Genomic DNA, 57,017 nt, shown 5'->3' with positions numbered 1-57,017 from the left:
TTTAGATTATAAAACACCAAATATGGTATACCTGCCTGCCGGCAAGGCAGGTTTAAAAACAGCGTAAATCAATTTTTAACCTGTAGCCATATTTCAGGACTAGACATTTGAGAAAACCGAAATGTTAGACAAATACGATAAACAAATAATGTTTGAATATCTATGGAAAACTATCAATTTCTTCTACGGAATTATGATAATCCTTTCTATTTTGGTTGGAATAAGAATTTTGCTTTACTTTTTGGACGGAATTCCTAAAGAAAAAACAAGTTTAAGCGGAACTATAATTGTAATAGCTTTTATTGTTGCTTATGTGATATTCAGAAATCTGACCAAACCATACTTTGAGAAAAAAATAAATGAAAGAAAGTAAAATTCTAAAATGGATTTTGATGTTGACTTGCGGAATTGGAACTGTTCTGACCAGTTTTACTCTAATATATGATTTATTAATTCCTGACATCTGTTACTATCACACTAATGAAATGAGTTCCTTTATGAATCTTTTTTATAGTGCTGGAGGAGCTGACAATGGACATCCAAGTCCGAATTTATTGAACTTGATAACATCATTAATTATTGGCGGAATTTTAGGGTATGGAATTTATAAGTTTTTGACAAATAAAAACAAACGGAAAATAAAAACTACTGCCAACAAAGAACTAAGTTAAAACACAACCACTTCAACATGTAAACTTCTTGTTCACTAAACTGAATAAAGATTTTGAGAGTGATATTGTATTTTAAATACAGTTGAACCCTTATATTTGCACCTCAAAACAAAATTAGGTGAGTAAGTCCATTATCTCTCAAACCTATGCACAGGCTTTGCAAACGCAAAATCTGCAGAACGCTATTGACCAAACCGAATCTTCTGATGCTACCAATACCAAGTCCAAAGTACATTTAAAAGGGCTTGTGGGGTCATCATTTTCCTTTGTAATTTCTAGCATTTTTAAAGAGGTTCAAAAACCGTTTCTTCTGATATTTAATGATAAAGAAGAAGCGGCGCATTACCTTAACGATTTAGAACAATTACTCAGTGAGAAAGATGTTTTGTTCTATCCTGGAAGCTACAGGCGACCTTATGATATTGAGGAAACCGATAATGCAAATGTACTGCTTCGCGCTGAGGTTTTAAACCGCATCAATTCTCAAAAAAAACCAGCGATAATCGTGACCTATCCAGATGCCTTATTTGAGCAGGTGGTTACACGCAAGGAGTTGGAGCGCCATACCTTAAAAGTTGGTATAAGCGATAATTTGTCAATTGACTTTGTAAACGAAATTCTTTTTGAATATAAATTCAAGCGCGTAGACTTTGTAACCGAACCAGGAGAGTTTTCGGTACGTGGTGGAATAGTGGATGTGTTTTCATTTTCGCATGATGAACCTTATCGTATTGAATTTTTTGGTGATGAAGTAGACTCCATAAGAACTTTTGATGTTGAAACCCAGCTTTCAGTAGAGCAGATTAAAAAAATCAATATTATTCCGAATGTAGCGAATAAGTTGATAGAGGAAAAGAGACATAGCTTCTTAAAATACATTGCTCAAAAAACGGTTATTGGAATAAAAAATGCAGATTTGCTGTTTTCAAGAATTGATGATTTTTATGAAAAAGCAAAAGAGGCGTTTAAGGAGCTTTCAGAAGACATCAAACATGCTGAACCACAGGAGCTATTTTGCAATTCAGCTTTACTTAAAAAACAACTTTTAGATTTTTCAATAATTGAATTTGGAACACAGAGTGTTTTTTGTCATTCAGAGCGTAGCGAAGAATCTGATGTGGTGCCTGAGGCTCTCGAAGGTACCACAACTAGAGCAGACATTTCGAGAACCTCAGTGTCTGAAACCATCTTCAACACAAGGCCTCAACCCGCATTCAATAAACAATTCAACCTGTTAATTGAAGATTTAAATGCCAACCACAAAAAGGGTTACACCAATTACATTGCCTGTGTAAGTGAGCAACAAGCAAAGCGATTCCATGATATTTTTGATGACGCCAAACTTGATGTTAAAGACTATAAAACGGTAATTTTATCGCTACACCAAGGGTTTGTAGACCATGATAACAAAATGGTGTGCTATACCGACCATCAAATTTTTGAACGGTACCATAAATTCAGTCTCAAAAACGGCTATGCTAAAAAGCAGGCCATTACTTTAAAGGAACTAACAAATCTTGATATTGGCGATTACGTTACCCATATTGATCATGGTATTGGACGCTTTGGCGGACTTCAAAAAATTGACGTTGAAGGCAAGAAACAAGAAGCCATAAAACTAATTTATGGAGAGCGCGATGTGTTGTATTTAAGCATCCATTCGTTGCACAAAATCACCAGGTTTAATGGTAAGGACGGTAAGCCTCCTAAAATTTACAAATTGGGGAGTAGTGCTTGGAAAACCCTTAAGCAAAAAACGAAGGCACGTGTTAAACATGTTGCTTTTAATCTTATAAAACTTTACGCAAAACGTAAAACCAAAAAAGGCTTTCAGTACAATCCAGATAGTTACATGCAGCATGAGTTGGAAGCCTCATTTATTTATGAAGATACACCTGACCAAAGTACGGCAACTGCTGATATAAAAGCCGATATGGAAAGCGAACGCCCTATGGACAGGCTCATATGCGGGGATGTAGGTTTCGGTAAAACCGAGGTGGCTATTCGCGCAGCGTTCAAAGCAGTTGATAACGGTAAACAAGTGGCGGTTTTAGTACCAACAACAATTTTAGCGTATCAACATTCAAGAACGTTTAAGCAACGTTTAAAGGATTTCCCTGTTGTAGTAGATTATATAAACCGCTTTAGAACTGCTAAACAGAAACGTGAAACATTAGAAGCGCTATCAGAAGGAAAAGTAGATATTATCATCGGTACACATCAACTCGTCAATAAGAATGTAAAATTTAAAGATTTAGGCTTACTTATTGTTGATGAGGAACAAAAATTTGGTGTAGCAGTAAAAGAAAAGCTGAAAACCTTAAAAGAAAATGTGGATGTACTTACACTCACCGCAACACCAATTCCAAGAACATTGCAATTTAGCTTAATGGCTGCGAGAGACTTATCGGTAATTACTACACCGCCCCCAAATCGTTATCCTATTGAAAGTCATGTAATTCGCTTTAATGAAGAAACCATTCGGGATGCCATTAGCTACGAAATCCAACGTGGCGGTCAAATCTTCTTCATTCACAATCGTATTGAAAACATAAAAGAAGTGGCCGGTATGTTGCAGCGTTTGGTGCCAGACGCCAAAATTGGTATTGGTCATGGGCAAATGGAAGGCAGAAAGCTAGAGCAACTCATGCTTCAATTTATGGATGGTGGTTTTGATGTTTTGGTAAGCACCACAATTGTTGAAAGCGGTTTAGATGTGCCAAATGCCAACACTATTTTTATCAATAACGCCAATAATTTTGGATTGAGTGATTTGCATCAAATGCGCGGTCGAGTAGGGCGAAGCAATAAAAAGGCGTTTTGTTATTTTATTACGCCCGAATATTCGGCAATGACCGAAGATGCCAGAAAGCGTATTACGGCATTAGAACAGTTTACCGAATTGGGAAGTGGTTTCAATATTGCCATGAAGGATTTAGAAATTCGTGGGGCAGGAGATTTGCTGGGTGGCGAGCAAAGTGGTTTTATCAATGAAATAGGGTTTGATACGTATCAAACGATATTAAATGAAGCCATTGATGAACTCAAAGAAAATGAGTTTAAGGAGCTATATCAAGATGAAGGGGAAGACAAGGTTTATGTAAAGGATGTTACGATTGATACAGATTTTGAGCTACTGTTTCCTGACAGTTATGTAAATAACATAGCAGAACGACTCAACCTATACACACAGCTGAATAATTTGAAAACAGAGGAGGAGCTAGATAAGTTTAAGCTGCAATTGATTGACCGTTTTGGAGAATTACCAGAACAAGTGACCGATTTATTAAATAGTGTCCAAATAAAGTGGTTAGCTACTAAAATTGGCTTTGAAAAAGTCATTATGAAACAAAATAAATTGATTGGTTATTTTATTACAGATCAGCAAAGTAGTTTTTATCAAAGTAGTAACTTTACAAAAGTGTTACAGTTTGTGCAAACCCATTCACAAAGCTGTAAAATGAAGGAGAAGCAAACTAGAAATGGGCTTCGTTTATTGCTCACTTTTGATGGTATAACCTCAGTTGAACAGGCTTTAGAAGCTTTAAAACCCATTGTGGCGTAATTATTGTTTTTAACAACATAAATAAAAAATAACATTGAGACGTTTACTTTTTTTAATTGCCCTTTTACCGTGTATTACTTTAGCGCAACACAGTATTAAAGGTACATTTTCGCCTCCTGGAGAATTCGAAATCGCTCTTTTGTACAAAGTAGAGCCCACACATTCAAATTACGTTACAAACGCCCCAATTGCTGCCGATGGAAGTTTTGAGATAAAATTAGATTCCACGGTACCCAAAGGGATGTACCGCATCACTTACGCTGTTCCTCAGGAGGAATACAATTTTGATGTGATTTATAATGGTGAAGAAGATGTTGAATTAAAGTTTAATTCCGAAACAGGTGTAGAATTTTTGGCGTCAAGAGAAAACAAACTATTGGAATCTTACACTAACAGCATGCTTATGATTACCAACAGTATAGGTAATTATTTTAGAGATGGAAGCAAGACTAGAGATTCCTTGGCACTAGCCTCTATTTTTAAAACCCAACGCGAGACACAACAAGGTTTTGAAGAGGCTTCTAAAGGCACAATAGCTTTCAATTTTATAAAGGCTAATAGTCCGTATATCCCAGAAGATAATATCGATGTAAAGGCCTATGTGAAAGGACTGGAAGCGCATTATTTTGACCATGTAGATTTCAACAATGAGATTTTACAACGTTCTAAATTTTTAACAGAGCGCATGTTGAATTATGTGTTTGGCATGTCTTCTGGAAATGGTGATGAAGTATCAGAATATATTAGGAATATTAAGGTGTTCTGTAAAAAAATGGAAAATGCTCCAGAAGAAACACAAAAATCATTGCTTACAGATTTGTGGGAGCAGATGGTGGATTTGAAACTAGAGAAGGTAGCTAATTTTATCGCTGAAGATTATCTTATGGATTTATCGGTGAAACTTAACGACCAGCAATTATTACAGGCTTTAATTTTGTACCAAAACACGTCATTAGGGAATCAAGCTCCAGATTTTTCTTTTGAAATTGAAGGAAAAGAGGAAACCGTTACAAAAACATTGAGCAAACTTGATATTGCTGAACATTACATTGTTGCATTTTGGAGTAGTAGCTGCTCTCATTGTTTAAAAGAGATTCCTGAGTTACATAAGTTTATCGAGCCATTTGAAGAAGGCAAACTAAAAGTAATAGCGATAGGGTTGGAGGACGACCCTTATGGGTGGAAAACACTAACCTACGATTTTCCAAACTTTTTTCATGTGTATGGCGAAGGTAAATGGGATAACGACATTGGTAATAATTATGGTGTAACAGCAACACCAACGTATTTTATTTTAGACTCTGATAAAAAAATCAAGGCGAAACCGGATACTTTTGATGAATTAAAAGCCTTTTTTGAAATTTCAGACTCGCCAACTGAAGAAGAAAAGGAATAGATTTTTTTGTCATTCAGAGGGAGGAACGACTGAAGAATCTCTTCTAAATAGTATCATTTAAAAATTTCCACTCTGGATTAAAATCAGAAATAGTCTTTTCCTTTTTAGCCCTACTTTTACCTTTTATTTGCTTTTCACGTTTAATAGCGTCTTCAATATCAAAAAAGTTTTCATAATAAATTAGATAAAAGCACTTGTATTTTGCAGTGAATGTTTTTAAAAATGGTAGAGGATTATTATGAAAATATAATCGGTCTTTTAGGTTATTAGTAACACCAGTGTATAGTACTGTTTTTGCTTTGTTTGTTAAAATATATACATTGTAATTATGAGTCCCTTTTGTTTTCATAGGAAGTGAATTTTAGAGATTCTTCGCTGCGCTCTGAATGACAGACGGCGTCTTTTGTCATTCAGAGGGAGGAACGACCGAAGAATCTAATATCAAAAATGATAAAAAGCATTCTCCAAATGCTCAATACTATACCCTTTACCTTCTTTTACAATCGCTATGATATCAAAGCGTATTTCAACGTCTAAATCATTTACAGTCACATATTCGTCAACAGCTTTTACCAGATTTTTTATTTGTTTTGGTTTCACAAAATCCTGCGGGTCTCCAAAATCGGCTGTAGAACGTGTTTTAACTTCAACAATAGCTAAAATCTCATCTTTTTGTGCAATGATATCAACTTCGGCTTTTTCAAATCGGTAGTTGCGTTCTATAATATCGTAGTTGTTTTTCAGAAGAAAATCTACCGCAAGTTGTTCGCCTTTTTTACCGAGATCGTTGTGTTGTGCCATAAAGCTAGTTTAAATCTTATTTTGTCATTTAGTTTTAGATACAGAATCTAAAACTAGAGTTTTTATGCCAAAAAAAGAGTCATTATTTTTTACTATTGCACTGAAATGGGGAATGGAATAACTCCATACGTGATACATGGGGATTTCTTCTTTTATTGCTACTATTTCATCCTGGTTTAGATCGCTTAAAGATTTGTTGAATTTAATTTTTGAAAGCTTATTTCGTTCATTTTGGTATACTGAATTTATAATAGCCGTCATTTCTAAAAAGTTCCCATAAGAAGATTCTAAATCGTATAAACTGAAAATTCCATTTTTGTTTTTGACCCATTTATTTACAAGCTCCTTTAACTGTGGTTTAGTGATGATTTGTTCGTCAAAATATAAATCATCCCGTTTTAATATTATTATTTTGTTTGTTACATTTTTATTCCAAAAATCAGGAAAATACGGCGGAGGCGGAGGTGGCGGTGAAGGGAGGTCTAGAATATCAGGAACATAATGCTCATTCTCATAAAAATAAGGCAGTTTTTTAGTCAAACCCTCGTGTTCGTAATATAGTCCTATCTCATTGTTATACTTTAACAATATATCACTAATCATTTGTATTTTTAATTGATTTACTTTTTTCAATTCATGAAAAATACCTTCTGCATATTTCATAGGAGTTGTGAAATCCATATATAATACCGTTGTGTGAAAGGGGATTAATTCTTCTCCTAATGAGGCTCTTTCAAATGCCAAAAAAGCTGGTAAATCTTGAATATTAGCATAACGGTCATTTAGTTGTAAGTTATATTTATTATTGTCGATCCGTTTCCCAAAATAGATGTAATTTTTTTGACTCTTATAAGAGTGATGAAATTGGAAGTATGTCGTGTCAATTTTAGGTAAATCGATTTTTAAAATAGGTTTGCTCCACCACCAATTAAAAACACTGTCTTTTTCATCTTTTATATATGGTATTTGACCAATCCGAATAGTATCCTCTATTCTACAAATAGGAATCTTCCAATTATTGAAGAATAGTTTATCATCAATCGTTAGAGGAAACTTATGCCAGTAATCAAAGGCATAATAATTGAATTTTATCGAATCGTTTTCTATGTAAATACTTGCTGGATAATCAAGATCATTATTTGTAAGTTTTAATGGGTCAAAACACCATTTTCTTTCATACTTTTTTGACGTATCACAAGAAATGAAGAAACAAGTTAAGACCAAAAGAAAAAGAAAACTTTTCATACTGGCTAAAGTTTAAGGGAATAGCCACAATAAAGATACCAAAGTTATTCTCTGGATAGCTAGGTTTATTTTAGTTTTGATGAACTAAATAGGCTCAAAAACCAAAACCACTTTGTTAAAATCAGCAGCACTATTTATCACGGTTCTGTAATCTTCAAAATGGGTTACATCAATAATGTTTTTACGATAATGTTCGTCTGCAGTAATTTTCAGCTGGTTACCATCAATTTCATAGTACGAATCGAAAATCAATACTTCTTTATCACCTACAACATAGGTGTTTTTGATATTAATATCATCTAAATTGGCAATTTTGTAACCTTCAGGAATGGTAATATTAATTGTTCGGAAATAACTTCTTGTAAAATCATTCTCAACAGGCAGCACGCGCTCCTTTTCTTGATACATCTCTATTTGTCTCCCAATAAGTTCTCCCACTTTAAATAGGTACTTTCTACCTGCTTTTTCGGTAAAAGCTTCTGATTCAAAATCTATAACAAAATGTATGGGTTTTATGCCAAACAATTCTGGGTCTTCATTAACTATTGCTTTGCTATTAATAGTAACATCTTTATCTAGTCTGGTTGCAAAGCTTTCCACTAATTCATCTTTGTTCTCTTGCTTTATTAAGTTCATTATTGGATGAAAGTACATGCCATAATATCCAGACATCGCACGGTCTAGCTTCACTTTGCAATTGGCAATATTATCTTGTTCAAAAGAAATATCAAGCACCATTTTATCCACTGTTTTTTCAGCAGGGATAGGTTTAATGTATTTTATTTTGCCCAGGCCTGATGCAAAATCGCCAACTTTTACTTCTTTTATAAAAAGGCCATAATTGTCGGTTAAATTTGAAGGGGGATAGCCATAACGCGAATCCAACTCAATAGGGGACATGTAGGTTTTGTATTTGTTGAAGTAAATTAGGAAATCTGTTAAAAAATTATTGGCCTCAAAATCCTTATCGAATTTCAACTCTTGCCTGTCACTGGTTATTACAATTTCATGTTTGATGCCCAAGTATTTAAAGAGTGTTGTATAGAGTTTTAAAATACCAGTTTCACTTGCTACTTTGTTTTTTATAACCTCACTTAGATCTTTTAAATTATCGCTGCCGCCATCGGCAACAACAATATTGTTTTTTATATAGAATTCTAATTTTCTAATAAGCGCTTCACCTTCTAAACTTTTGTTGTTGGTGGCTTCTGATATGAATTTTTTAAGCTGTTTTGTGGTTTTATCAGATATTTCAGGATAGTAAAAATTGTAGATATTCTGCGCGACTTTACTGTATGATGAAATGTCATTTACGTTACTGTATGTATTTCTGTCTAACTTATAAATTACAGAGCCTTTTAGTGCATTGTAAGCCGACACTTCTTCTTTTAAGAGCCCGTTTAGGTTATTCGTTTTTAACTGCCAGTGCAGCTTCTCTTTCATTAGTGTGTCGCGTTCTACTTCAGGAATATTATTATAGCTTTTAAATTCAAAAACGAGATTTTTTGGTGCGTACAAATCGAATTCTATATCTTTTATTTGGTAACTTTTTTGAAACGTTAAACGATTACCACTATATCTCGGGTAGCGTTTAACTACGTAATAATATTCAATAAAACTACCTTTCGTTACGCCTTCAAAGGCAAAATACTTATAGTTTCTTCCCGTTTCTTCATCTTGAGCGGTTAAAATTTTACTGTCATCAAGTTCGATAATTTTACCTTCTTTAGTAATTACCCTTGCTTTATTAACTTTTAATTCTGAAGAGTTGTTGTAAGGCAAATATACTTTGTTGTATGCTTCAATTTTTTCATCTGAATTCAACCAATACACCTTATGCTCTAAAAAGTATTCTACCAAACCATCTCCTTCAAAGTAAAATTCGGTAGCTATTTTATCTTTTACTCCAATTATATCGTCTTCAGTTTCTTCTGGGATGGTGTAATTTGGTGTGGGCTCCCAATCGTAATCAGTAAAAAACAGGTCGTCTTGTGCAGTACCTAACTGAACAACGAAGAGGATAACAAAAAGTAGTTTAGTTTTAATCATTGTGTTATAATTTTTTAAGAATAATGACTTCTTTATAGGCTTTTCCAATAGTTTTTACAACTTTATCAATCTCCTTTTGTTGTTGCAAAGACAAGTTGATAAAATTGAATGTAACGTCATGTTTATAGGTAATACTGTTTTCATTTGAAGTATAGCTGATGTTTGTAGTTATCAAATCATTAGACACCGAAATGTTTTCAGGGATATAATCAACCGTATAGCCTTCAGGTATGATGAGTGTAGTGGTATAATCAAAATAGCTTTTGTATTCGTATTCAATATCATTTTTTCGGTCGTCCTCCATTTTATATGGCCTCAATTCTTTATTTAAATTAAGATTAACATAGATTTCATCTCCCAATTTTTTGGCATATCCGTTAATATTGAAATCGTAATTTACAATTAGATCCTTATCGTAATCAAACTTATTAGTCTCTGTAAAATCATCAATAATGAATTTGTTGTTGCCCTTTTCTAGTTGTTTGATATAAAAGGTTTTTAACTTTTCGTCCGTATTAGTATATTCTAGAGCATCAAAGCAATCTAGCTTGCGATAGCCTGAAATTGTTACTTGAGATGTGCCTACTATATTTTCATTTTCTAAATTGATAACCGTTGTATCAATGACGGCATTTTTTTTGGCAGGCACCACAGGCACTTTTTTTATCACAAAACCAGAAGCTCCTTTTGAAATAAGGGCTTCTTTTCCTTGAATAAATGGTGTTGGATAGTCAATTGGAATAAATCTACCTGTAGCATCCAAAAAGTAAGTGTTATTGGTATCATCTGTATAAGATAAAATCATATGATTGTCTACAAGAGGGGTTGGAACTTCCTCATAACTATAAGGTATTTTTCGGGTACCTATCCACGTAAGGTCTCCTTTAATTCCAGCTATTTCAAGCATTTTATATAATATGCTTGAATTATCTTTACAATCGCCATATTTTTTGTTAAATACATCATTGGCTTGCCTTGGAATAAAGCCGCCTAAGGCATATTCAAAAGCGATATATTTTATATTTTTTTGTGTCCAATAGTAAATAGCTTTTACCTTTTCAAAATCGCTGGTTTTATCTGCAGTTAAATCATTAACTACGGTTATTAATTCTTCATCTGGCTCATCCTTATTGATGTTTTTTACCAGTGAATAATACCATTGGTACAAATCGTCCACTTTATTTGCCAGTGCAACCGTATTGTTTTTGGTTTTATAAGAAGTGATTATCGGGACTATGTGTGGGAATATTTTTTTGTAAGTAGGAGCATTATACTCGTACTTGAACTTGCCCATGTTTTTTAATTCCCAAGTATAAATGACGTTGTTGCGTTTTTCTTGCTTACTAAACTTGATGTCTAAATCTTCAGTATGAAATTCCTTAAACTTTAAATTTATGTTTTTATCAGCAACGATAGTGATTTTGTTGTTGACAATAGGCGAATAATCTCCAAAGTAAAACGGACTTAAAAATCTAGGGTTTTTCACATTTTCAGAATATTTTAAACGTGATTTAGAACCTTTTTGAAGGTTTGGAAAAATGAAGTTTAATGATTTAGAATCATCATAAAAAGATTGGTCTAGTTCGTCTTTTTCTGAAAACTCTTCTACTTCCATTTCTCTGTACTTCCCATCTGAAAACACTAGAGATGAGGCTTCAACATCTTCCAATTCAAAAAAAGAAGAAAAGTGTAAAGACCGTTTCGCATTTCTGCTAGCACCTTCATCTAAGTATAAATCTTCCTCAAAATGCTCTTGAATAATGTTTATGTTTTCATCATCTAGCTTGATAGTAATTGTAGTTTCCTTGTTTAGGGTAACTGCCGTGGAATTTGGATAAAGTGTTTTGTAGCGTTTATACTCCTCAGACTCTTGCGCAAAACAAGTTATACTGATACCTAATAATATGATGAGATAAAAAATGCGCATGTTAATAAGATTGGGTTTTATAAATATCGCCATTAAAATAGAGTTCCTCTTTGGTTAATTTGCCATTTATGTCATAATACTTTTTCGGACCGTTCAAATAATCGTTCACGTAATTGCGTTCTTCCTTTATCTTCCCGTTTTCATGGTATTTGGTAGTTAAACCTTGCAGTAAACCGTATTCATAAGTGTAAACTGCTTTTTTATTTCCATTAGGATAATAGTACGTAATTGGGCCATCATAATCACCTGCAATAAAATTCAACTCACTTTCTAACTGCCCTGATGCGTAATATTCCTTATAGGTATTTACCAAATCCCCATTTTTATATTCCATTTCCCTAGCTACTTTACCGTTTTCGAAAAAGGATTTGATTTTACCTGTTTCATTTTTAATAGGAATCATCGGCAATTCGTTTCCATTTGTATCATGGTAACTATAGCCAATAAGTCTGCCATGGTTGTAAAACCTAATGAGCTGAAGTTTCCCCGAATAATCATAAAATTCCATTCTACCATGAGTGTTACCATAGGAACGCTCTATTGTTTGCGACTTAATGCTATTATCATGGTAGGATTCAGAGATATTTACAATTTGTCCAAACTCATACGTTTCTTTTTCATCTAATTTTCCATTTTCATGAAAATCTAACAGATCTCCATTAAGGTTACCATCTCTGTAATGTTTTACATGCCTTTTAGTACCATTAGGATAGTACCACGTCCATGTGCCATTCATTTCTCCGTTGTTATATGCGCCCTCTAGCAGAACCTTTCCATAAAAGTCATAGCTTATATATTTACCATGTTTTATACCATTAACGTAGTCTAGTTCAACATCTGTTTTACCATTACTTAACTTGTAAACAGCTTTATAATTGTTTTCGTTGGGGCGATAGTTAATTTCTCCAAGCACATTACCTTCGTAATCATAGTAAATTTCAGAATACAATTTCCCTTTTTTATAAATGTAAGTGCGCTCTAGAGACTCATCTACAGCAAAAAGCTCTTGCTTGCCATACAACTGGCCATTGTGGTAAAAGTTGATTTCCCTTAAAGTACCATTCATATAATATGTGCGCCATTCACCATGTGCAGCATTTTTTTTGTACCAACCCTGTTGTTGTAAATTGCCATTTTTATGATATTGGGTGTAGTATCCCGATAAAGAATCATTTTTGTATTGGGAAACAGATTCTACTTTTCCATTATTATAATATCCAATATGCTCCCCAAAGGCTTTATTATCGCTATACTTTCCTTTGCTGGTGAGTACGCCATTCTCTGAGTAGAATTTCCATAAACCTTCTTTTCCTCCTTTGATATCATATAGGCCTTCTGAAAACTTATTGCCATGAGCATAATATCCAGTAAACTGAAATTCACCTCCTTTTTTTCTAGCTTCTTTTATAATTTCACCTTGTTTATCATAATATTTATAAGCAATAACTTCTCCTTTACGATAGGTAAACTCACTGTTGATTTTGCCATCTCTATCATAATATTTGTTGATACCGTCCAACGAGCCGTGGCTATAAATCTCATCACTCTCTAGAACACCATCTCTGTAATAAGTTTTAAAAGGGCCATTGTAAAAGTTATCAATACTAACACCCTCTTTATGTATTTTTCCGTTTGTATGATAGGTTTTATAAGGACCGTTTAACTCACCATTGGCGTAACTTATTTCTGATGCTATTTTTTTATTAAAGTGAAAATCTTTATAAATACCATGCCTTTTTCCATTTACAAAAGGAATATCTGCAAAAACATCGCCATTGGCATAATACTCTTTGGCGACAGACTCAACGTCTCCATTCTTATAAGGCACGTGCCACTCCAAAAGCTGTTCGCCAACTTTAAAGTACGATTGGTATAAACCGTCTAACTTTCCCTCTTTAAAATATTTTTTCTCAATGAGCGCTCCTTGGTCATTGTAAATTAAATACTCGCCGTCTAGCTTACCGTCTAAAAAATTAGCAACAATTCTAGGTTTTCCATTATTGAAGAAAATAAGGTTTTCTCCGTTTAGTTTTGTGTTTTTGTAATTTGCAATCTCCTTTACTTTTCCATTGGTATGGTACCATGTCCATTTTTTATCTCGCTCCCCATTTTCATCATAAATACCTTCTGATGCCAACTGCCCATCTTCATTATAGATAAACCACTTGCCAACTGAAGTTTCACCATTCATTTCACCAACAGCTTGTGTGTAATTGTCGTAATAATAGTTAGTTATCTCTTGTGGTTTGCCATTAAACTCTACCGTATTGGTTTTTAAGATGTTTCTCAATTGATCATAGAATTTACCAACAAAATCAACAATATTGTTTTCTTTGCTTTTTACAATCTTTTTATACTTTTCATTTTCAATAGGGTAGCAAAGTGTATAAATAAAATCCTCAAAAAGTTCGTTCTCAGCAATCCATTTATAAAGAGCTACGTATTTTTTATCCCAAAACCCGCCATAGCCTTCAAAATCCTGTATTTGCTGTAGTAAAGCATGATTTTGTTTTGTTAGCGCTATGTCAATTTTATGACCTGTTTTGTATTTTTTGTTTAAGGCAATTTTATTGTTTAGGATTAAGTCTAATTCATCAAAAGCCTCATCGTCCTTAGAAAGCTCAATATCAGGGTTTGCTTTATTTTCATTTCTAGAAGCAACAACATTGTTTAGAGACTGAAGCGTGGTAAATGCATTATCTTCATCTATAATAAGAATCAAATACGTGTTAAAACACATTAATGCTTGCGCCATACGTTCTTGTTTGTAGCAAAGGTTACCTAATTGTAGATGCGGTCTTGCGTAGGTAGGTTTTAAGGTAATTGCGGTTTTATAGGCCTTTACAGCTTCTTCTATTTTTAAAGCATTCTCAAGCGCTATCCCTTTATTGCACCACAGTTCTGCGTTTTTAGGATATGTTTTTAAGGCTTCATCATAAACCTGTATAGCCTCATCGTATTTTTCAGTAAGGATATAAATAAGCCCTTTATTGATATAAAACGACTTGTTTAATGGATCGCATTCTATACTTAAGCCTTCATTAATTACTTCAATGGCCTCATCATATCTTTTTGAATTTAATAGATAGTATGATTTTGAGATTAATACATCACAATATGAAGAATCATTTTCACTTATTTTATCTAAAAGCTCAATATTTTTGGCGTAATCTTCTTCTGAAGCTTTGTCTGATATTTGTTCGTAAATTTCATCTAAATCAATAAAAGGAATTTTCTCTTGTGCAGAAATTTTGATGGTATACAGGGATATCACCATCAAGAATAAGATATTTTTCATGGGGTTTATTTAGTAACATAAAAGTACGAAAATTTAACATTTTGGCAGCCTGAGCCAAAGGTAAAAAATCAATTTATTTGATAAAATACACAATAATAAAGGGGAATGGAGTTTTCAGTAGTTGAAACACAACAAGTTTAGATTAAAAACAGTAGTTTACCCCCTAAACAAAAAGAAATCGTCTTTCATATGTTCAATCTTCCCATCTTCATTAGTGATGATATAATCAATGGCTTGAGAGGTGAAATCTTCCCCCTTTTCGGTTAATGAAACGATGTTATTATCCAATTGAATCATGTTGTTTTTTAGGGCTAAATTTAGAACAGTTTTAGAGCGTACTTTTTGCCAATTGATATGCTCGTTGAGGTGGTTTACATGTCGCTCACGTACTTCAGTATGATTTTTTAAATGAAGGAGAAACGTAAGTAAGGAGACTTCAGTACGTTGCTGTTTTTCTCTGTATAGAACAGCAATCACACCTCTACTTGGCGCAAAGAGATATACCGCCAAAAACAACAAACCTAGCATGGTTGTAATAGATCCTGCGATAGATGCATCTAACCAATGCGCCACCCAATATCCAGAAATAGCACTAAAAACGCCAAAACAAATGGCATAAATAAGCATACGCTTTAATTCGTTGGTCAATAAATATGCAGTTGCAGCCGGAGCAATCATTAATGCAACCACTAAAATAGCACCTACGGCATCAAAAGCACCTACTGTGGTTATCGAGGAAACCGTCATTAATCCATAATGAATTACAACAGGAGAAAACCCTAATGAAGCGGCTAAACCTACATCAAAGGTGCTTACTTTTAATTCTTTAAAAAAGGCGAATAATAGTCCGATGGTGATAATTAAAATAGCTCCAATAATCCACAAGGATTTCGGGCCAACATCTATACCTGAAACCATTAAGCGATCAAAAGGCGCAAAAGCTAATTCGCCTAGTAAAACTGCATCTACATCTAAGTGCACATCATTGGCATTTTTAGCGATCATAATCACACCAATACTAAACAATGCTGGGAATACTAAACCGATAGCGGTGTCTTCTTTTACCAAGCCCGTTTTTTGAATATATTCTACTAAAACCACTGTTAATATTCCTGTTAAGGCAGCAAGCAGAATTAAAAGCGGTGAGTTTAAATCTTGTGTGATGAAAAATCCAATTACAATTCCTGGGAGAATAGAATGACTGATAGCATCACTAATCATTGCCATTTTTCTGAGGACTAAGAATGTTCCAGGAATAGCACAGGCTATGGCAACCAAACTCGCAATTAATTGTATTTCAATTTGTGCGCTACTCATTATTATCGTTTTGTTGGTTGTATAAATTTGATGCTGCTTGAAAACCTTCCTCAGTTAAACTCCACATGCCACCATCTAGAGTTACATAGTTTTTACTAACTAATTTTTGAAGCGTGCTTTTTGTATAGCCTTGAAAATTATTCAGGATTTTTATAGCGTGCGGATGTGAAATATTTTCATGGCTTTCCACAATATTGTACATAAATGCCAAAGTTTTGTGCAATTGCAAATCACGACGGTTTTTAATAAATCGGATTTGCTTAAATAATAAGCCTCTACTTGGGGAGAATATAAAAGAAAATAGCACAAAAACACTGGCAACAATTACTATTACAGGACCTGTAGATAAATTGTTTTGAGTTGCACTTATAGCTGTTCCAAAAACACCTGAAAACGCTCCGAAAATTGCTGCTAAAAAAACCATTACACTCAAACTATTTGTCCATTGTCTTGCAGCAGCAGCAGGCGCTAATAACATAGCGCTCATTAATACCACGCCAACGGTTTGCAGCCCCAAAACAATTGCTAAAACGATAAATGAAGTGATGAGAACATCGATGAATTTAGTATTAAACCCTAAAGTTTTGGTGTAATCTGCATCAAATAATAAAATTTTAAATTCTTTCCAGAAGAGCAATAATACAAAAAGGCATATGCCTGTTACAATGGACATCATCCAAACATCACTTTCTAATAAAGTTGCGGCTTGCCCAAATAAATACTTATCTAATCCTGCTTGGTTTGCATTGGGTTGTTTTTGAATAAAAGTAAGCAGCAACATACCAAAGCCAAAAAACAGCGATAAAATTAATCCTAAAGCCGTATCTGATTTTAGGTGGGTTTTACTAATGATACCTCTAATCCAGAAGGTACCTAAAAGCCCGCTTACTAATGCGCCTAATAGTAAGGTGTTGCTGTCTTTTGCACCGGTAAGTAAAAAAGCTATGGCTATTCCTGGTAAGGCTGCGTGTGATATAGCATCGCCTAATAAACTTTGTTTTCTTAGTACAGCAAAACTCCCTAGCATGCCTGTTACTGCACCCAAAATTGCGGTACCAAGTGTTATGGTTCTTAGCGTGTAGTCTGTGAAAACTAGTTTTATGTATTCTGTTATGTCCATAATTACTGCGAAAGCAGAAACGTCTTTCGCTTTGGCTTTTTTATTTTAATGTTCATTTTTATTTAAGTGAAAACTGTTTACTGCGACTGAAAACTCTTTTTACTCTTGAATACTCACTTTATAATTAATTCCATAAGTTTTAGTAAGGTTATCATCGTTAAAAATATCCTTAACTGGGCCTGTGGCAATCTTTTTCACATTTAAAAAGGTTACCCAATCAAAATATTCGGGTACGGTTTGTAAATCGTGATGCACTACAATTACTGTTTTTCCTGCTTTTCGTAGTTCTTTTAAAATGTTAATGATGGCTATTTCTGTTGTGGCGTCTACACCTTGAAAGGGTTCGTCCATAAAATAAATTGATGCGTTTTGCACTAAGGCTCTTGCCAAAAATATACGTTGTTGTTGTCCTCCTGAAAGCTGACTTATTTGTCGGTTTTTAAAGGGTAACATGCCTACTTTTTCTAAGGCTTCTAGGGCTGCTTTTTTTTGTTTTTGTCCGGGACGTTTTACCCAACCTAAGCTTCCGTAAGTACCCATCATTACAACATCTAATGCTGTGGTTGGGAAATCCCAATCTACACTGCCTTTTTGTGGTACGTATGCTACAAGTTGCCGTTGTTTTTCATAAGGTTTATCGTAAATACTAACACTTCCTGCAATAGGTTTTAAAATGCCTAATATGGATTTTATTAAGGTTGATTTTCCTGCGCCGTTTGGTCCAACTATTGCCATGAGTACGCCTTCTGGGATTTCTAAATCGATATCCCATAATACGGGTTTGTAGTTGTAGGCTACTGTGAGGTCGTCTACTTTTACGGCAATCTTGTTTTCCATTTTTAATTTGTTTATATGTTCATTTTTTTTGATAAAAAACGAACAAAAAAATCAAGTTCAAGCCGAGGAATTTTTCATTCCGCTATGTCGGAATGAAAACCGATTTGAAAACTCCGCGTCGAACTATCGTTCTCCTGTTCTCGGAGCTTTTCTTCATCTATTCTGCGCCTTGACGATCAATTCTTTGAATTGACTCGGGTGTTGACCTTTTTGCCAAATCATCTCTTTATTTCAATTTGCTTTAACTCTTTATTTTCTAAGCAAGAGTTTGGTTCCTCCCCTATGGGGAGGTTAGGAGGGGCTTCTTACTATTTAAGCGCTTCTACAATAGTGTTTACATTATATTCAAACATGCCTATATAGGTGCCTTCGATAGTTCCTGCATCTCCCAGAGCATCAGAGTACAACGTGCCTCCAATAGTTACTTCGTGCCCTTTAGATTTTACTGAGGCCTGAAGCGCTTCGATGGTTCGTTTTGGTACCGAGCTTTCTACAAAAATCGCCTTTACCTTGTTTTCAATGATAAAAGCGGATAGTTTTTGCACGTCTTGAACGCCTGCTTCTGTTGCTGTGGAAAGCCCTTGCAAACCAACAACTTCAAAATTGAAGGCTTTTCCAAAGTAATTAAAGGCATCGTGTGCTGTTACTAAAATACGTTGCTCTTTTGGAAGCGTGTTTATAGTGGTTTCTACCTTGTTTTTTAGTGTATTGAGTTGCTCTATATATTTAGTGCCATTGGCTTCAAAATTGGTTTTTTGCTCGGGAATGGCTTCTGAAAGTGTTTTAACCACGAATTGGGTTGCTTGTTTCCAGTAGTTGATATCAAACCATATATGCGGGTCGTAATTTGATGCGAAATATTCTGAACCAATAAGCGTGCTTTTATCCAATGCATCAGAAATAGCTATGGTTTCTTTATCTTTCATTTTCTCAAAAACCTCAACTAGTTTGCCTTCTAAATGTAGACCGTTGTAAAAAATAATATCAGCTTGTGATAGTTTGGTAACATCGCCTTCACTTGCTTTGTATAGGTGCGGATCTACACCGCTACCCATAAGTCCTTGTAGGTTAATGTGCTCGCCACCAATGTTTTTTACCAAATCGGTAATCATTGTTGTGGTGGTAACGATGTTTATTTTACCGTTAGGTTGTTTTTCATTCTTGCAACTAAATAGAGAGACTATGGTGCAAAAAAGGATGATGTATTTTTTCATATCTCTAAAAATATATTGCGAAAGTACTAAAAATTGATTTTTGTGCTGTTATTATGGTTTTAGCTTATAATAGCTTTAATAGTTGTTTTGATGTGTAATACTTAAAAATGCGTTCTCTTACAGTAAAATTTGAATCAAAAAATAAAGTTGCGGGTAGTGTAAATGGTTTGTTTTCTCGCGAAGCTAATAGCAAAGGTAATTCGTGTATGCCATTACGTTTTGTTTTTGCTTGCTTGTTGGTAAATGTTACGCCGTCAAACACTATAGTATCAGTTGTTTCTACATCCATTTTTACGGCATAATAGTCGCTATTTATTTTTTGAATAACGTCTGTATTGGTAAACGTTTTTCTTTTTATTTTTTTACAATAGCCACACCATTCTGCGTGAAAATATATAAATACGGGTTTTGGTTGTTCTTCTAGGGCGTGTTCTAATTGTTCCCAAGATATCCAATTAATACTTGTACTATTTTGAGAAAAAGCAGTAGTAATTGCACCATTGAGAAGTAAAAATAAAACGAGATATTTCATATATAATTGGTTTTAGAAATCTCCAAATTTTAATCCTATAAACAAGGTTCTTGGTCTGTTTGGTCCATATACATAATCTGAATCTCTGCCTGCGCCTGTATCAAAATCATTTTGATAGCTATTGAAAAGGTTTTGTACACCACCACTCAATTCTACATGAAAGGTGTCTTTGAGATCGAAATGATACGTTAACTTGGTTGTCATATCAAAAAACGCTTTAGAATCAACTAAATCAATAAATCCAGAATCGCTAATTACACGAGGTACAACCATAGTGCCTGTATAACTTCCTGTAACATCCAGTTTTAAGTCGTCATTAATTTGCCAGTTAGAATTTAAAAATCCATACACGTTTGGTGCCCGTGTAAATTCTCCTAAAACAACGTCTTGCTCTCCGGGGACGCTACCGTCTGCTTCAAAAAGTATTTGATCTTCTTTATATATAGATTTTTGAAATGTAGCGCCAGCTTGAAAAAATAAGTCTGGATTTGGCGACACACTCATTTCTATATTTGTTCCGGCTACAAAAGCACCAGAGCCATTTCTAGATTCTTCTAAAATAGAACCATTAGCTAAAGAACTACCTGTACTTACAATAGTAAAAGGGTTTTTTAACGTAGTATAAAACCCTTCTACTAAAAGGTTTGTTTGTGTTTTTTTAAAATCTTTAGTAAAATTAAAAGAAGCGGTGTAGGCGTTTGAAAACTCACTTTCTAGATTGTCTGATAAAATAACAAAACGCTGTTCGCCGCCTACAGATGAAATATGAAGGTCTTCATTAAACGCCTGTGGTGCTCTAAACCCTCTAGCGTAACCACCTCTAAATTGTATAACCTTTGATATGTTGTAGAGTATTGTAAAACGTGGGCTCAACACCGTTTCGGAAACATTAGAGCTACGTGCAATGTCTTGTATGGTGTAAAACCCATCAACATCAACATGGTCTAACCTAGCGCCAATTAATGCTGAGAATTTATTTGTAGGTTTCCATTCGTACTGCCCATATATTCCAAGACTTTTTACGCTTTGATCTACCAGACGGTTATAGCCCGCAATGGCATCATCGGTATCATTTAGTTGGTATTCTAAGCCTGTTGTAATAACATTATTATTAGTAAATTCATGGCTAAATTTAGTACCTGCTACAAAGGCGATATCTTTAGTTACTCCAAAGGCGTTATTGGCTAAGATAGAGTCTGCAGGAGTTCTACCTCCACCAAGGCCACCGTAGTAACTGTCTCTATTAGTATATTGTAACGAGGTATATACACTTAAATTATTGGTACGCTCATCGTTAAATAACTCATAATCCAAACTCGTAAATATGGTATTATGGTCTAATTCTTCAGTAATATCTGTAAATTGCGGCGCCAAATCTAGTTTATCTCCTCCACGTCTATATTCACGAATACCAGTAAAATCAAAACCTATTTTACTATTATCGTTAGGTCTTAAAAATGCTTTTGTTCCTAAGGAATTATTGTTGAGTTCAGTTATTTCTGTAAAACCATCTCCATTAGCATCATATGCATCACGATCTCTAAAAATACCATAAACGGTAATACCACTCATTAAATCTTCACTAATTACAGAGGCATTAACATTTACATTACGGTCTGCTGTGGTGCAATCAATAATACCAAGTGAGGAATTTACTTCCCAAGTATCGTTTATAGGTTCTTTTGTAATTACATTTATAGTACCTGCAATTGCGTTTGAGCCAAATAGTGCAGAACCACCGCTGCGTACTACTTCTAAACGGTCTATGATACTTACAGGTATTTGCTCTAAGCCATATACGCCATTTAATGCGCTAAATACAGGGCGACTATTTACTAATATTTGTGTGTATTGTCCTTCTAAACCGTTTAAACGGACTTGCGTGAACCCACAATTTTGGCAATTGGTTTCTACACGAACTCCAGGTTGATAGTTTAAACCATCTGCGAGCGATAGTGATTGTGTAGCCTTGAATAATTTAGGACTTAATACTTTTACAATTACAGGCGCTTCTTTTTTACTAATACGATTTCTTGTGGCACTTACTACAACTTGATTTAATCCGAGAGCATCTTCAACAAGTGAGAAATTTATAATTTCTGTAGTATCGAGTTTAAGAGATACATTTTTACTAAGCCTTCTATACCCTTGAGATTCTGCTATTATTGTAACCTTACCAGCAGGAATAGTTAATTTATATATCCCATTTTCATCTGTACTAACACCTTGTGTACCTCCTTTTACATAAACACTAGCAAAAGGAATAGGTATACCGTTTGATGTCACCTTACCAGAGATTTTAGCATTTTCTGTTTGTCCAAAACAGAAAAAGGGTATGTATAGTAAGATTAAAAGATATTGCTTCATCAAGACCTGTTTTTTATGCAAATATAAATATATTTTTAGAGTTATCTAAAAATTATTTTAAAGTACTATATTTATAGTATATTTGTTTAGCATAAATAGCAATGATGATTACACTAACGGAAGAGAATTATATAAAAGCCATTTACCATTTAGGAAAGCTAGGTACAGCCAATGTTAGCACCAACGCTATTGCTAAAGAAATGGAAACAAAAGCATCTTCGGTTACCGATATGGTTAAGAAATTATCTGAAAAGGCGTATGTTGATTATAAAAAATATCAAGGTGTTTCTTTAACAGAAAAGGGTAAGGCTATTGCTGTAAATATTGTTAGAAAACACAGATTGTGGGAGGTGTTTTTAGTTGAAAAACTTAACTTTTTATGGGATGAGGTACATGATGTTGCCGAACAGTTAGAGCATATTAAGTCACCAAAACTCATTGATGAATTAGATGCTTTCTTAAATTTCCCAACTCATGATCCTCATGGAGATCCCATACCTGATAAGGATGGGAATTTTTCAAAATTAGATAAGGTGAAATTATCTAAAGTTGCTGTTGGTGAAACCTGCACATGTGTTGGTGTAGAGGATTCATCTTCAGCTTTCTTAAAATATCTAGATAACCATAAAATTGCTTTAGGAAGCAAAATTGAAGTTATAGCAATAGAGCCATTTGATGAATCTGTTACCATTCTAATTAACGCTTCGAAACTTAATATTTCAAAACATGTTTCTAATAATTTATTCGTTAGAACCAATTAAACTAAAAGCGCCCTGAGTTAATAATTTATCGCTGTTTTTAATAAGGTCAGTATTTTCTATTTCAGTGTAACCATTATATGTTTTTCCTATAGCTACTTTTATTTGTTTGAAGTAATAATTGTTGTCGGTTTCTTCATCTAAAATTAGAGTGTAATTATCTTTGTCGTTTTCAGTAATTGCAGTTTCTGGCAATGCTAAGGCTTTACTTTTGGCAGTAATAATTTCAGCATTAACAAACATACCAGTTAAGAAGTGATGCGATTCGTTTTCTGGATGTGCATGTACTTTAATAGTTCTGTTATCTTCAATTGACGTGCCTACTAAATATACAGAAGCTTCATAAACTTCTTTGGAAGCTTCTGGTATACTAAACAAGATGCTCTGATTTTTTTTAATACTCATGATGTCCTTTTCAAATACGGATAATTCCAAGTGAATATGACTGTTATCGACAATCTCCAATATGGATTTTGTTGGTGAGACATAAGAGCCTTTAGAGACGTTTACCTTAGTAATGCTTCCACTTATTGGCGCGTAAATGTTGACGACTGAAGTTAAAAACCCCTGTTCAACGTTAGAAGGACTAATATTAAGCAGTGATAATTGTTTTTTAAGGCCGTTATAGCTTGCAGTTGCAGTCTTATATTGGCTTTTAGTTTTTAAATACACTTTATTGGAAATAATATTTTCCTTAAACATGGTGTTTTGCCGCTCGTATTCAGTTTTAAGGTAATTTAGTTGTTCTTTAACTTCCATATAGTTTTGTTGAAGTTTTATAAACTCAGGATTTTCAATAGTTACCAAAACTTGTCCTTTCTTTACCTTATCACCAACTAATAGGGGGATGGTTTTTATATACCCACCTGAAATGGCATTTACTATGACTTTATTTTCTGGTGGCACATCAATAATACCGTTTACTTTAATACTAACAGGAAAGGCTTTTTCTTCTAGACTTCCCAAGGCCATATTATTATGTTTAAATTGCTGTTTACTGATTATTATACGGTTGTCTACATTAGTATCTGCGGCAGCATTGGATTCGCTTTCTGAATTTTTGCATCCAAAAACTACAATTAATAGGCTAATGGTTAAAATGTTATATATGTGTTTCATAGCTTTGTTCTTATAAGGTTAGGTAATTAATTGCTATTACGGTTTGGTTATAGGTATTTAGATTTTCGAGATAGTTAAGTTGAATCTCGTAGGCGTTTTCTAAACTTAATATGTATTGATAAAAATCTATTTCACCATTCTTAAAACTGCTATTTGCGGTTTTAAGAATTTCTTGAGAAAGCACTGCACCTTCCTGTTCAAAATAGTTTAGCCCTGTTTGCTGTTGATGAAATTGCGACAATAGTATTTTACTTTTTGCTTTAATTTTAATGGTGTAATCCTGTAACTTCTCGGTAGCTATATCTTCAGCAATTTTTGAAGCTTTTATTTTTGATGATTTTTCGGTAAATAGTAATGGAATTTTTAATCCTAATTGGTAACCACGTAAATTTCTATTAATACCAGAATTAGTACCTTGAAAATAGTTTAGGGTAATATCAGGCAGTAATTGCTGTTTTTCTAATCGCCTTGTGCGTTCTGCTACCAAAATACTATTGGTGAAAAATGATACTTCTGGAGTTTCATTTATATTTACCAATTGTAACTTTTCTTTTTTTAAAGGCTGTTTTGCAATAACTAAGCTATCTTCACTTTGCACCATACTCATTAATTCAGAGTAGGCTATTTGCACATCTTCAATAGCTTTTATAAAGTTTAAGTTAACCTGCCGTTGTTTGGCTTTTGCGGTTATTTTTTCTAAGTAATTTGTTTCGCCTAACTCGAACCGTCTTTGAGCAGTATTGGCAAAATTTTGATAAAGACTATCTAATGTTTTATGTATGTCTTCCTTTTCAATAGCATATAAATATTGATAATATTTTGCGGTTATTTCGCGCCTTAATGCTTTTTCTTTTATCGCATTGCTAGAAGTTTCTAGGGTATAATTTGCACGATTTAATTTCTTCTGGGAAAAATAGACTGTTGGAAATAGAAATTCTTGTTGAATACCAAAAACGCCAATAGGTTCTTCGTTAATCGCTAAATTGTTTTCATCAAAGCCATAATACACTTCGGTTTTATCAAAATTAAAAGCACTATTGATCAACATATTAGAATGCTCAACTTTTAAGCGACTTGATTTAATACCAGCATTGTTTTCAGTAGCAATAGCAATAAGATCATCAAGTGATTTTTTATCGTTTTGGGAGAAGGCACAGGTTGAAAATAGCCCTACAAGTATTAGTATTGTTGGTAGATTTGTTTTACTAGTTTTTAGTTTTGTATTATTTTTTTTACTGCTATTGAAATAGGAATATAATACAGGTAAAACCACCAGTGTAAGCAGAGTTGCCGTAACTAATCCACCAATAACAACTGTAGCTAAGGGTCTTTGTACTTCTGCACCAGCATTAGTTGAAATTGCCATAGGTAAAAATCCTAAGGCTGCGGCAGAAGCTGTTAATAATACTGCTCTAAGACGATCTTTTGCGCCTTGTGTTATCAATGCTTCCATATCGTTGAAATCTTTTTGTTTTAGCTCTTTAAAATGCTCAATGAGTACAATACCATTTAATACAGCAATACCAAATAATGCGATGAAGCCTACACCAGCAGAAATACTAAAAGGCATATCTCTAAGCCATAATAAAAGTATACCTCCAACAGCTGCTAGAGGAATTGCAGAGAATATTAATAACGCTTCTTTTATAGAATGAAATGCAAAATAGAGTAATACAAAAATAAGTATAAGCGCAATAGGTACCGCCACAAGCAGTCTAGATTTAGCTGTTTGCAAGTTCTCAAACTGCCCTCCATAAGTAATATTGTAGCCAACAGGAATAATTATATTTTTCTCAATTAAAGATTGCACATCATTTACAACCGATTCTAAATCGCGATTTCTTACATTAATACCAACCACTATTCTTCGCTTTGTATCGTCTCTAGAAATTTTTGCTGCTCCTTTTTTATAGGTGATTTCGGCTAATTCTTGTAGTGGTACTTTTCCGCCATTTGGTACATCAACATATAGATTTTTAATATTTTCAATATCGATGCGTTTGGTTTCATCTAGCCTTACAACAAGGTCAAAGCGTTTTTCGCCTTCAAACACACTACCTAAAGTTTTTCCAGCAAAACCCATCGACAGCATAGTGTTAAGGTCTTGTATATTTAAACCATAACGTGCTATTTTTTGGCGGTTGTAGGTTACACTCATTTGCGGTAAGCCATCAATTTTTTCTACAATAACATCTGCGGCACCTTCAACATCTTCTATTAAAGTTTTTATTTCATTTCCTTTTTTAGAGAGTATTTGTAAATCTTCACCAAAAATTTTAATGGCTATATCTGCTCGAACACCCGTAATAAGTTCGTTAAATCGCATTTCAATAGGTTGCGTAAATTCTACTTCCATTCCAGGGATTATAGCTAAAGCTTCTTTAAATTTATCGGCCAATTCATCTTTTGAAGTAGCTGAAACCCATTCTTTTTTTGGTTTTAGAATAATAATAACGTCACTCTCTTCCATAGACATAGGGTCTGTTGGCACTTCTGCTGCACCAATTCTTGTAACTACTTGTTTTACTTCTGGAAATTGTTCGAGTAAAATTTGTTCAATTTTAGTGGTGATTTCAACGGTCTTTTTTAAGGATGTCCCTGTTTTAAGTACAGGTTGTATTACAAAATCGCCTTCGTCTAAAGTGGGTACAAATTCACCACCCATAGTTGTAAAAATATAAATTGAAATCACCAATAGTACAGATGCAAAACCAAGGACTAGTTTTTTACTTTGTAAAGCCCAATGTATTATTGGGTTGTATAGTTTGTTAAGCCATTGCATTAAACGAATGGAAATATTTTTACTTGATTGAATAGTGGGTTTAAGAAATAAAGAAGCTACAACTGGTACATAGGTAAAACAAAAAATCATGGCGCCAATTAATGCAAAACTGAAGGTTAAGGCCATGGGCTTAAACATCTTCCCTTCAACACCGCTTAAAGATAAAATTGGGATAAAAACAATTAGGATAATAAGCTGACCAAATATGGCGGAATTCATCATTTTTGAGGCACCGTTAAACGTAATGGTGTCTTTAAATGGTTGTACTTCTTGTTTGGAAAGTGCAGTAATTTCAGCTTGATTTTTTGTAATTTGAAATGCGATGAATTCTACAATAATAACTGCGCCGTCAATTATGATTCCAAAATCAATCGCACCAAGACTCATTAAATTAGCATCAACACCAAAAATGTACATTAATGAAATTGCAAATAATAAGCACAAAGGTATTACTGAGGCTACCACAAGCCCAGAGCGAATATTTCCTAAAAGTAATACTACAACAAATACTACTATAAGGCAGCCTAAAATAAGGTTCTCGGTTACTGTAAAAGTAGTTTTAGCAATTAGCTCGCTTCGCTCTAAAAATGCATTTATGTAAACGCCTTCAGGTAATGATTTACCAATAGATGCTACCCGCTCTTTTACTGCTTCTATAACTTCTTTAGAGTTGGCACCCTTAAGCATCATAACTTGCCCTAGTACTTTTTCGCCTTCACCATTTCCTGTAATAGCACCAAAACGTGTTGCATTACCAAAACCTATCTTAGCAACGTCTTTTACGTAAATTGGAACGCCATCTTTATTTTTTATTACAATGTCACCTATATCCTGAAGTGAAGAAATTAAACCGTCACCACGAATAAAATAAGCCTGATTTATCTTTTCAATATAACCACCTCCAGCAACACTATTGTTAAGTTCTAAAGCATCAAATACTTCGTGAGCCGAAATTTGCATTGCATTAAGTTTATTGGTATTTAATGCAACTTCATACTGTTTTAAAAAACCACCCCATGTGTTTACTTCTACCACGCCGGGGATACCAGATAATTGCCTTTTTACAATCCAATCTTGTATGGTTCGTAAATCTTGGGCGGTGTATTTATCTCTGTACTCTGGCTTAACATCAAGTATATATTGGTATATTTCCCCTAAACCTGTTGTGATGGGTCCCATTTCTGGTGTGCCAAAACCTTCAGGAATTTTTTCGGAAGCAGATTTTATTTTTTCAGCAATAAGTTGACGCGGTAAATAGGTGCCTATGTCATCATCAAAAACAATAGTAACTACCGATAGACCAAATTTTGAAACAGAACGAATTTCCTGTACACTAGGCAGGTTAGCCATTTCTAACTCTACAGGATAGGTAATAAACTGCTCCATATCTTGAGTAGAAAGGTTGCGTGATGTTGTAATTACTTGTACTTGATTGTTTGTAACATCTGGTACCGCACCAATAGAAATTTGAGATAGCGAAAACAACCCAAAACCTATAATGAATACCGTAAATAATAGAATAATAAACTTATTCTTTAAACTAAATTTGATAATATATGACAACATAATTCATTTTATAAAAAGGAATGTCAACTTATTGTATAACAAGTTGTAACAGAAAAATTTAATAAAAAAGAATTATGCCTGCCTTGGAGGTTGTAGTAGGGCTTCTTCGTGAAGTGAAGCGTATAAATTGAAATAATGGAAATTAGTCTCGGGGCTCTTTAAAAACTCGATGTTAGTAAAGTTATTAGGCGAATTATCCTGTAAAAAGGCTATAATTAATGTGCAATGCCCTTGGTATTGAAATGGCAACTGCTCATGTTCACCCTGTTCTTCTTTATGATTTTCGCTATGGTCTGATTTAAGTTCGCCATAATGTTTAGAAAGGAACACAAAAAAGTTGTCACCATATTCTTGTTTATGAAATTGAGCATGTTCTAACAGTTCATCTAATTGTAGAATATCTTCCGCTATTACATGAAAGCTTTGTATTAGGATAATTCCTGATAATACTATGGATATTAATTTACTCACTGTAACAAAGTTAGCAAATTTTAAGATAGTAGAAATCTAGAGTGTTTTACGATTTGAATTTGACAGTTTCTAAAATAAAATTAGGAAAATCAGTAATTGGAGTAATGGTCATGTCTTTATAATAACACTCTGCAGCTTCAGATTGAATTTGAATTTGCCCTTCCGTCAAAGGTTTTTTAGTTTCAGGATTTATAGCATTTTCAACTACCATCACAATTTTACCATTTACAACATGCACAGCATTATTACCAACAACGTAAAGCTCTAAGTGATTCCAATTCCCATGCGGGTTTTGTGGTTCTAAATAGGCATTGATATAGCCTTTACCTTCAAAATAGGAGTCAAAATCTGGATTATACTGCTTTATTTCAGCGATATTATCACCTCTAATTTCTACTATAGGTCCGCCAACTTTTGGGTTAGCACTATTACCTGGCAAAGAAATAAAATCACCCAAGTCTGTTTCTTGTACTTGAAATTCTAAACATGTTTTCCATGTATTCCAGAAGCGACCATAATCACCATAACTGTGATATAAAATTCCAGTATCCTTTTTTCTTAAGAGCCTAGGCTCCCATTTTTTATTACCCCATCTAAACATGGTGCTAAAATGGTAGTTGCTGTAGGTGTCTTTAGTGGTAATACTTCCATAAATTTCACCACTGATATTCAATATGGTTTCCCCATTAATATTAGTTGTGGTAAATATGTTTTTTATATCATTATTCAACCCTAAAGGCTCGCCGTTTCTAACATCACTAGACTGAAATGTGCCTTCAGGTAAGCCAACTACTGTACTATGTGGTACGCCAATAAAGGTGTCGAAATTAGTTAGGTTGGCATCTAATAATGCTATGGTTTTATTGTTGTCCTGCGAGTACGTGTTCGCAATGCATGCTAAAGTCATTACGTACAGAAATAACTTGTTTTTCATTCTAAAATAGTGTTGATAGCGTTTGTAATTCTGCTACAAATTAGGTATAAATTTTCTAACAGGAAGAAATTAAAAGAAAGGTTTTTAAATTAGTTACTTAAAACTTAAGTGAATGTTTAATGACATCCACAGCCATCATTTCCACATGCTTTTTTTGGTTTAGATTTTTTCCAAAAGAATTTTTTAACCAAAAACGCTACAGCCAAAGCAACTGAAGTAAGTACTAATATATTTTGAAGAATATCATTCATAATTATACAGTCGTATTTGATTTCATATTATTTCAAAAACTGGAAAGCAATTAAGGCTACAATGTATGCGAAAGCACTCATTATCACCAGTTGTAATACAGGCCATTTCCAAGAATTAGTTTCTTTTTTAACGATGGCTAAGGTACTCATGCATTGCATAGCGAAAGCGTAAAATAGCAATAACGAAATTCCAGATGCAAAATTAAATAGTGGACCACCAAGAATAGGATTTACTTCTGCCGCCATTCTATTTTTAATGGTAGCTTCGTCATCATTACCAACGCTGTAAATGGTTGCTAAAGTGCCCACAAAAACCTCACGGGCAGCAAACGAACTTACTATAGCGATACCGATTTTCCAATCATACCCCAAAGGTCGAATAGCAGGTTCAATAGCATGTCCTGCAATGCCAATAAATGAATGTTCTAATTTATGAGATGCTATTTTTTGTTGAAGTTCCTCTTCGTTTAAATTTTGAGAGGAAAATTCGGTTTTTACTATATTTTCGGCATCATTAAATTGTTCTCCTGGGCCGTAAGACGCTAAAAACCATAATATAATAGAAATAGCAAGAATTATTTTTCCAGCACCAAACACAAACGCTTTTGTTTTTTCTATTACTGTAATAGCAACATTCTTAAAAAGCGGTAATTTATAATTAGGCATTTCAATCACAAAAAACGTTTTGCTTTTAATTTTCAATATTTTATTCAGAATGTATGCCGAAAGAATAGCCGTTCCAAATCCAATTAAATACAACAACATCAAGGTTAACGCTTGATAGCTTAAACCAAAAAACCGTCCTTCGGGAATCACCAAGGCGATGATAATAAGGTATACAGGCAATCGCGCAGAGCAAGTTGTAAATGGTGTAACCAAAATAGTTATTAAACGTTCCTTCCAACTCTCAATATTACGTGTTGCCATAATAGCAGGAATGGCACACGCAGTACCAGAAATTAAAGGTACTACACTTTTTCCGCTTAATCCAAAACGCCGCATAATACGGTCCATTAGAAACACTACGCGACTCATATAACCGCTTTCCTCAAGTACAGAAATAAATAGAAATAAAAATGCAATTTGCGGAATAAAAATAACGATACCACCTAACCCAGGGATAATCCCTTCAGCAATTAAATCTGTAAATGCACCATGTGGCAGCGTGTTTTTCACCCATTCACTCAAACTTGCAAATGCGCCATCAATTAAATCCATTGGGACTTCTGCCCAATCGTAAATCGCTTGAAAAATCGTTAAAAGAATAACCCCAAAAATAACGTAGCCCCAAACCTTGTGGGTTAAAATTCTGTCCAGTTTAATGCGTAAATCTTTGGCTTGACTCAGGTCTATAGTCTGCCCTTTGGCAAGCGCATTATTGATAAACTGATAGCGCTTTATGGTTTCTTTTTGCTGCAGTCGTTTTAAATCACCTTTACTTTTGGTTTTAAAATCAGCAACAGCATCAAAATCCTTTCTATTTGTTTTTCCAAAATTCACATCTTGTGTAATTACCAACCAAAGCTTGTAAAGTAACTGGTTTGGGAAGGCTTTTTCAAGGTTTCCAAAATAGGTAGTGTCAATATCCTTAACGTTCAAGCAAGGCGTAACAGAAACTTCCTTATAATTAGTAATTAAATCTTTAAGCTTGTCAATGCCCTCATTTTTTCTGGTACTTACCAAGGCAATTTTAGTATGTAGCTGTTCTTCTAAATAGGCAATATCTAGGGAAATGCCCTTATACTGCATGCGATCTGCCATATTAATGACCAATACAGATGGTATCTCCAAATCTTTTATTTGTGTGAATAATAAAAGGTTGCGCTTCAAGTTTTCCACATCAGTAACTACAACGGCAATATCTGGAAAATCCTTGTCGTTTCTATTTAGCAATAGTTCAATAACAACGTTCTCGTCCAGCGAAGAGGCATTTAAACTGTATGTCCCTGGTAAATCAATGATATGTGCCTTAACACCTCGAGGCAATTTACAAATGCCCTGTTTTTTTTCAACCGTAATCCCCGGGTAATTACCCACTTTTTGGTTCAATCCCGTTAGTGCATTAAAAACCGAGGTTTTGCCGGTGTTTGGGTTTCCAATTAAAGCAACGTTTATCTGTTTACTCATGCGTTACTTTTTCAATTAAAATATGAGAAGCTGTTTCTTTTCTAATGGCAAGGTGCGTCCCATTCACATTTAAATACATGGGGTCTTGAAATGGCGCCACTTGCACAAGTTCAACCGAGTTACCGGGTAAACAGCCCATTTCCAAAAGTTTTAAAGGAATATGAATGGATGAAACATCAGTAATTACAGCGTGTTCCCCTCGTTTTAAATGTGCTAAAGTGTGCTTCAAGCTTATTTAGATTGATTTTAAAGAAGCAAAAATACAGCAAACTTTATAAGTTTAAAAGCTAAACTGTAATTATTTGGGCGCTACCCCACCCTTCGACAAGCTCTGGGTAAAAGGGGTCGGGATTTCCGTTGATAGTTTTGACTTCCTGCAGAAGCGGGACCAAAAGCTTCCACTTAGGTTGCTGAGGTTCTCGAAGCACAATCCCTAGCGCAAAAGAACAATTAGACTTTTATCTGTTGTATTCTTCTTTTAAAATGGCAATATCGTGTAATAACTTATCAATATCCTCAGGATTAGTACCGTCATAAAACCCACGGATTTGCCGCTTTTTATCAATCAACATAAAGTTCTCGGTATGTATCATATCAAAAGGGCCACCATCGCCATTGGTTTTAACGGCCAAATAACTCTTTCTGGCAAGCTCATATATTTGCTTTTTATCGCCTGTAACCAAGTTCCATTTATCATCATCCACGCCTTTTTTTAATGAATAACGCTTTAGTTGCGCTACGGTATCAATTTTAGGAGTTACAGAATGCGACAAAAGCATTACCTCTGTATCACTCTTAATTTCTTTTTGAATTTGCGCCATATGGTCGGTCATAATCGGGCAAATGGTTTGGCAGGTGGTGAAAAAGAAATCTGCCACATAAATTTTATCCTTGTAATTATCTTGGGTAACAGTTTCCCCATTTTGGTTTACTAAACTAAAATCAGCTATTTTGTGATATTTCTTTTTGTATTGAATGGTACTATCTACTAATGCCGTACTTACCATAGCAGGTTGATAGATGGGTAAAGGTTGGTAAACATTTAAAGTGTTATAAATTATCGCAATAATAATAACGGATATGATACCAAAAACAACAGCAAATAGTTTATAATCTCTAAAAAACGACAACATTTAACGCGCTTTAAATTAAAATTTCTGCAAAAATACGATGAAATCTCCGCTTCACATATTTAAGGCATACATAAATTACTGTTAAATCAACCTAATTATAGATAGGCTACTTTTTAAACTTGGTTTTAAAACCTTACTTTTGTGCGGTTATTTCAATTTTTGATGAAGCGTATATGGAGTTTGTTATAAAAATATCCCAATTTCTACTTAGTCTTTCACTGCTTATTGTGTTGCACGAGTTAGGTCATTTTATCCCCGCAAAAGCCTTTAAAACTAGGATAGAGAAGTTTTACCTGTTTTTTGATGTAAAGTTTTCACTGTTCAAAAAGAAAATAGGTGAAACTGTTTACGGTATCGGGTGGTTGCCATTAGGTGGTTACGTTAAAATATCAGGGATGATTGATGAAAGTATGGATACCGAAGCTATGAAAGAAGAGCCTAAACCATGGGAATTTCGTTCCAAACCATCATGGCAACGTTTAATCATCATGTTGGGAGGTGTTACGGTAAATTTTGTGTTAGCACTGCTTATTTACATTTTTGCATCCTTTTATTACGGCGATACTGATATTTCGGCAGATAGTGTTGTTGACGGTTATTGGATAGAAAATAAATTATTGACCGATTTGGGCTTTAAAACGGGAGACAAAATTATTTCTGTTGGAGGCGTTAAAATTGAAAATGAATCAGATATAAGATCAAATTTTTTAGGAGCTGAATCCGTAACTATAAGCAGAAATGGTACAGAACAAAAAATCGATTTGCCAGAAGATTTCCTAGGTCAATTATCAAGCAGTAAGGATAGAAGTCTTTTTGGATTAAGGTTACCTTTTGTTGTTGCAAAGGTAGCGGACTCGTCATTAAACAAGTCGGTTGACTTAAAACAAGGCGATGTATTTAAAACCATAAACGGAAAGAAATTAAAGTATTTTGATCAGCTGGAAGATGCAGTTGATGGACTGGAGGGACAAACCGTAGAGGTTGTTTTAGTTCGTGATAAAAAAGACATAACACGTCAATTAAAGCTTAATGAAAATGGAAAATTTGGAATAGTACCCTTTGCACAAATAGATCTTGAAACATTAGAAAGCCTTGGTTACTATAAGGTAGTAACCAAAACATATTCTTTTGGTGAAAGTTTTGGAGTTGGCTACAATAAGTTTATCAATCAGATAGGGTCTTATTTTAATCAGTTAAAACTTATTTTTAGTCCTAGTACCGGTGCATATAAAGGCGTGGGAGGTTTCAAAGCGATATTCGATATATTTCCTGATACTTGGAGTTGGCAAGCATTTTGGAGCATTACTGCTTTCTTATCAATTATGTTAGCCATTTTAAATCTGCTCCCTATTCCAGCACTAGATGGTGGTCATGTCATGTTTTTACTTTACGAAATGATATCTGGGAGAAAGCCCGGAGATAAGTTTATGGAGTATGCACAAATGGTGGGATTCTTTATCTTGATCGCTCTGGTTTTATTTGCTAACGGTAACGATATTTATAAAGCTATTTTTGATTGATTTTTTTAATCATTAAATTTGTTGTAAATAAAAATTAATATATATTTGCGCTCGCAAAAGCGAAAAGAGATCTTCCTCAGTAGCTCAGTTGGTTAGAGCATCTGACTGTTAATCAGAGGGTCGCTGGTTCGAGCCCAGCCTGAGGAGCGAAACAACTCAAAGCCTCTACAGAAATGTAGAGGTTTTTTTATGCAATAAAGTCAAGCACATATATAATTTTTATTTGTAAAATTATCTCTCTGTAGTTATCTTGAAAATAAATTTCAAAAATAATTAGGTTTTAGTGACTAATGCTAGAACTCTGTGTCATATAAACACTTACAATTTAAATTTTACCTTATGATGAAAAAAAGTATTATTCTATTATTGGCCATATTTATTTTGAGCTGTGGTAACAAAAAAGATATCTCCACTAGTAAAGAGGAAAATTCAGTTGAACTTAAGGAATTGAAACAAGAAATAGACTCTATTGAGGCAGTTACAAATGAGATTAAAAATACTGAGGATAGTATAGATGCATCCGTTAAGAAATTAGATGAAATGTTAAATGAACTTGAAAATTAATTATTATGAAAAATTTAGTTAAAAATATACTAACATTAGTATTACTTCTTTGCTTTATAACCGTAAGCAACGCTCAAAAACCAGAACATGCCGGTAAGAAAGACAAGGTTGAAAACAAAATTAAGAAGGAAAAGAAAAAAGGAAAAGACAATGTAGATAAGGAAATCAAAGAAAAAAAACAGAAAAAAGAAAAGGCAGAAAAAGAGATAAAGAAGGAAAAAGAAGAAAAAGCTAATGAACTTAACGAAGAGGGAAAAGCCTATGGAAAAGATAAATATGGGTTAGAAGGAAAAGCTTATGGACAGGAGCGTGCAAGACAAGCTAAACTCCAGAAAGAAGAGAACGTAAGACAGCTTGAGAGTTCTATAGAAAAAGGTGAGTCTAAGGCTAATGATGCAAGAGAAAGGCTGAAAGTGGCTAAAGAGAAACTTAAAGCAAAGAAGAAGCAAGGTAAAATATCAGATGAAAACTATGATAAGGAAATGGAGCGGATTGAAGCTGTAGAAAAAGAGGTAGATACCCTTGAGAAGAAAGTCAAAAAAGGCAAACAGCTAAAGAAAAAGCAAAGCTAATTTGTATTTATGCATTGTCTAAATTTTAAAGGTTAACCAAAAAGGTTAACCTTTTTTATGTAATCTAAATATTTAATTTCAACAAAAAAATGAACACTAAATATGGAGAAAGAAGATGATACTTTAAACACCTTGAAAACACACCATGCTTTTGCCCGATGAAAACAATTTTGAAATAATTGATATTCAACACGAATCAAATAAAGGTAAAATTGTTAGCGTTTTATACCAAAGAAATGCGATTCAGTTCAATTAACCTTCGGAGAATTATTTATTGAGGTAGGTAATATAGAAATACAATATTATATAGTCTTATAACAAATAAAATATAGTATTAAACTTACTTTTAGAAACGAAAAACGCATTTCAACGAAAATATTTCACATATCATCTTCTTATAACTATATTAGATGTATTAACCTACTTATGATTAATATTATGAAACGTATAACTAAACTTTCTCTTTTAAGCTTAGGATTGTTATTTTTTGGATGTAATATTGAGAAACTAGAACAATCTCAAACACAATCCCAAGTATTATCAGAAAAAAAAACACCTGAGAAGAATAAAGATTTTGATGTGTCAGAAAGTGATAATTCTTCTAGTACTGATCTAGAAGATAATTGCTATACAACACGTTTAATTGCAGGACAGCATTATGATATTGGAACAGTTACAATTGATGTTGAAGGCGATATTTTAACTGTTACTTACACAACAAATGGCGATTGGGTTCTAAATGCAACCCATTTACATGTTAGTAGTTGCGAAGAAGATGGTTTTCCCGTTACAGGAGCAAACAATCCAAAAATTGGACACTTTGATTATGCCAGTGAGCATGAAGAAAGCACAACACAAGTAATTTATACAATCGACATTGGAGAAATAACAGGAGAATTATGTTTTGCCGCGCATGCAGAAGCTGGTGGTCCATCTGAAGAAACAGCTTGGGCTGAAGGAGAAGGTTTTGGAGGAAACAGTTGGGCGATGTATTTTGTGGCAGATTTAACAGATTGTGATGATGAAGATACTCCACCCACTTATGGGTAAATATCATTTTTAAGTTTATTTAATTAAATTATAAACCCACTCCATTATGGAGTGGGTTTTTATTATAGCAAGGTTAGACAACTTATTAAACTTTTAAGCTAACCGTGACAACTTTTTTCATTAAATTGAAAAGGCGAGGCAGGGTAACCATTAAATACTTTTTGTGTAATAACATTCACTTTTAGTAAAATAGTATGGAGTTCAGTGCTTTATATTCTCTCAATGTTATTGATGTGGTTGTTAGTTTGATTTGAAGGCACAAAAATTGAAGTTTACATTAAGCATTTGATAGTAACTCAAATAAGCAAGCTCTAGCTCTGGTGGAATCACTAATTATTTAACGCCTCTTTTATAGCTTCAACAGTTTTCTTCGCGTTTCCAATAAAAATAGAATCTTCGATAATTATCACAGGTCTTTTTAAGAATGTATAGTGATCAAGAATATAATACTTATAATCTTTCTTGGCTAAATCTTGATGCTTTAAATCCATTTTTTTATATAGTTGAGCACGCTTACTAAATAAAGCTTCATAGCTACCTGCCAAAGTTTTCATTTCGTCTAGTTGAGCTGTCGTAATGGAGTCCTTTTTTATATCCTGTAATATAAATTCAGAAGATAAATTCAATTCTTTTAAAATTCTTCTGCAGGTATCACAGGTCTTTAAATAATATACTTTTTTCATGTTTTTATGTATTTCAAAAAACAAATTAAAACTATATTTAACAAAAATTTAAACAATATGGATTTTACGTTTCAGGTTTTACAAAATACCAGAAGTATTTTTAAAAAAATTATTGAAAACAATACTTTGGAAGATTTAAATAAGATACCTAACGGGTTTAACAATAACATTATTTGGAATATCGGTCATATTGTGGTTTCAGAACAGTTATTGGCTTATCGATTATCTGGTTTAGAGTCATCGTTATCAGATGAAATGATTGATAAGTATCGAAAGGATAGTAAACCAAATGGTGCGGTATCACAAGAAGAGGTGAATGAAATTAAAGAATTACTATCAACATCTCTTGAAAAAACCAAGGAGGACTATTACAATGACGTTTTCCAAAATTACAATGCCTACACGGTGTCTACAACGGGCAATACTTTAAGCAATATTGATGAGGCTTTACAGTTTATAGCAATACACGAGGGGCTGCACTATGGCTATGTACTGGCGCTTTTAAAAGCTATTAAAGGTTAAATAGTCCTTGGCTTTCTCAAACGGGATTGTAAATTCAATAATTCCCGTTGCATAAGGTGCAATTTCATAGGGATTGTAAAGTAAAATAACGCCTTCTTCGGAAAAACCAATATTTGCTGGGAGATTAAAGGCATCTGGCTCAAAAAGCACAGTTTTATCGGTTACCTCGGCATCAAAAAATCGTTTTGCTAAGTTTTTGAACGCTTTTATATCAGTAAAAAGCGCTTCATTAGCTATTTGTTTGCCAGATGTTGTATCAAAATTTAAAAATGAAATGGCTGTATTTCCATGAGCGCCACCAGTATTCATATAAGATGTTATGGCAATGCTGATAACTACATCGGACTGATACATTACTTCACCATCTATTTGAGCTTCCCATGTTAAAGTCGATGCAGGAAAATCTTTTATGAAATTATTAAATTCTGTATTAAAAGCATCAATTTGTTCAGATAGTGATGAAGGTGTGTTTTCAGGTTCAGGATTTCCGATGGTCAAGGTTGAGGCAATGAAACTTTCAATTTCACTGTTTATAGCTTCACTTACAGTTGTGTTTCCTGTTGCTTCTGGGATAAAAATCCTAACTAAAGCGTTATTTTCAGTGGTGATTTCTATTTCAGAAAAAGTAAGCTTCTCTTCTTTTTTACATGAAAAAATCAAAAGGATGATAAAAAATGACAGGATTCTACTGGACAACTTTAAGAGTGCTAATTTTTTTAATCCAAATAATAGATATAGCCTACATTTAACCAAAGTAACCAATCGTTATGTTTGTTGTAGACCAAATCGTGATTTAAACCATCTACCCAGTCATCAAAATAATATTGCCACCTTAAATCGAGCATAAGATCTGAAAGCGGTCCAATTTTATATCTAAAACCAGCGCTAGTAACCATAGACCATGTACTTCCAGGGGCAGGGTCGACTGATCCAGGAGCCCATATAGAATAAAAATTATTTGGGTCTCCAATATTTCCAACATCATTAGAACCGTTGTCGTAAGTGGTTATTACCTCTGGATTAAACGAGGTATAGTGCACACCAAGACTCACAAATGGCGCTATGCGATAGCCATACGCTTGAAACGAGCGAATACTTAATGGAAAAAATTCCAATTGGGTACCTATATCTAGGTTTTTAGCATAGCCAGTATGTCCTCTAAGTCTATCCGCATTATCACTTGTTCTGTCAGGTTGGGTCCACCTACCTAAATGCTCTAGTTTGGTTTTGTTCCAAGAAATTTCATTTCTTAATTTAAAATGATCGTTAAAGTAAGTATCGGTAGTATAGCAGTTACAATCAGCTCTGTAGGAGAAGTTTATATAATGAACAAGCCCAATGCCAATACCAGAATTGCCAAAATTGGTACGTTCGTTTTCACGACTACCAAAATCAGATCTGAATTGTACAGGACCTGTTATAACGCCAATTTCGTGAGAAAAGCCTAATTGGGCTTGCGATGTTTGGCAAAAAGCAAACACACAAAGAGTAAGAGCTAAACGTTTTAAGTTAAGCGTCATAATATTTTGTTTTCGAGGCGTTAACGCAACAAATATATAAAAAGCCGATGAACTACCAAATTATTCTGATGAAGCGCATTTGGCTTTTAGCTTATATTGCGAAAAATTAAAAAAAAACGTGTTATTTTTAAAGATAACGTATCTTTGTGCTTCAAAATTGTATATTCATTAAAATTTAAACATTTATTGATACATGAAAGAAATTATTGCAGAATTTTTGGATTTGGTAAAAGAGCGTAATGCTCATGAACCAGAGTTTTTACAAGCGGTTGAAGAAGTGGCTGAAACCGTAATTCCTTATATCGTTCAGCATGATATTTATTATGGCAAAAACGTTCTACTTCGTATGGTAGAACCAGAACGATTGGTTTCGTTTAGAGTATGTTGGGTTGATGATGATGGAGAGATTCAAGTGAATAGAGGTTATCGCATTCAAATGAATTCTGCCATTGGCCCCTACAAAGGAGGTTTGCGTTTTCACCCCACAGTAAATGCAAGTATTTTAAAGTTTTTAGCTTTTGAACAGGTCTTTAAAAATAGCTTAACAACGTTGCCAATGGGTGGCGGTAAAGGTGGTAGCGATTTTGATCCGAAGGGAAAAAGTGATAACGAAATCATGAGATTCTGTCATGCATTTATGAGTGAACTGTTCAGGCATATTGGTCCAAATACTGATATTCCAGCAGGGGATATTGGAGTTGGACAACGTGAGATTGGATTTTTATTCGGTATGTACAGAAAATTAAGGAATGAATTTACTGGAGTGCTAACAGGAAAGGGGATGACATGGGGCGGTTCATTAATTAGACCCGAAGCTACTGGATATGGTACTGTATACTTTGCAGAAAACATGCTAAAAACAAAGGATGATAACTTTGAAGGTAAAACTGTTGTTATTTCCGGATCTGGAAACGTAGCACAATATGCTGCCGAAAAATCGATTCAATTAGGAGCAAAAGTACTTACGCTTTCAGATTCCTCGGGGTATATTTTCGATGAGGAAGGCATCGATACTGAAAAGCTAGAGTTTGTAATGCATCTTAAAAACGAAAAGAGGGGTAGAATAAGTGAATATTTAGAAAAATATCCTAATGCTAAATTCACAAAAGGCAAAACGCCTTGGGATGAAAAATGTGACATAGCATTGCCGTGTGCCACCCAAAACGAATTAAATGGTGACGACGCAAAGGCTTTACTATCTAACGGATGTATGTGCGTGAGCGAAGGCGCAAATATGCCCTCTACAAAAGAAGCAATTGCAGAATTTCATAAAGCCAAGATATTGTTTGCGCCAGGAAAAGCTTCAAATGCTGGTGGCGTTGCAACCTCTGGTTTAGAAATGACGCAAAACTCCTTAAGATATAAGTGGACGAGAGAAGAAGTAGATAAAAAACTTAAAGAGATTATGGGAGACATTCATCAATCGTGCATAGACTATGGTACAGATGAAGATGGCTATATCGATTATGTAAAGGGAGCAAATATTGCAGGTTTTGTGAAAGTAGCCGATGCGATGTTAGCACAAGGTGTGGTTTAGTAAAAAAGAGAAATTTTAAAAAGCCTCCTAAACTTAGGAGGCTTTTTTCTTTTATTGCATTTCAGTACTAATATTCTTTTCTTAATAAATATATTTGCTGCTTTGACATTGAAAATTTAGTTAGCTAAGGAGTTTGCATAAAATTAATACTAATAATTTTGACTTTTTGAGGGTTCTTTTTGCAAGTACAGTTGCAATAGCACACTTAATAAAATTAGCTCAAATACCTGAACTGCAACCTTACATTCATTTGTTTAACGCACGTTTAGCTATTGATGGATTTTTTATAATCAGTGGTTTTTTGATTGCTAAAAGCTATGAAAGAAATAAAAACTTTAAAATTTATATTGAAAAACGCATTAAGCGAATAGTGCCAGCTTATTTTTTTGTGATACTTTTCTGCGGACTTAGTTTTAGTTTAATTTCCACAAATACTATGTCTGAGTATTTTTTTAATCTTCAGTTTTGGAAATATTTACTGGCAAATTTATCGTTTCAGAATTACTTTGAACCCTGTTTACCAGGTGTATTCAATAATAATTTATTATGTGCAGTTAATGGAGCATTGTGGACTATAAAAATAGAAGAGGCTTTTTATTTATTACTGCCAATTTTTTATTATTTGATTGATTTTAAAAAAGTAAATGTTTATCTACTTAGTGCAATTATTTATATTGTATCCATTGTATACTTCAACTATTTTTCTGTCATTGATATGTATAGAATTGCAAAGCAATTACCGGGAGCTTTAGCGTTTTTTATAACTGGAGTAGTTTTCTTCAAAAACTTTAATCTCTTGATAAAATGGAAACATTACCTTATAGTACCGTGTTTTCTTTTCTTTATTTTAGAACAATACGTTTTTCAAACCCAAATATTAAAGCCTATTACTTTTGGTTTTATGGTGTTTTACATAGCATATTCCTTTAGCTGGTTGAATAATTTTGGTAAATATGGCGACTTTACCTATGGGATATATATATATCATTTCCCGATAATTCAGGTATTTGTCTATTACGATTTATTTAATAAGTATGGTTACATTTCAGCGAGTTTTTTGGTTTTAATGCTAGTTTTAGTAGCTTCAATAGCATCGTGGTACTTATTAGAATTGAGGTATCTTTCGAAGAACAGAAAATTACGATATCAAAAGATAAATATTGAGTGGTTTAGCAATAAATAAATACAGAGCATTATACTGTAATGGAATGGTGTACGTTTTAAAAATTAATATAAGTTATTAAAACAAAAACAGTTACTTTGAAAAAGCATTTTTTTTTCTTTTTTCTTTTATTGCCCTTACTTCAATTTGCACAGGGTTTTTCGGCATTATGGGAAGGACACTTCTCGTATTTCAATATAGTGGATATAGCGAAGAGTGATACAAAGATTTACGCTGCGGCAGAAAATGCAGTTTTCACCTATGATATAAATACTGAGGAACTTCAGGAGATCAGCACAATTAATGGATTATCTGGAGAAGCTATTTCAACCCTACATTATAGTGACGCCTACCAATTACTGTTGATAGGTTATGAAAACGGGCTGATGGAAATTGTGTTGGAAAACAACACTAATGTGTTAACCGTTGTAGATATTTTAGATAAAGTAACAATACCACCTTCAAATAAAGGAATAAACCATTTCAATGTTTTAGATAATTTAGTGTATATCGCAACAGATTATGGTATTTCTGTGTTCGATTTAGAACGACTTGAGTTCGGTGATACTTATTTTATTGGAGACCAAGGCAGTCAATTAAGTGTTGGGCAAACAGCAATTTTCAATAATTACATTTACGCGGCCAGTAGAAATGGCGGGATACGAAGAGCGTCTTTGGATAATACTAATTTAATTGATTTTCAGAACTGGGAAATAATTGTAAATGGTGATTTTCTTAGAGTTGAAGCTTTAACAAATACCCTTTACGCTATTAGGAGCGATAGAGTTATTTACGAAATACAAGAGACAAACATCATAAACCTTTTTCAATATAACAGACCACCACTTAAAATGGTAGGAATTGAAGATAGGCTTGTAATAACTACTGATAACAATGTTTTTATTTATGACGAAAATTTTAATCAGATATCGCAAATAGATATTGATCAAAATTTTAACACTTCATATACATCGGCTATCATAGATGGTGATGTGGTTTTTATAGGTACAACAAACTTTGGAATATTAAAAACTTCCATATCTATCCAAGATAATTTTCAAGAAATACACCCAGACGGACCACTTTTAAACCGACCATTTTCGTTAGAAGCTTTCTCAAACAATTTATGGGTAACCTTCGGAGAATACTCCTTTTTCTTTAACCCTTATCCATTAAATAGTCGTGGTTTTAGTCGTTATGACGGTAATAGTTGGCTCAATATTCCTTATGATGATGTTTTAGAAGCTAAATGCTTAAATAGTATTGCTGTGAACCCATTTAATGTTAACCAAGTATTTGTAAGCTCGTTTTTCAACGGATTATTAGAGGTAAATGAAGAAGTTCCTACCTTTCTATACGATGAGGAAAATAGTGGATTGGAATCATTATTCATACCCACAAACCCTACTTATGTAGACATAAGAGTTGGTCCTTCGCAATTTGACGAGGAAGGGTTGTTGTGGACGGTAACAAGTTTTATTCCAAAGCCGTTAAAATCATTCAATCCGTCGTCAGGGCAATGGAGATCCTATGATTTTACAGATATTGTGCCAGATCAATTAGGAAGTAATTTAGGGTACAGGGATTTAGCGATTGGAAGAGATGGAACCAAATGGGTGGCGAGTTACAGTTTTGGTGTTATTGGTTTTAGTAATGAAGGCGGCTCAGATAGAATAAAAAACTTGAGTAAAGATGGCAACCTTCCACACGAATACGTGACATCACTTGCGATTGATAGGCGTGACCAACTTTGGATTGGTACTATTGAAGGGTTGAGGGTGTTGTTTAACACCTCAGGTTTTTTTGATGACGACAATGTTACAGCAAGCGAAATAATTATATCTGAAGACGGTGTAGCAAAAGAGTTATTATTCAAACAACTAGTATCTAAAATAGTTGTTGACGGTTCAAACAACAAATGGATAGGTACCATAGGCTCTGGCTTGTTTTATTTTTCATCAGATGGACAACAAACCATTTTTCATTTTACAAAAGATAATTCTCCCTTGCCCTCCGATAATATTTCTGAACTGTCATTAGATGAGTCAAACGGCACGCTTTATATAGGTACAGAAAAAGGATTAGTTTCCTTTAAAACGGGCAGTTCTTCAACTACAGAAGATTTTTCAGAATCTCATGCTTACCCAAATCCCGTAAGACCAGGGTTTGATATAGTGGAGGAAAAAGTTAAAATTAAAGACCTTCCAGAAAATGTAAATATTAAGATTACAGATATTGAAGGGAATTTAGTGGCAGAGGCGCAATCAAGAACCAACCAAAGGTACAATGGTTTTAACTTAGAAATTGATGGAGGTATCGCCTATTGGAATGGCAAAAACTTAGCAAATAATATTGTGGCCTCAGGTGTTTACCTTATCATGCTGTCAGATTTGGATAGTTTTGAAACCAAGGTGCTTAAATTAATGGTGGTAAGGTAATGTTAAGCACTACAAATGCTATTGTACTATCAAAATTAAAATATCGTGATAACGATTTAATTGTTAAGTGCTATACCCAGGAACACGGTGTTGTAGGTTTTCTTCTAAACGGAGTTTTGAAATCAAAAAAAACCAACAAAAAAGTAGCATATTTTCAGCCGCTATCTCAAATACAAATTGTTTTTAATTATACCAAAACACGTTCACTTTACGCGATAAAAGAAGTAAGGATTAACAATCCGTACACAAGTTTACATTCTCATATACTTAAAAGCGCTGTGGTATTATTTTTATCAGAAATATTAACGACAGCACTACAGGAAGAAGAAAAAAATGAAGCACTTTACAGCTATTTAGAAACAACACTGTTATGGTTTGATAATGAAAATGAATACGCCAATTTTCATTTATTATTCTTATTAAAACTCACAAAATATTTGGGGTTTTATCCAGACACTTCCAATATATATAGGAGTTTTTTCAATTTGGAAGACGGCAGTTTCCAAGAAAGAGAAGAAGGAAAGCACAGTATTTCAGGGGAAAATTTAATACTTTTAAAAGACCTGTTAGGTATAAAATTTGATGCATTGCATACTATAAAGATAAATGCACAGAAAAGACAATCATTTTTAAATATGATTTTGCTTTATTTTAGACTACATTTGGGCAGTTTTAGAACCCCAAAGTCACTACAAGTTTTTAATCAAGTTTTTAGCTAAAAAATGAAACGCTATTATATGCTTTTGCTGTTTTTACTGCTCTTTAAAGCAGTAAGCGCACAAGACATAAAAGTACTAAACACAATTACCGAAGAACCTATTTTTGGTGTAGCTATTTTCGATGCAAACAAAACAAAAAGTGTGATTACCAATTTTAAGGGTGTTGCTAACCTAGAGAAATTTGCACTTTCGGACACTCTTTATTTTCAGCACTTGTCCCATATTACTAAAATCTCTACTAAAAGAGAAGTTTTAAAGACTAAAATTGTATATCTGGACGCGAATACTCAGGGATTAAAAGAAATTGTGGTTTCAGCCTCAAAGTTTGAGCAGCATAAGAGAGATATCCCACAAAAGATTGTAAATAGTAATGCTGAAATTATAGAGTTTTCAAACCCGCAAACTACTGCTGATGCGCTCCAAAACACGGGTTCCGTATTTGTGCAGAAGAGTCAATTAGGTGGAGGTAGTCCAATGATTAGGGGTTTTTCCACAAACCGTTTATTAATCACAGTAGATGGCGTTAGAATGAATAATGCCATTTTTAGAGGAGGTAATGTCCATAACGTTATTGCCGTAGATCCATTATCTATTCAAAGTACTGAAGTTACCTTGGGTTCTGGCTCTGTTATTTATGGAAGCGATGCTATTGGAGGAGTTATGAGTTTTTATACTAAAACACCGCAACTATCCTATACCGATACTTTATTGGTAAATGCGAATACCTTGTTGAGGTATGCTTCCGCTAGTGATGAAAAAACAGGACATTTAAATCTTAATCTCGGATACAAAAAATGGGGCTTTTTAACTAGCGCCACTTTTACAGATTTTAATGATTTAAAAATGGGATCCCATGGCCCAAACGATTATTTACGGACGGAGTTTGTAATTCCTGATAATGGTAATAATGATGCTATAGTAGCCAACCCAGATTCTAGAGTTCAAAAGTTTTCTGGCTACAATCAATTAAATATTACCCAAAAAGTGAGGTTTGAGCCTTACAAGAGTTTAAGCTTTGATTTGGGTGTACACTACTCAAAATCTTCTGATATTCCACGATATGACCGGCTTATTCGCTACAGAGGAGATGATTTGCGTTCAGCCGAATGGAATTATGGCCCGCAACAATGGTTTATGTCCAATTTGCAAGTAACAAGACTTAGCAGTGGTTCCAATTTATATGACAAGATAAAAGCAACAGTTGCCTACCAAAATTTTAAAGAAAGTAGGATAGATAGAGACTTTCAGGCAGTTGAAAGACGACGACGGGAAGACGCTGTTGATGCCTATTCCTTTAATTTGGATTTTGAAAAACGTTTAAGTGAAAAAACACGAATGTTCTACGGTATAGAATATGTATTTAACAAAGTGTCTTCTAATGGAACTACTGAAGATATTACTACAGGTAATATATCCAACACCGTATCCAGATATCCAAACGGCGCAACATGGGCATCTGCTGCTGCATATACAAGTTTAAAATATAAACCAAATACTAGGTTTGTGTTTCAATCGGGATTGCGATTCAATAATGTAACCTCAAAAGCAGATTTTAAGGAAAATAATACATTTTTAAACCTTCCCTTCCAAAGTTCAAAAAATACGGCAGGTGCACTTACAGGAACCGCAGGTTTAACATGGTCTCCAAACCAAATCATGCAGTGGAAATTAAACGCGGCATCAGCATTTAGGGCACCAAATATTGATGATATTGGAAAGGTTTTTGATTCTGAACCAGGTTCAGTAGTAGTGCCTAATGAATTATTGCGACCTGAGTACGCTTATGGAGGAGAAGTAGGCCTAAAACTAGATTTTGAAAAAAAATTGGTACTCGATTTAAGTACTTATTACACCTATTTGGACAATGCTTTGGTAAGACGAGATTACACGTTAAATGGCGAAACAGAAATACTATATGATGGTGAATTAAGCAATGTACAGGCCATACAAAACGCTTCAAAAGCATGGATTTATGGTTTTGAAGCAGGATTAAAAATGAAGTTTACAGAAGCCTTAAGCTTAACATCGCAATACAGCGTGATAGGAGGTACTGAAGAAAACGATAATATTGAAGTACCTATACGTCATGTGGCACCAAATTTTGGGAATACGCATTTAGTTTGGAAACATAAGAGTTTAACTGTAGATGCCTTCGCAATTTATAACGGAGAATTGTCTTTTAATGAATTGGCGCCTTCCGAAAAAGAAAAGGATTTTATTTATGCCGCAGATAAAAATGGCAATCCGTATGCGCCATCATGGTACACCTTAAACTTAAGAACACGGTATAAGGTAAGTAAAAATACAACTCTGACAGCGGCTTTAGAAAATATTACAGATCAACGTTACAGACCATATTCTTCGGGTATTGCTGCTCCTGGGCGAAACCTAATTTTAGCTTTAAAATACAGTCTATAAAAAAACACGCCATTCCCAAATAGGAATGACGTGATAAGTATAACCACTGATAAACGGGTTTTAATTTTATTGTTTGATAAACTTTTTGCTTACAGTTGCTCCGTTTGATAGCTCGATATTAGCGATATAAACCGAAGCTTTTAAAGCGCTTAAGTTGTAAGTTTCACTGTTGCTATCTCCAGTTAAACTGTAAAGTGCTCTTCCTAAAAGATCAAAAATAGCAACGGATTTAAAGGTGGAAGCCTCTGTTGTGAATTGAATATTGCTATTATCCAATTGCACTATTTTGATAGCATTTGCATTTATTTCAAATACTTCATTAGATAACGCAGCGGCACTAAAGGCAATTTCAAAACGGTCATTAAATTCTCCAGCCTCAGATGTAAAACTGTAGTCGCTATCGGATAAATTGTGAACTGAATTTGTTAAGTTGTCTTTTAAGTATACACTGTTGTTTGATAAAAAGTCACCTTCAAAGTGTTCTACTGATAACGAATATATTGTTGCAACTTCAACATTAGTACTTAAGCCAAATTTTAGTATTTCGTTCTCATTGATACTATTTATGTCCTTACATTGAATGGCATATTTAATTTCATCTGATTCTGATAATGAGTAAAGCGCAGCAGCATAATCTTGAGTAAGTAGTTTTGGTGCATCGTAATACATACCGTCATAATTGTCAGTTGCGCCATCTACATAAGCTACAAGGATTTGATTAGACACGCCATTACCACTTGTTAAATTCAGCCAAAGCTTGTTTTCTATTGAATTTGAACTTTTAGTGTTATTAGTCTTAAAAAATTGGGTGTTACTTGTGGCATCTGCCATACGCATTGCGTTGGTGAATGTTGCTGTTCCTGCGGTTAAAGCGGGAACGAAGAACCCTTGCGCTGAACCAACAAACTTAGTCGTACCTGGAGTAGTACCTGCACCTGCACCTACCGTATAAACTACATAATCATTTAGATTAAAATTTAGAGCCTCATTACCTGGATTAAGTTCACTAGGAGGAGAAGCTTGAGACCAAAAATAAGCTGCACCATCAATAATTCCGGAGTTAGCCAATTGAAACGCATCAAAATCAATGGCTGAAGGATAAGGATTCCCAATAAAATTCCAATTTACCCCAGTATTAGCAGCATTCAATGCTATAGTCACTGGGATATCTCCAGTATTAAATGCGCCAGAGAACGTAGCGGTTCCTGTTGCGCCAGGAAAATGGAATCTACTTTCGGTAGCAGCATACCCTCTACCTGGTGTCATAATATCTCCAGCAAGTGCATATTGCCAATCATCAGCGTTGTCGTCAATGTCGTCACCATCGGTGTCAACAAAATTAGCTGCATTAAACCAAAACCGTCTATCTGCGGGAGCGTTAGGGAACGCATCACCAATAGTTTCGCCAACTACAGGAGAACTCCAATAGGTATAGTAAAACCAATCCGCTTTAGCTGGGGTTTGTTTATTTACACTAGCAGTTCCATTTAAAATAAATGAACCTCCATTATCGTTTTGAACAAAATTACCTTGGCTTTGAACTGTTAAATCGCCGTCGATAGTTACATCATTTTCAACTTCTACATAAGTATTATCACTAACGTTCAAGTTTATTCCAGCGTTAACCGTCAAGCTACAAGCGCTAAAACTTCCAGAACCGGTATCATAATTTGCGGCTATAACAACCTCAGTAGATAAATCAGGAGTGCCACCAACCCAACCACCGTTCCATGTTACTGTAGTAGCACAAGTACCTGCGGCAATGCAAGAGTAAGAAGCTGCACCGCCTAGAGTTTGACGAGTCCCATTATTTCCAGACCAATTAGCCACATCTGAGACCGCACTAAGGATCAAAGCTTGATTTGCCAATACTGACCGGTCATAAATACAATTATCTCTATTAAATGTCATAGCATTAACCCCATCAGTTAAGCCAGCAGGAAGGGCAGTATTTTGAGTATTCGTAGCATCAGTCCAACCGTTGCCATTAGCAACATGTACAGCATATAAAAATGTTGGTGACGCAAGCGTTCCTTGATAAGCAATAACTTGATCTCCTCCGGCAGAAAGGGCAAATCCTAAGTCTGTTTCAGCAGCTGAACCAACTGGGTTTAAAGAAAAATCAAGCGCTGAATAATTATTCCCACCAATGTCTGTTATAATTATTTCTGTACCACAACTAGTAGCAACTGACGCTGTCCAAGTAACAACACCCTCTGAAGTTGTAAAAGCCCCAGTTGTCAACCATCCATTATCCGTAAAATTTATAGTGGTGCCAGCGGCTACATCTGCCAACAAAACGAAAGAGAACTGATCAGGGTTGTCGGTATTAACCCCTGTAATAGCGATATCTCCCTCGTAAAGCGTAGTTTGCCCATAACCAAAACTAAAAGCTAAAAGCAATATTAATAGTGAAGTAATTTTTTTCATCATGTTAAGTTTTTAAAACTAGATTTGGATCTATTAATTTTAATTCTTTTTCAATTGCTATTTTTGAATTCGCTATGCAAACCAAAAAAACATATACTGTACAAGAAGCTACTAGAAAACTAGAGCATTATTGTGCGTATCAAGAACGCTGTCATCAAGAAGTGCGTCAAAAGCTAAAGTCTATGCACATGATACCCGAGGCTATCGATGTTATTATAGTTCACCTTTTAAAACACAACTATCTTAACGAAACACGTTTCGCCAAAACATTTGTAAGTGGTAAGTTTAGAATTAAGGCTTGGGGCCGTCGCCGTTTAACTTTTGAATTAAAGAAAAAAGACATTAGCAAAGTTAATATAAATCAAGCACTTGCAGAAATAGAAGAATCGGATTACATCGAGGTTTTCAATGGTTTAGCCGAAAAAAAAGCAAATTCCTTGTCAGAAACCAGCAAGCTTAAAAAAAAGCGAAAATTAATCGATTATCTGCTATATAGAGGCTGGGAATCGCACTTGGTGTACGAAAAGGCAAGAGAACTTTTCGGGTAAATCCATAAAAAAGCGGATAAAGTGTAAAACCATACCCGCTTTTTTCATGTTTTATGTTGTTTTACCTATAAATTAAAACTTGCTCCAAAATTCACGGTAAATTGGTTGTGAAGCATCTCAGCAGAGGTTAAAGTATCAGAATTAAATTTTGCCAATGGCGTGTTCAATTCTGTGTAAATACCGAAGCCTTCCGTAAAGAAATAACGCATCCCTAAATGTCCACCAAAATTTTTCATGCCTAAACTTAAACCAGGATAGATGTCAAAATTATCACTAACGTTAATCACATTTCCTAAGTTGGCATTAAAACGAGCTCTTATGTCAAAACGGTCTGTGAAACCGGCATCAATAGATTCTTCTATGCCCAAAAGATAGGTTGAGGAAAATCCAAAAGAAATATTATCGCCCACACCATAATCGTAGCTAATGTTGATACCAGTACCATTATCTTGGGCGTTTAAACCCACTTGAAATTTGTTGTCGTTTTTACCAATATAGGCCTGTGCATCAATAAATGAAACGCTTAAAATGGCAAGTATTAAAATAAATTTTTTCATAATTAAAAAAGTGTTTTTCGATTTGAGATTCAAAATATAAGTGCGCAAAGATATTACAAGTTTTAAAACTGCAAAGATTTTATAAATGTTTATGGGTACGTGTAATTGCTTGTTCGTTCTTCCAGTCTATCCATTTTTGCCCTTTAATCCTACGCATTACATTATCAAAACTGCGCATAATAATAAGGTTGTAAATAGCCTTACCAAAGTTTTTTGGGTTTCTAGCAATAGCGCGCAAACTCATGGAAAATCCAGGGGTAACATAGCGCATGTAGTGCCAATACCCTTCTGGCATGTACAATACTTCGCCATGGTTAAGCTCGGTTTTATAACCTTTAGCTTTTTTAAGCATGGGCCATTTTTCAAAATCAGGATTATTAAAATCTATGTCCTCTCTTGTTATCAACGAATGTGGAATTTTATAGAGATATTCGTTTTGCTTTTGATCAAATAAAATACACTCTTTTTTCCCCTCAAAGTGAAAATGAAAAATATTGGCCAAATCAATGTCATAGTGCATAAAGGTATGCGAATCGCGTCCGCCAAAAAACAGCATGGGAATACCTTTCATGAGGCGCAACCCAAAATCAGGAAATGTAAAATCGTTTTGTAATTGTGGGATTTCCTTAAGGGCATTCCAAAGAAAAATACGGTATTTCGTAGGTTCACGCTTTAGTAAATCTATGTAGTTGCCAAGTTTCATTTTAGCATGCGGCTCGTTAAAACCGTCTTTATAATCTACCGGCCTATCATCATATAACGGCACTGTTAAATCGCCGCCAATAGTTTTAAAATAGTCTAAATTCCATGTGTTATAAGCAGGCCAATCGTCAATAAAACGTTCTATAACCACGGGTTTTTGAGGTTTAAAATAATGCTCTAAAAAATCCGCTTTCGAAATTGTTTTTACACGCGGAATATCCTGTAGATTTAACGCCAAAGTCTGTTTAGTTTGATGCTGTAAAGTTAAGAAAACGTTAGCAATTGCGAAATAGTATTTTGGGCGTTACCCTCCTAAGGTCGGGTCGGGCTTTACGTTTCAAGTCCTCGCTTCTGCGCTAAGGCGCAAAAGCTGTGGGCTTTCCTCTGCAATCCCTAACGCGGGTCTGTCTGCCAAGGTAGGGTTTTATCGTTTTGGTGATGCTTTTTTGGAGGGGCTCGTTTAACTCTAGCGGATATTTACCATTTTTTTCTAATAAATCAAGATTTAAATACTTCAAACACTCAAAGCAATTCCATTTTTCAAATTCTTTTTTCACTTCAAACGTTTTCGTTAAAAAAGTCATTTTTTTAAGCTATTTAATTGACTACATTTGTGTTCTAATTTGATATAAAACAATAATAATGAAGACTCTAAACGATTTCAATTTTGAAAATAAAAAAGCCCTAATCCGTGTTGATTTTAATGTGCCTCTAAATGAAAATTTTGAGGTTACGGATGCTACACGAATTGTGTCTGCAAAACCAACAATCATTAAAATTTTAGAAGATGGCGGTAGTTGTATATTAATGTCGCATTTAGGTCGCCCAAAAGGATTTCAAGATGAGTTTTCGTTAAAGCATATTGTGTCTAAGGTTGAAGATATTTTAGGTGTAGGTGTAAAGTTTGTTGCTGACTGTGTTGGTGCGGATGTTGAGGCTGCAGCAGCAAGTTTAGAACCAGGTGAAATTTTATTATTAGAAAATCTTCGTTTTCATGGCGAAGAGAAGGCAGGTCATGAAGGTTTTGCTGAAAAGCTGTCCAAACTTGGCGATATTTATGTAAATGACGCCTTTGGTACCGCCCACAGAGCACATGCTTCCACCACTATTGTTGCTCAGTTTTTCGAAGGCAAAAAATGCTTTGGAAACTTGTTGGCTCAAGAAATTGAAAGTATTAAAAAAGTTATGGAAACTGGTGAAAAGCCTGTATTGGCGATTCTTGGTGGGGCAAAAGTATCTTCAAAAATTACCATTATTGAAAATATTCTAGATAAAGTAGATCATCTGATAATAGGTGGTGGTATGGCATTTACGTTTGTAAAAGCACAAGGCGGAAAGATTGGAAATTCCATTTGCGAAGATGATAAAATGGGACTAGCTTTAGAAATATTGGAACAAGCAAAAGCCAAAAATGTACAAATACACATTCCTGTTGATACCGTTGCCGCAGATGCTTTTAGTAACGATGCCAATACACAAATTTGTGATATTAATGCCATTCCTGATGGTTGGGAAGGTGTAGATGCTGGACCAAAATCTCGTGAGCAATTCCACAAGGTGGTTATGGAAAGTAAAACCATTTTATGGAATGGGCCACTAGGTGTTTTTGAAATGGAAAGTTTTGCTGCTGGCACCATAGCCTTAGGAGATTCAATTGCAGAAGCTACTAAAGAAGGTGCTTTTTCACTTGTTGGTGGTGGCGATTCTGTAGCGGCTGTTAAACAATTTGGTTTTCAAGATAAAGTAAGCTACGTAAGTACTGGTGGTGGGGCTATGTTGGAAAGTTTAGAAGGCAAAACGCTTCCTGGTATTGCAGCTATTTTAGCATAAAAGCACAAGATGTCGGTTCGAGTGATTTCGATTTTTTCGTCGAAATTGTATCGAGAACCGATTATTATCGAGAAATATAAACACAAAAGACCACATAGATTTTAAACGCTATGTGGTCTTCTTTTTTGTATTTCAACTAAAAAATACGATTTTAGCCATAATATCGTTCACTTAACCGGTAATGGATACTATGGCTTTTCGTTTTTCAATATTACTTTCTTTGTTATGCAATGCCTTTTGTTTTGGGCAGTTGCAAGATTCAACCGCTGTAAAAGTTGAGGTTGCCAAGGACACTCTAATAGATGCACAACAAACGGTTGTTAAACCAATTGCACCTATTGTTGAAGATGATAGTTTGTCGATTAAAACGCTTCAAGATAATAGCGATCTAGCAGAGTTGGATAAAAAATGGCGAGAGGAACTCTATAACAATACACTTTTTGATACCATATACAAGTCTGTAACAGAAATGACTTTTGAAGAAGTGGATTATCCAGAACTGCCAACAGACACGCTAAAAAAACGCTTAAAGGAGTTGGATGCCAGAACACCGTTTAATGTATCTTACAATCCGTCATTAGAAAGTGTGATTAAATCCTATTTAAAACATAGACGAAAGCATTTGCAAAAGCTAATGACATTGAGTGCTTATTATTTCCCACTGTTTGAGCAGGAACTGGATAATCAAAATATTCCGTTAGAAATAAAATATTTGGCTATTGTGGAATCTGCCTTAAAGCCTAATGCAAAATCGAGAGTAGGAGCAACCGGTTTATGGCAATTTATGTTTAGCACCGGCAAAATGTATGGATTAGATGTAAGTAGCTACGTTGATGAACGCAGCGACCCTATAAAGTCTACCACAGCGGCATCAAAATATTTAGCAAAACTTTATCAAATTTTTGGAGATTGGGATTTGGCTTTGGCAGCTTATAATTCGGGTCCAGGAAATGTTACCAAAGCCATCCGACGTTCAGGTGGTTATAAAAACTATTGGAATATTCGCCATAATTTGCCGCGTGAAACGGCTGGCTATTTACCGGCATTTTTAGCCAATATGTATATTTTTGAATATGCCGAAGCACATGGGTTTAAGCGTTACAAACCAGAAATGGTATACTTTGAGACGGATACGGTTCGTGTAAAGCAGATGATAACATTGGACCAGGTTTCGGAAATCACGGGAACGCCGATAGAACAACTCCAGTTTTTAAATCCTTCGTATAAGCTGGATATTATTCCAGTAGTTAAAGGAGAAAACTACACTTTGCGATTGCCGACTGATGTTATTGGAGCCTTTGTGAATAATGAAGAAAAAATCTATGCGTTTGCTAAAGAAGAATTGGAAAAACGAGAAAAACCATTACCTCAATTTTTTAATGCAAATGACAGGATAAGATATCGTGTAAAATCAGGCGATTATTTAGGGAAAATAGCCAGAATTTATGGTGTTCGTGTTAGCGATATAAAACGTTGGAATGGTTTGCGGAATAATAATTTAAAAATTGGACAACGGCTTTCAATTTATCCAAGAAAACCTGTGGTTTCTGCGCCAAAAATTACTACTAAAAAGGCAAAACCAAAGCCTATTTCTGGCGACATTATTATATATACGGTGCAAAGCGGAGACTCACTTTGGAGCATATCTCAAAAGTTTTCTGGAGTTTCCATTCAAAATATTAAAGATTGGAACGGTATTAGTGGTAGTAAATTAAAACCAGGAATGAAGTTGAAAATTTCAAAAGGATAACTTCGAAAAAATAAAAACCATGAGAAAAATAGTAAGTGTTTTAATAATTGCTCTACTACTTGTGTCGTGTAAAGACGACAAATCAAAAAACAAAAGAATACTTTTTGATTCAGAAGGAAGAATTAATGATGTATCTGTTGTTATTGACAATGAAAACTGGAAAGGACGTTTGGGCGAAGCTATTAGGGAGTTGCTGACGGTTCCTGTATATGGATTGCCTCAAGATGAGCCTACGTTTGATCTTAATCAAATACCACCGCAAGTTTTTACAGATTTTATCACTAGAAGACGTACGGTTTTAAAAATTGAAATGGGAAAACCGGGGGGTATTGCAATTAGAGACAATGTATATGCGAAACCCCAAAAAGTAATTTTAATCACTGGGAAAACCAAACAAGAGATTGAGGATGTTTTAGAAGAAAACGCTGCTAAAATAATTGAAACCTTCAAAAATATTGAGCTGAAAGAGCGACAACGCCTCATAAGGAAATCGCTTTTTAACTCTAAAGAGGTTAGTGATAAATTAGGTTTAAAAATTGAATTCCCCAGTGCATATAGAATTGCAAAAGAGGATGACAACTTCTTTTGGATAAGAAGGGATATTAATACAGGGACACTTAATTTACTGCTTTTTGAACTGCCAGAAGATGCTATAAAGAAGGATAGTGTGGTAAATCAAATTGTTGCTATAAGGGATTCTATTGGGAAGCAATATATTGAAGGACCGGTTGAGGGCTCATATATGACTACCGAAATGGCATACACACCTTTTCATGGAGAAACCATTTTAGACAATAAGCCCACTTTGGAAACCAAAGGGATGTGGGATGTGAAAAATGCTTTTATGGCGGGACCTTATATCAATTATGCCATTGAAGATAAAATAAATAAACGCTGGATAATTGCCGAGGGATTTGCTTTTGCACCATCTGTAGAAAAACGTGATTACATGTTCGAGCTAGAGGCGATAATTAAGAGTATTAAGATAGATGAGTAGAGGTAAAGAAAAACGTTA

45 protein-coding genes and 1 tRNA gene are annotated in these 57,017 nt (G+C 34.4%); 20 read left to right on the top strand and 26 right to left on the bottom strand.

Annotated features, from left to right (window positions below; translation table 11 throughout):
• Positions 1-121 precede the first annotated feature (121 nt).
• The 4 genes from EYD45_RS15005 to EYD45_RS14990 all read left to right on the top strand — a co-directional run bounded on the left by EYD45_RS15005 (position 122) and on the right by EYD45_RS14990 (position 5,632).
• The gene (locus EYD45_RS15005; RefSeq protein ID WP_130965377.1) at positions 122-373 is read left to right on the top strand and encodes a hypothetical protein; all 252 of its coding nucleotides are present in this window, start codon (positions 122-124) and stop codon (positions 371-373) included.
• Complete coding sequence (locus EYD45_RS15000; RefSeq protein WP_130965376.1) at positions 360-671, top strand: hypothetical protein; 312 nt, start codon at positions 360-362, stop codon at positions 669-671. The genes EYD45_RS15005 and EYD45_RS15000 overlap by 14 nt, the downstream gene beginning before the upstream one ends.
• Before the next feature lie 118 nt (positions 672-789).
• Positions 790-4,236 carry a transcription-repair coupling factor gene (mfd, locus tag EYD45_RS14995; protein ID WP_130965375.1) on the top strand — a complete coding sequence of 1,149 codons (3,447 nt, stop codon included), beginning with the start codon at positions 790-792 and terminating at the stop codon, positions 4,234-4,236.
• A gap of 34 nt (positions 4,237-4,270) precedes the next feature.
• Entirely contained in the window at positions 4,271-5,632 is a 1,362-nt protein-coding gene (locus tag EYD45_RS14990) for a TlpA family protein disulfide reductase (protein WP_130965374.1), read from the top strand.
• 43 nt (positions 5,633-5,675) lie between these two features.
• On the opposite strand, the gene EYD45_RS14985 is transcribed toward EYD45_RS14990, so the two are convergent.
• The 12 genes from EYD45_RS14985 to EYD45_RS14930 form a co-directional block, all read right to left on the bottom strand.
• Positions 5,676-5,981 carry a GIY-YIG nuclease family protein gene (locus EYD45_RS14985; protein ID WP_130965373.1) on the bottom strand — a complete coding sequence of 102 codons (306 nt, stop codon included), beginning with the start codon at positions 5,979-5,981 and terminating at the stop codon, positions 5,676-5,678.
• A 92-nt stretch (positions 5,982-6,073) separates the two neighbouring features.
• Positions 6,074-6,433 (bottom strand): YraN family protein, encoded by a 360-nt coding sequence (locus EYD45_RS14980; protein ID WP_130965372.1) that lies wholly within the window; start codon positions 6,431-6,433, stop codon positions 6,074-6,076.
• 24 nt (positions 6,434-6,457) lie between these two features.
• A complete protein-coding gene (locus EYD45_RS14975) occupies positions 6,458-7,678 on the bottom strand; it encodes a hypothetical protein (protein WP_130965371.1) in 1,221 nt (406 codons plus the stop codon).
• An 84-nt stretch (positions 7,679-7,762) separates the two neighbouring features.
• On the bottom strand, positions 7,763-9,727 hold the full coding sequence (locus tag EYD45_RS14970) for a DUF3857 domain-containing protein (protein ID WP_130965370.1): 1,965 nt from the start codon (positions 9,725-9,727) through the stop codon (positions 7,763-7,765).
• Positions 9,728-9,731: 4 nt separating this feature from the next.
• Entirely contained in the window at positions 9,732-11,654 is a 1,923-nt protein-coding gene (locus tag EYD45_RS14965; protein ID WP_233702668.1) for a DUF3857 domain-containing protein, read from the bottom strand.
• A gap of 1 nt (position 11,655) precedes the next feature.
• Positions 11,656-14,952, bottom strand: coding sequence for a toxin-antitoxin system YwqK family antitoxin (locus tag EYD45_RS14960; protein ID WP_130965368.1), 3,297 nt, complete (start codon positions 14,950-14,952; stop codon positions 11,656-11,658).
• A 156-nt stretch (positions 14,953-15,108) separates the two neighbouring features.
• Positions 15,109-16,269, bottom strand: a complete 1,161-nt coding sequence (locus tag EYD45_RS14955) for a metal ABC transporter permease (RefSeq protein WP_130965367.1) — start codon at positions 16,267-16,269, stop codon at positions 15,109-15,111.
• Positions 16,262-17,389, bottom strand: a complete 1,128-nt coding sequence (locus tag EYD45_RS14950; protein WP_130965366.1) for a metal ABC transporter permease — start codon at positions 17,387-17,389, stop codon at positions 16,262-16,264. Before EYD45_RS14950 ends, EYD45_RS14955 begins: the two co-directional genes overlap by 8 nt.
• Positions 17,390-17,488: 99 nt before the next feature.
• Positions 17,489-18,226, bottom strand: a complete 738-nt coding sequence (locus EYD45_RS14945) for a metal ABC transporter ATP-binding protein (protein ID WP_130965365.1) — start codon at positions 18,224-18,226, stop codon at positions 17,489-17,491.
• A gap of 308 nt (positions 18,227-18,534) precedes the next feature.
• The gene (locus EYD45_RS14940; protein WP_130965364.1) at positions 18,535-19,440 is read right to left on the bottom strand and encodes a metal ABC transporter solute-binding protein, Zn/Mn family; all 906 of its coding nucleotides are present in this window, start codon (positions 19,438-19,440) and stop codon (positions 18,535-18,537) included.
• Between the two features lie 64 nt (positions 19,441-19,504).
• On the bottom strand, positions 19,505-19,972 hold the full coding sequence (locus tag EYD45_RS14935) for a thioredoxin family protein (protein WP_130965363.1): 468 nt from the start codon (positions 19,970-19,972) through the stop codon (positions 19,505-19,507).
• Positions 19,973-19,984: 12 nt separating this feature from the next.
• On the bottom strand, positions 19,985-22,339 hold the full coding sequence (locus tag EYD45_RS14930; RefSeq protein ID WP_130965362.1) for a TonB-dependent receptor: 2,355 nt from the start codon (positions 22,337-22,339) through the stop codon (positions 19,985-19,987).
• 104 nt (positions 22,340-22,443) lie between these two features.
• Between EYD45_RS14930 and EYD45_RS14925 the strand changes: the two genes are divergently transcribed.
• Complete coding sequence (locus tag EYD45_RS14925; protein WP_130965382.1) at positions 22,444-23,100, top strand: metal-dependent transcriptional regulator; 657 nt, start codon at positions 22,444-22,446, stop codon at positions 23,098-23,100.
• Here the strand turns inward: EYD45_RS14925 and EYD45_RS14920 are convergent.
• The 8 genes from EYD45_RS14920 to EYD45_RS14885 form a co-directional block, all read right to left on the bottom strand.
• A complete protein-coding gene (locus tag EYD45_RS14920) occupies positions 23,080-24,216 on the bottom strand; it encodes an efflux RND transporter periplasmic adaptor subunit (RefSeq protein WP_130965361.1) in 1,137 nt (378 codons plus the stop codon). The genes EYD45_RS14925 and EYD45_RS14920 overlap by 21 nt on opposite strands.
• 10 nt (positions 24,217-24,226) lie before the next feature.
• A complete protein-coding gene (locus EYD45_RS14915; RefSeq protein WP_130965360.1) occupies positions 24,227-28,564 on the bottom strand; it encodes a CusA/CzcA family heavy metal efflux RND transporter in 4,338 nt (1,445 codons plus the stop codon).
• 72 nt (positions 28,565-28,636) lie between these two features.
• Positions 28,637-29,035 (bottom strand): hypothetical protein, encoded by a 399-nt coding sequence (locus EYD45_RS14910; RefSeq protein WP_130965359.1) that lies wholly within the window; start codon positions 29,033-29,035, stop codon positions 28,637-28,639.
• A 46-nt stretch (positions 29,036-29,081) separates the two neighbouring features.
• The gene (locus tag EYD45_RS14905) at positions 29,082-29,969 is read right to left on the bottom strand and encodes a 3-keto-disaccharide hydrolase (protein ID WP_130965358.1); all 888 of its coding nucleotides are present in this window, start codon (positions 29,967-29,969) and stop codon (positions 29,082-29,084) included.
• Between the two features lie 116 nt (positions 29,970-30,085).
• Positions 30,086-30,220 (bottom strand): FeoB-associated Cys-rich membrane protein, encoded by a 135-nt coding sequence (locus EYD45_RS14900; protein ID WP_130965357.1) that lies wholly within the window; start codon positions 30,218-30,220, stop codon positions 30,086-30,088.
• A 27-nt stretch (positions 30,221-30,247) separates the two neighbouring features.
• Positions 30,248-32,347 carry a ferrous iron transport protein B gene (gene feoB, locus EYD45_RS14895; RefSeq protein ID WP_130965356.1) on the bottom strand — a complete coding sequence of 700 codons (2,100 nt, stop codon included), beginning with the start codon at positions 32,345-32,347 and terminating at the stop codon, positions 30,248-30,250.
• Complete coding sequence (locus EYD45_RS14890; protein WP_130965355.1) at positions 32,340-32,576, bottom strand: FeoA family protein; 237 nt, start codon at positions 32,574-32,576, stop codon at positions 32,340-32,342. The genes feoB and EYD45_RS14890 overlap by 8 nt, the downstream gene beginning before the upstream one ends.
• Before the next feature lie 229 nt (positions 32,577-32,805).
• The gene (locus EYD45_RS14885) at positions 32,806-33,480 is read right to left on the bottom strand and encodes an SCO family protein (protein ID WP_130965354.1); all 675 of its coding nucleotides are present in this window, start codon (positions 33,478-33,480) and stop codon (positions 32,806-32,808) included.
• A 173-nt stretch (positions 33,481-33,653) separates the two neighbouring features.
• On the opposite strand from EYD45_RS14885, the gene rseP reads away from it, so the two are divergent.
• The 5 genes from rseP to EYD45_RS14860 all read left to right on the top strand — a co-directional run bounded on the left by rseP (position 33,654) and on the right by EYD45_RS14860 (position 37,186).
• The gene (rseP, locus tag EYD45_RS14880) at positions 33,654-35,000 is read left to right on the top strand and encodes an RIP metalloprotease RseP (RefSeq protein WP_130965381.1); all 1,347 of its coding nucleotides are present in this window, start codon (positions 33,654-33,656) and stop codon (positions 34,998-35,000) included.
• Between the two features lie 73 nt (positions 35,001-35,073).
• A tRNA-Asn gene (locus EYD45_RS14875) sits at positions 35,074-35,147 on the top strand.
• 192 nt (positions 35,148-35,339) lie between these two features.
• On the top strand, positions 35,340-35,564 hold the full coding sequence (locus EYD45_RS14870; protein ID WP_130965353.1) for a hypothetical protein: 225 nt from the start codon (positions 35,340-35,342) through the stop codon (positions 35,562-35,564).
• A 5-nt stretch (positions 35,565-35,569) separates the two neighbouring features.
• Positions 35,570-36,136: a hypothetical protein gene (locus EYD45_RS14865; protein WP_130965352.1), complete on the top strand. Its 567-nt coding sequence runs from the start codon at positions 35,570-35,572 to the stop codon at positions 36,134-36,136.
• A gap of 438 nt (positions 36,137-36,574) precedes the next feature.
• The gene (locus EYD45_RS14860; protein ID WP_130965351.1) at positions 36,575-37,186 is read left to right on the top strand and encodes a hypothetical protein; all 612 of its coding nucleotides are present in this window, start codon (positions 36,575-36,577) and stop codon (positions 37,184-37,186) included.
• Between the two features lie 329 nt (positions 37,187-37,515).
• On the opposite strand, the gene EYD45_RS14855 is transcribed toward EYD45_RS14860, so the two are convergent.
• Positions 37,516-37,869 carry an arsenate reductase family protein gene (locus EYD45_RS14855; RefSeq protein ID WP_130965350.1) on the bottom strand — a complete coding sequence of 118 codons (354 nt, stop codon included), beginning with the start codon at positions 37,867-37,869 and terminating at the stop codon, positions 37,516-37,518.
• A gap of 57 nt (positions 37,870-37,926) precedes the next feature.
• Here EYD45_RS14855 and EYD45_RS14850 point away from each other — a divergent pair, with 57 nt between their 5' ends.
• A complete protein-coding gene (locus tag EYD45_RS14850) occupies positions 37,927-38,391 on the top strand; it encodes a DinB family protein (RefSeq protein ID WP_130965349.1) in 465 nt (154 codons plus the stop codon).
• Here the strand turns inward: EYD45_RS14850 and EYD45_RS14845 are convergent.
• Together EYD45_RS14845 and EYD45_RS14840 are read right to left on the bottom strand one after the other, a co-directional pair.
• Entirely contained in the window at positions 38,371-39,087 is a 717-nt protein-coding gene (locus tag EYD45_RS14845) for a DUF3298 domain-containing protein (protein ID WP_130965348.1), read from the bottom strand. The two genes, EYD45_RS14850 and EYD45_RS14845, sit on opposite strands and share 21 nt — an antisense overlap.
• 20 nt (positions 39,088-39,107) lie before the next feature.
• Positions 39,108-39,911 (bottom strand): THC0290_0291 family protein, encoded by an 804-nt coding sequence (locus EYD45_RS14840; protein WP_130965347.1) that lies wholly within the window; start codon positions 39,909-39,911, stop codon positions 39,108-39,110.
• Positions 39,912-40,104: 193 nt separating this feature from the next.
• On the opposite strand from EYD45_RS14840, the gene gdhA reads away from it, so the two are divergent.
• The 5 genes from gdhA to EYD45_RS14815 all read left to right on the top strand — a co-directional run bounded on the left by gdhA (position 40,105) and on the right by EYD45_RS14815 (position 48,185).
• Positions 40,105-41,448, top strand: a complete 1,344-nt coding sequence (gene gdhA / locus EYD45_RS14835; protein WP_130965346.1) for an NADP-specific glutamate dehydrogenase — start codon at positions 40,105-40,107, stop codon at positions 41,446-41,448.
• A gap of 166 nt (positions 41,449-41,614) precedes the next feature.
• A complete protein-coding gene (locus EYD45_RS14830; RefSeq protein WP_165453949.1) occupies positions 41,615-42,631 on the top strand; it encodes an acyltransferase family protein in 1,017 nt (338 codons plus the stop codon).
• Positions 42,632-42,708: 77 nt separating this feature from the next.
• On the top strand, positions 42,709-45,048 hold the full coding sequence (gene porZ / locus EYD45_RS14825; RefSeq protein ID WP_130965344.1) for a type IX secretion system anionic LPS delivery protein PorZ: 2,340 nt from the start codon (positions 42,709-42,711) through the stop codon (positions 45,046-45,048).
• Entirely contained in the window at positions 45,048-45,767 is a 720-nt protein-coding gene (gene recO, locus EYD45_RS14820; protein ID WP_130965343.1) for a DNA repair protein RecO, read from the top strand. Before porZ ends, recO begins: the two co-directional genes overlap by 1 nt.
• A 3-nt stretch (positions 45,768-45,770) precedes the next feature.
• On the top strand, positions 45,771-48,185 hold the full coding sequence (locus EYD45_RS14815; RefSeq protein ID WP_130965342.1) for a TonB-dependent receptor: 2,415 nt from the start codon (positions 45,771-45,773) through the stop codon (positions 48,183-48,185).
• 66 nt (positions 48,186-48,251) lie between these two features.
• On the opposite strand, the gene EYD45_RS14810 is transcribed toward EYD45_RS14815, so the two are convergent.
• On the bottom strand, positions 48,252-50,618 hold the full coding sequence (locus tag EYD45_RS14810) for a T9SS type A sorting domain-containing protein (protein ID WP_130965341.1): 2,367 nt from the start codon (positions 50,616-50,618) through the stop codon (positions 48,252-48,254).
• A 71-nt stretch (positions 50,619-50,689) separates the two neighbouring features.
• Here EYD45_RS14810 and EYD45_RS14805 point away from each other — a divergent pair, with 71 nt between their 5' ends.
• The gene (locus EYD45_RS14805) at positions 50,690-51,163 is read left to right on the top strand and encodes a regulatory protein RecX (protein ID WP_130965340.1); all 474 of its coding nucleotides are present in this window, start codon (positions 50,690-50,692) and stop codon (positions 51,161-51,163) included.
• A 65-nt stretch (positions 51,164-51,228) separates the two neighbouring features.
• On the opposite strand, the gene EYD45_RS14800 is transcribed toward EYD45_RS14805, so the two are convergent.
• Together EYD45_RS14800 and EYD45_RS14795 are read right to left on the bottom strand one after the other, a co-directional pair.
• Complete coding sequence (locus EYD45_RS14800) at positions 51,229-51,720, bottom strand: DUF6646 family protein (RefSeq protein ID WP_130965339.1); 492 nt, start codon at positions 51,718-51,720, stop codon at positions 51,229-51,231.
• Between the two features lie 79 nt (positions 51,721-51,799).
• Positions 51,800-52,660, bottom strand: coding sequence for a cupin-like domain-containing protein (locus tag EYD45_RS14795; protein ID WP_130965338.1), 861 nt, complete (start codon positions 52,658-52,660; stop codon positions 51,800-51,802).
• A gap of 404 nt (positions 52,661-53,064) precedes the next feature.
• Between EYD45_RS14795 and EYD45_RS14790 the strand changes: the two genes are divergently transcribed.
• From EYD45_RS14790 to EYD45_RS14780, 3 genes are all read left to right on the top strand, one after another.
• A complete protein-coding gene (locus EYD45_RS14790; protein WP_130965337.1) occupies positions 53,065-54,252 on the top strand; it encodes a phosphoglycerate kinase in 1,188 nt (395 codons plus the stop codon).
• Between the two features lie 190 nt (positions 54,253-54,442).
• Positions 54,443-56,002, top strand: coding sequence for a LysM peptidoglycan-binding domain-containing protein (locus EYD45_RS14785; RefSeq protein ID WP_165453948.1), 1,560 nt, complete (start codon positions 54,443-54,445; stop codon positions 56,000-56,002).
• A gap of 19 nt (positions 56,003-56,021) precedes the next feature.
• Positions 56,022-56,999, top strand: a complete 978-nt coding sequence (locus EYD45_RS14780) for a DUF4837 family protein (protein ID WP_130965335.1) — start codon at positions 56,022-56,024, stop codon at positions 56,997-56,999.
• The last annotated feature ends 18 nt before the right edge of the window (positions 57,000-57,017 follow it).

Origin of the sequence: Hyunsoonleella flava, assembly GCF_004310325.1 — a bacterium.
GTDB lineage: Bacteria > Bacteroidota > Bacteroidia > Flavobacteriales > Flavobacteriaceae > Jejuia > Jejuia flava.
This window is presented reverse-complemented; position numbering and strand designations above follow the sequence as displayed.

What these genes read in the sequence shown, in the direction of transcription:
- EYD45_RS15005 (WP_130965377.1), top strand. Translation starts at nt 122, where the DNA reads ATGTTAGACAAATACGATAAACAAATAATGTTTGAATATCTATGGAAA.
- EYD45_RS15000 (WP_130965376.1), top strand. Translation starts at nt 360, where the DNA reads ATGAAAGAAAGTAAAATTCTAAAATGGATTTTGATGTTGACTTGCGGA.
- EYD45_RS14985 (WP_130965373.1), bottom strand. Translation starts at nt 5,981, where the DNA reads ATGAAAACAAAAGGGACTCATAATTACAATGTATATATTTTAACAAAC.
- EYD45_RS14980 (WP_130965372.1), bottom strand. Translation starts at nt 6,433, where the DNA reads ATGGCACAACACAACGATCTCGGTAAAAAAGGCGAACAACTTGCGGTA.
- EYD45_RS14975 (WP_130965371.1), bottom strand. Translation starts at nt 7,678, where the DNA reads ATGAAAAGTTTTCTTTTTCTTTTGGTCTTAACTTGTTTCTTCATTTCT.
- EYD45_RS14970 (WP_130965370.1), bottom strand. Translation starts at nt 9,727, where the DNA reads ATGATTAAAACTAAACTACTTTTTGTTATCCTCTTCGTTGTTCAGTTA.
- EYD45_RS14965 (WP_233702668.1), bottom strand. Translation starts at nt 11,654, where the DNA reads ATGCGCATTTTTTATCTCATCATATTATTAGGTATCAGTATAACTTGT.
- EYD45_RS14960 (WP_130965368.1), bottom strand. Translation starts at nt 14,952, where the DNA reads ATGAAAAATATCTTATTCTTGATGGTGATATCCCTGTATACCATCAAA.
- EYD45_RS14955 (WP_130965367.1), bottom strand. Translation starts at nt 16,269, where the DNA reads ATGAGTAGCGCACAAATTGAAATACAATTAATTGCGAGTTTGGTTGCC.
- EYD45_RS14950 (WP_130965366.1), bottom strand. Translation starts at nt 17,389, where the DNA reads ATGGACATAACAGAATACATAAAACTAGTTTTCACAGACTACACGCTA.
- EYD45_RS14945 (WP_130965365.1), bottom strand. Translation starts at nt 18,226, where the DNA reads ATGGAAAACAAGATTGCCGTAAAAGTAGACGACCTCACAGTAGCCTAC.
- EYD45_RS14940 (WP_130965364.1), bottom strand. Translation starts at nt 19,440, where the DNA reads ATGAAAAAATACATCATCCTTTTTTGCACCATAGTCTCTCTATTTAGT.
- EYD45_RS14935 (WP_130965363.1), bottom strand. Translation starts at nt 19,972, where the DNA reads ATGAAATATCTCGTTTTATTTTTACTTCTCAATGGTGCAATTACTACT.
- EYD45_RS14930 (WP_130965362.1), bottom strand. Translation starts at nt 22,339, where the DNA reads ATGAAGCAATATCTTTTAATCTTACTATACATACCCTTTTTCTGTTTT.
- EYD45_RS14925 (WP_130965382.1), top strand. Translation starts at nt 22,444, where the DNA reads ATGATTACACTAACGGAAGAGAATTATATAAAAGCCATTTACCATTTA.
- EYD45_RS14920 (WP_130965361.1), bottom strand. Translation starts at nt 24,216, where the DNA reads ATGAAACACATATATAACATTTTAACCATTAGCCTATTAATTGTAGTT.
- EYD45_RS14915 (WP_130965360.1), bottom strand. Translation starts at nt 28,564, where the DNA reads ATGTTGTCATATATTATCAAATTTAGTTTAAAGAATAAGTTTATTATT.
- EYD45_RS14905 (WP_130965358.1), bottom strand. Translation starts at nt 29,969, where the DNA reads ATGAAAAACAAGTTATTTCTGTACGTAATGACTTTAGCATGCATTGCG.
- EYD45_RS14900 (WP_130965357.1), bottom strand. Translation starts at nt 30,220, where the DNA reads ATGAATGATATTCTTCAAAATATATTAGTACTTACTTCAGTTGCTTTG.
- feoB (WP_130965356.1), bottom strand. Translation starts at nt 32,347, where the DNA reads ATGAGTAAACAGATAAACGTTGCTTTAATTGGAAACCCAAACACCGGC.
- EYD45_RS14885 (WP_130965354.1), bottom strand. Translation starts at nt 33,480, where the DNA reads ATGTTGTCGTTTTTTAGAGATTATAAACTATTTGCTGTTGTTTTTGGT.
- rseP (WP_130965381.1), top strand. Translation starts at nt 33,654, where the DNA reads ATGGAGTTTGTTATAAAAATATCCCAATTTCTACTTAGTCTTTCACTG.
- EYD45_RS14870 (WP_130965353.1), top strand. Translation starts at nt 35,340, where the DNA reads ATGATGAAAAAAAGTATTATTCTATTATTGGCCATATTTATTTTGAGC.
- EYD45_RS14865 (WP_130965352.1), top strand. Translation starts at nt 35,570, where the DNA reads ATGAAAAATTTAGTTAAAAATATACTAACATTAGTATTACTTCTTTGC.
- EYD45_RS14860 (WP_130965351.1), top strand. Translation starts at nt 36,575, where the DNA reads ATGAAACGTATAACTAAACTTTCTCTTTTAAGCTTAGGATTGTTATTT.
- EYD45_RS14855 (WP_130965350.1), bottom strand. Translation starts at nt 37,869, where the DNA reads ATGAAAAAAGTATATTATTTAAAGACCTGTGATACCTGCAGAAGAATT.
- EYD45_RS14850 (WP_130965349.1), top strand. Translation starts at nt 37,927, where the DNA reads ATGGATTTTACGTTTCAGGTTTTACAAAATACCAGAAGTATTTTTAAA.
- EYD45_RS14840 (WP_130965347.1), bottom strand. Translation starts at nt 39,911, where the DNA reads ATGACGCTTAACTTAAAACGTTTAGCTCTTACTCTTTGTGTGTTTGCT.
- gdhA (WP_130965346.1), top strand. Translation starts at nt 40,105, where the DNA reads ATGAAAGAAATTATTGCAGAATTTTTGGATTTGGTAAAAGAGCGTAAT.
- recO (WP_130965343.1), top strand. Translation starts at nt 45,048, where the DNA reads ATGTTAAGCACTACAAATGCTATTGTACTATCAAAATTAAAATATCGT.
- EYD45_RS14815 (WP_130965342.1), top strand. Translation starts at nt 45,771, where the DNA reads ATGAAACGCTATTATATGCTTTTGCTGTTTTTACTGCTCTTTAAAGCA.
- EYD45_RS14810 (WP_130965341.1), bottom strand. Translation starts at nt 50,618, where the DNA reads ATGATGAAAAAAATTACTTCACTATTAATATTGCTTTTAGCTTTTAGT.
- EYD45_RS14805 (WP_130965340.1), top strand. Translation starts at nt 50,690, where the DNA reads ATGCAAACCAAAAAAACATATACTGTACAAGAAGCTACTAGAAAACTA.
- EYD45_RS14800 (WP_130965339.1), bottom strand. Translation starts at nt 51,720, where the DNA reads ATGAAAAAATTTATTTTAATACTTGCCATTTTAAGCGTTTCATTTATT.
- EYD45_RS14790 (WP_130965337.1), top strand. Translation starts at nt 53,065, where the DNA reads ATGAAGACTCTAAACGATTTCAATTTTGAAAATAAAAAAGCCCTAATC.
- EYD45_RS14785 (WP_165453948.1), top strand. Translation starts at nt 54,443, where the DNA reads ATGGCTTTTCGTTTTTCAATATTACTTTCTTTGTTATGCAATGCCTTT.
- EYD45_RS14780 (WP_130965335.1), top strand. Translation starts at nt 56,022, where the DNA reads ATGAGAAAAATAGTAAGTGTTTTAATAATTGCTCTACTACTTGTGTCG.